General features: G+C 61.9%; 48 protein-coding genes and 1 riboswitch (1 of these 49 cut by a window edge). Of the genes, 26 read left to right on the forward strand and 22 right to left on the reverse strand.

Annotated elements, in window-relative coordinates; translation table 11 throughout:
- The 3 genes from ICI42_RS16930 to rpmG form a co-directional block, all read left to right on the forward strand.
- Positions 1 to 566: the 3' portion of an NUDIX hydrolase gene (locus ICI42_RS16930; RefSeq protein ID WP_188165770.1), read on the forward strand. Its footprint begins 175 nt before the window's first position; 566 of the gene's 741 nt are visible here — the last part of the coding sequence; the start codon falls outside the window, past its left edge; it ends in the stop codon at positions 564 to 566.
- 8 nt (positions 567 to 574) lie between these two features.
- A complete protein-coding gene (locus ICI42_RS16935; protein ID WP_188165771.1) occupies positions 575 to 1,762 on the forward strand; it encodes an MFS transporter in 1,188 nt (395 codons plus the stop codon).
- A 102-nt stretch (positions 1,763 to 1,864) separates the two neighbouring features.
- Positions 1,865 to 2,032: a 50S ribosomal protein L33 gene (rpmG, locus tag ICI42_RS16940; RefSeq protein ID WP_006201775.1), complete on the forward strand. Its 168-nt coding sequence runs from the start codon at positions 1,865 to 1,867 to the stop codon at positions 2,030 to 2,032.
- Positions 2,033 to 2,402: 370 nt separating this feature from the next.
- Here rpmG and ICI42_RS16945 read toward each other — a convergent pair whose 3' ends face one another.
- Both ICI42_RS16945 and ICI42_RS16950 read right to left on the reverse strand, forming a co-directional pair.
- On the reverse strand, positions 2,403 to 3,776 hold the full coding sequence (locus ICI42_RS16945) for a PleD family two-component system response regulator (RefSeq protein ID WP_188165772.1): 1,374 nt from the start codon (positions 3,774 to 3,776) through the stop codon (positions 2,403 to 2,405).
- A 33-nt stretch (positions 3,777 to 3,809) separates the two neighbouring features.
- The gene (locus tag ICI42_RS16950) at positions 3,810 to 4,181 is read right to left on the reverse strand and encodes a response regulator (RefSeq protein WP_188165773.1); all 372 of its coding nucleotides are present in this window, start codon (positions 4,179 to 4,181) and stop codon (positions 3,810 to 3,812) included.
- A gap of 189 nt (positions 4,182 to 4,370) precedes the next feature.
- Here ICI42_RS16950 and ICI42_RS16955 point away from each other — a divergent pair, with 189 nt between their 5' ends.
- From ICI42_RS16955 to ICI42_RS16970, 4 genes are all read left to right on the forward strand, one after another.
- Positions 4,371 to 4,682, forward strand: coding sequence for a DUF3572 domain-containing protein (locus tag ICI42_RS16955; protein ID WP_188165925.1), 312 nt, complete (start codon positions 4,371 to 4,373; stop codon positions 4,680 to 4,682).
- The gene (locus tag ICI42_RS16960; protein ID WP_188165774.1) at positions 4,679 to 5,332 is read left to right on the forward strand and encodes a hypothetical protein; all 654 of its coding nucleotides are present in this window, start codon (positions 4,679 to 4,681) and stop codon (positions 5,330 to 5,332) included. Before ICI42_RS16955 ends, ICI42_RS16960 begins: the two co-directional genes overlap by 4 nt.
- Before the next feature lie 132 nt (positions 5,333 to 5,464).
- Positions 5,465 to 6,775: a DNA polymerase IV gene (locus ICI42_RS16965; protein ID WP_188165775.1), complete on the forward strand. Its 1,311-nt coding sequence runs from the start codon at positions 5,465 to 5,467 to the stop codon at positions 6,773 to 6,775.
- Positions 6,776 to 6,854: 79 nt separating this feature from the next.
- Positions 6,855 to 7,739 (forward strand): DMT family transporter, encoded by an 885-nt coding sequence (locus tag ICI42_RS16970; protein ID WP_230980413.1) that lies wholly within the window; start codon positions 6,855 to 6,857, stop codon positions 7,737 to 7,739.
- Positions 7,740 to 7,878: 139 nt separating this feature from the next.
- Here the strand turns inward: ICI42_RS16970 and dnaE are convergent, their stop codons facing one another.
- Positions 7,879 to 11,325, reverse strand: coding sequence for a DNA polymerase III subunit alpha (gene dnaE, locus ICI42_RS16975; RefSeq protein ID WP_188165776.1), 3,447 nt, complete (start codon positions 11,323 to 11,325; stop codon positions 7,879 to 7,881).
- 316 nt (positions 11,326 to 11,641) lie between these two features.
- On the opposite strand from dnaE, the gene ICI42_RS16980 reads away from it, so the two are divergent.
- From ICI42_RS16980 to metH, 14 genes are all read left to right on the forward strand, one after another.
- Positions 11,642 to 12,769, forward strand: a complete 1,128-nt coding sequence (locus ICI42_RS16980; protein ID WP_188165777.1) for an S-(hydroxymethyl)glutathione dehydrogenase/class III alcohol dehydrogenase — start codon at positions 11,642 to 11,644, stop codon at positions 12,767 to 12,769.
- Between the two features lie 14 nt (positions 12,770 to 12,783).
- Entirely contained in the window at positions 12,784 to 13,248 is a 465-nt protein-coding gene (locus ICI42_RS16985) for a YaiI/YqxD family protein (protein WP_188165778.1), read from the forward strand.
- A 56-nt stretch (positions 13,249 to 13,304) separates the two neighbouring features.
- Complete coding sequence (locus ICI42_RS16990; protein ID WP_188165779.1) at positions 13,305 to 13,577, forward strand: FitA-like ribbon-helix-helix domain-containing protein; 273 nt, start codon at positions 13,305 to 13,307, stop codon at positions 13,575 to 13,577.
- Positions 13,567 to 13,965 carry a type II toxin-antitoxin system VapC family toxin gene (locus tag ICI42_RS16995; protein ID WP_188165780.1) on the forward strand — a complete coding sequence of 133 codons (399 nt, stop codon included), beginning with the start codon at positions 13,567 to 13,569 and terminating at the stop codon, positions 13,963 to 13,965. The genes ICI42_RS16990 and ICI42_RS16995 overlap by 11 nt, the downstream gene beginning before the upstream one ends.
- Positions 13,966 to 13,968: 3 nt before the next feature.
- On the forward strand, positions 13,969 to 14,607 hold the full coding sequence (locus ICI42_RS17000; protein WP_188165781.1) for a DUF1345 domain-containing protein: 639 nt from the start codon (positions 13,969 to 13,971) through the stop codon (positions 14,605 to 14,607).
- Positions 14,608 to 14,621: 14 nt separating this feature from the next.
- Positions 14,622 to 15,455, forward strand: coding sequence for an S-formylglutathione hydrolase (fghA, locus tag ICI42_RS17005; RefSeq protein ID WP_188165782.1), 834 nt, complete (start codon positions 14,622 to 14,624; stop codon positions 15,453 to 15,455).
- 113 nt (positions 15,456 to 15,568) lie between these two features.
- A riboswitch (glycine riboswitch) is annotated at positions 15,569 to 15,656 on the forward strand.
- A gap of 153 nt (positions 15,657 to 15,809) precedes the next feature.
- On the forward strand, positions 15,810 to 16,910 hold the full coding sequence (gene gcvT / locus ICI42_RS17010; RefSeq protein WP_188165783.1) for a glycine cleavage system aminomethyltransferase GcvT: 1,101 nt from the start codon (positions 15,810 to 15,812) through the stop codon (positions 16,908 to 16,910).
- A gap of 4 nt (positions 16,911 to 16,914) precedes the next feature.
- The gene (gene gcvH, locus ICI42_RS17015) at positions 16,915 to 17,283 is read left to right on the forward strand and encodes a glycine cleavage system protein GcvH (protein WP_188165784.1); all 369 of its coding nucleotides are present in this window, start codon (positions 16,915 to 16,917) and stop codon (positions 17,281 to 17,283) included.
- A 14-nt stretch (positions 17,284 to 17,297) separates the two neighbouring features.
- Positions 17,298 to 20,108, forward strand: a complete 2,811-nt coding sequence (gene gcvP, locus ICI42_RS17020; protein WP_407945176.1) for an aminomethyl-transferring glycine dehydrogenase — start codon at positions 17,298 to 17,300, stop codon at positions 20,106 to 20,108.
- A 58-nt stretch (positions 20,109 to 20,166) separates the two neighbouring features.
- Positions 20,167 to 20,412 (forward strand): type II toxin-antitoxin system Phd/YefM family antitoxin, encoded by a 246-nt coding sequence (locus ICI42_RS17025; RefSeq protein WP_188165785.1) that lies wholly within the window; start codon positions 20,167 to 20,169, stop codon positions 20,410 to 20,412.
- On the forward strand, positions 20,413 to 20,853 hold the full coding sequence (locus ICI42_RS17030; RefSeq protein WP_188165786.1) for a PIN domain-containing protein: 441 nt from the start codon (positions 20,413 to 20,415) through the stop codon (positions 20,851 to 20,853). It begins immediately after the preceding gene.
- 106 nt (positions 20,854 to 20,959) lie between these two features.
- Positions 20,960 to 23,008: a DNA topoisomerase IV subunit B gene (parE, locus tag ICI42_RS17035; RefSeq protein ID WP_188165787.1), complete on the forward strand. Its 2,049-nt coding sequence runs from the start codon at positions 20,960 to 20,962 to the stop codon at positions 23,006 to 23,008.
- A gap of 132 nt (positions 23,009 to 23,140) precedes the next feature.
- Positions 23,141 to 23,701, forward strand: a complete 561-nt coding sequence (locus tag ICI42_RS17040) for a DUF308 domain-containing protein (RefSeq protein ID WP_188165788.1) — start codon at positions 23,141 to 23,143, stop codon at positions 23,699 to 23,701.
- A 157-nt stretch (positions 23,702 to 23,858) separates the two neighbouring features.
- Positions 23,859 to 27,647: a methionine synthase gene (gene metH, locus ICI42_RS17045; protein ID WP_188165928.1), complete on the forward strand. Its 3,789-nt coding sequence runs from the start codon at positions 23,859 to 23,861 to the stop codon at positions 27,645 to 27,647.
- Between the two features lie 48 nt (positions 27,648 to 27,695).
- Here the strand turns inward: metH and aztC are convergent, their stop codons facing one another.
- The 4 genes from aztC to ICI42_RS17065 form a co-directional block, all read right to left on the reverse strand.
- A complete protein-coding gene (gene aztC, locus ICI42_RS17050; RefSeq protein WP_188165789.1) occupies positions 27,696 to 28,670 on the reverse strand; it encodes a zinc ABC transporter substrate-binding protein AztC in 975 nt (324 codons plus the stop codon).
- A gap of 40 nt (positions 28,671 to 28,710) precedes the next feature.
- Entirely contained in the window at positions 28,711 to 29,586 is an 876-nt protein-coding gene (gene aztB, locus ICI42_RS17055; protein ID WP_188165790.1) for a zinc ABC transporter permease AztB, read from the reverse strand.
- Positions 29,586 to 30,383: a zinc ABC transporter ATP-binding protein AztA gene (gene aztA, locus ICI42_RS17060; protein WP_188165791.1), complete on the reverse strand. Its 798-nt coding sequence runs from the start codon at positions 30,381 to 30,383 to the stop codon at positions 29,586 to 29,588. The genes aztB and aztA overlap by 1 nt, the downstream gene beginning before the upstream one ends.
- A 157-nt stretch (positions 30,384 to 30,540) precedes the next feature.
- On the reverse strand, positions 30,541 to 32,835 hold the full coding sequence (locus ICI42_RS17065) for a heavy metal translocating P-type ATPase (RefSeq protein ID WP_188165792.1): 2,295 nt from the start codon (positions 32,833 to 32,835) through the stop codon (positions 30,541 to 30,543).
- A 68-nt stretch (positions 32,836 to 32,903) separates the two neighbouring features.
- Here ICI42_RS17065 and ICI42_RS17070 point away from each other — a divergent pair, with 68 nt between their 5' ends.
- Positions 32,904 to 33,332, forward strand: a complete 429-nt coding sequence (locus ICI42_RS17070) for a MerR family transcriptional regulator (RefSeq protein WP_188165793.1) — start codon at positions 32,904 to 32,906, stop codon at positions 33,330 to 33,332.
- Here the strand turns inward: ICI42_RS17070 and ICI42_RS17075 are convergent.
- Both ICI42_RS17075 and ICI42_RS17080 read right to left on the reverse strand, forming a co-directional pair.
- Positions 33,329 to 33,946: a flavin reductase family protein gene (locus ICI42_RS17075; RefSeq protein ID WP_188165794.1), complete on the reverse strand. Its 618-nt coding sequence runs from the start codon at positions 33,944 to 33,946 to the stop codon at positions 33,329 to 33,331. The two genes, ICI42_RS17070 and ICI42_RS17075, sit on opposite strands and share 4 nt — an antisense overlap.
- Entirely contained in the window at positions 33,946 to 34,530 is a 585-nt protein-coding gene (locus tag ICI42_RS17080) for a nitroreductase family protein (RefSeq protein WP_188165795.1), read from the reverse strand. Before ICI42_RS17080 ends, ICI42_RS17075 begins: the two co-directional genes overlap by 1 nt.
- Before the next feature lie 120 nt (positions 34,531 to 34,650).
- Here ICI42_RS17080 and ICI42_RS17085 point away from each other — a divergent pair, with 120 nt between their 5' ends.
- Entirely contained in the window at positions 34,651 to 35,613 is a 963-nt protein-coding gene (locus ICI42_RS17085) for a hypothetical protein (RefSeq protein ID WP_230980429.1), read from the forward strand.
- 4 nt (positions 35,614 to 35,617) lie between these two features.
- On the opposite strand, the gene thrS is transcribed toward ICI42_RS17085, so the two are convergent.
- The 3 genes from thrS to ICI42_RS17100 all read right to left on the reverse strand — a co-directional run bounded on the left by thrS (position 35,618) and on the right by ICI42_RS17100 (position 38,526).
- Positions 35,618 to 37,600 carry a threonine--tRNA ligase gene (gene thrS, locus ICI42_RS17090; protein ID WP_188165797.1) on the reverse strand — a complete coding sequence of 661 codons (1,983 nt, stop codon included), beginning with the start codon at positions 37,598 to 37,600 and terminating at the stop codon, positions 35,618 to 35,620.
- A gap of 115 nt (positions 37,601 to 37,715) precedes the next feature.
- Positions 37,716 to 38,072: a membrane protein insertion efficiency factor YidD gene (gene yidD, locus ICI42_RS17095; RefSeq protein WP_188165798.1), complete on the reverse strand. Its 357-nt coding sequence runs from the start codon at positions 38,070 to 38,072 to the stop codon at positions 37,716 to 37,718.
- A gap of 7 nt (positions 38,073 to 38,079) precedes the next feature.
- On the reverse strand, positions 38,080 to 38,526 hold the full coding sequence (locus ICI42_RS17100) for an iron-sulfur cluster assembly scaffold protein (protein WP_188165799.1): 447 nt from the start codon (positions 38,524 to 38,526) through the stop codon (positions 38,080 to 38,082).
- A 237-nt stretch (positions 38,527 to 38,763) separates the two neighbouring features.
- Here ICI42_RS17100 and folE point away from each other — a divergent pair, with 237 nt between their 5' ends.
- Both folE and hisI read left to right on the forward strand, forming a co-directional pair.
- Entirely contained in the window at positions 38,764 to 39,396 is a 633-nt protein-coding gene (gene folE, locus ICI42_RS17105) for a GTP cyclohydrolase I FolE (RefSeq protein WP_188165800.1), read from the forward strand.
- A 39-nt stretch (positions 39,397 to 39,435) separates the two neighbouring features.
- A complete protein-coding gene (gene hisI, locus ICI42_RS17110; protein WP_188165801.1) occupies positions 39,436 to 39,891 on the forward strand; it encodes a phosphoribosyl-AMP cyclohydrolase in 456 nt (151 codons plus the stop codon).
- Between the two features lie 47 nt (positions 39,892 to 39,938).
- Here the strand turns inward: hisI and ICI42_RS17115 are convergent, their stop codons facing one another.
- From ICI42_RS17115 to ICI42_RS17130, 4 genes are all read right to left on the reverse strand, one after another.
- A complete protein-coding gene (locus ICI42_RS17115) occupies positions 39,939 to 40,700 on the reverse strand; it encodes a heme ABC transporter permease (protein ID WP_188165802.1) in 762 nt (253 codons plus the stop codon).
- Between the two features lie 106 nt (positions 40,701 to 40,806).
- Positions 40,807 to 42,579 (reverse strand): glucan ABC transporter ATP-binding protein/ permease, encoded by a 1,773-nt coding sequence (locus ICI42_RS17120; RefSeq protein ID WP_188165803.1) that lies wholly within the window; start codon positions 42,577 to 42,579, stop codon positions 40,807 to 40,809.
- Positions 42,580 to 42,820: 241 nt separating this feature from the next.
- Entirely contained in the window at positions 42,821 to 51,331 is an 8,511-nt protein-coding gene (locus ICI42_RS17125) for a GH36-type glycosyl hydrolase domain-containing protein (protein WP_188165804.1), read from the reverse strand.
- Positions 51,332 to 51,674: 343 nt separating this feature from the next.
- Positions 51,675 to 52,019 (reverse strand): RidA family protein, encoded by a 345-nt coding sequence (locus ICI42_RS17130; protein WP_188165805.1) that lies wholly within the window; start codon positions 52,017 to 52,019, stop codon positions 51,675 to 51,677.
- 198 nt (positions 52,020 to 52,217) lie between these two features.
- Between ICI42_RS17130 and ICI42_RS17135 the strand changes: the two genes are divergently transcribed.
- On the forward strand, positions 52,218 to 52,556 hold the full coding sequence (locus tag ICI42_RS17135; RefSeq protein WP_188165806.1) for a TIGR01244 family sulfur transferase: 339 nt from the start codon (positions 52,218 to 52,220) through the stop codon (positions 52,554 to 52,556).
- 70 nt (positions 52,557 to 52,626) lie between these two features.
- Here the strand turns inward: ICI42_RS17135 and ICI42_RS17140 are convergent, their stop codons facing one another.
- From ICI42_RS17140 to ICI42_RS17165, 6 genes are all read right to left on the reverse strand, one after another.
- A complete protein-coding gene (locus tag ICI42_RS17140) occupies positions 52,627 to 53,373 on the reverse strand; it encodes a fumarylacetoacetate hydrolase family protein (protein WP_188165807.1) in 747 nt (248 codons plus the stop codon).
- 127 nt (positions 53,374 to 53,500) lie between these two features.
- A complete protein-coding gene (locus ICI42_RS17145) occupies positions 53,501 to 54,367 on the reverse strand; it encodes an MBL fold metallo-hydrolase (protein WP_188165808.1) in 867 nt (288 codons plus the stop codon).
- A gap of 12 nt (positions 54,368 to 54,379) precedes the next feature.
- Positions 54,380 to 55,063, reverse strand: a complete 684-nt coding sequence (locus ICI42_RS17150) for a response regulator (protein ID WP_188165809.1) — start codon at positions 55,061 to 55,063, stop codon at positions 54,380 to 54,382.
- Between the two features lie 4 nt (positions 55,064 to 55,067).
- Positions 55,068 to 55,556 carry a MaoC family dehydratase gene (locus ICI42_RS17155; protein WP_188165810.1) on the reverse strand — a complete coding sequence of 163 codons (489 nt, stop codon included), beginning with the start codon at positions 55,554 to 55,556 and terminating at the stop codon, positions 55,068 to 55,070.
- A gap of 15 nt (positions 55,557 to 55,571) precedes the next feature.
- Positions 55,572 to 57,077 (reverse strand): ATP-binding protein, encoded by a 1,506-nt coding sequence (locus ICI42_RS17160; RefSeq protein WP_188165811.1) that lies wholly within the window; start codon positions 57,075 to 57,077, stop codon positions 55,572 to 55,574.
- A gap of 151 nt (positions 57,078 to 57,228) precedes the next feature.
- Positions 57,229 to 57,657 (reverse strand): phasin family protein, encoded by a 429-nt coding sequence (locus ICI42_RS17165; protein ID WP_188165812.1) that lies wholly within the window; start codon positions 57,655 to 57,657, stop codon positions 57,229 to 57,231.
- Positions 57,658 to 57,671 lie beyond the last annotated feature (14 nt).

Below are 57,671 nucleotides of genomic sequence, written 5' to 3' on the forward strand. Positions count from 1 at the left end.
CGGGACGGTTCGTCTTCCCGGGCGGTCGCACCGATCCCGCCGACAGTCGTATCGCCGTGGTCAAGGGGTTGGACCCCGCCGACGAACTCAAGCTGCGCACCGGTCGCACCACGGCCGCGCGTGCCCGCGCAATTGCCCTGTCGGCGATCCGAGAGACCTATGAGGAGGCGGGCTTGCTGATCGGCGAACGCGGCGATTTCGTTGCCGGCCGGCCGGATTGGCAGGGCTTTGCCGACCACGGCGTCAGGCCGTCGCTGGCGGGGCTGCGCGTGGTCGCTCGCGCGATCACGCCGCCGGGACGCGTCAGGCGCTACGATACCTGGTTCTTCACTGCGTGGAGAAGCAGCGTGGCGCTTGAACTGCCCGAGGGCGGGCCGACCGACGAACTGGAGGAATGCGCCTGGCTGACCTTCGACCAGGCCGTCGAGCAGGATTTGCCACAGATCACGAAGACCGTCCTGTCCGATCTTCGAAGCCGTCTGGAGACCGACTCGGAGCTGGCCGATCCCGTGCAGGTGCCCTTCTACCGGATGCTGAACAACCGCTTCCTGCGCGAACTGCTTTAGCCACGGTCATGACTGAACAGACATCCGCGGCGCATCCCGAGCGCATCCAGTGGCGCTCGATATCGGCCGCCATCGCCTCGATCAGCGTGGTCGGCATCGCCATCGGCCTCGGCACGCCTTTATTGAGCATCATCCTCGAATCGCGCGGCCATTCCGCCTCGATGATCGGTCTCAACAGCGCGGTCGCCGGCATCGCCTCGATTGCCGCCGCCCCGCTCGCAACACCTCTGGCGGCACGACTTGGTGTTGTTCCGACTATGCTTCTGGCTATCTTCGCCGGTGCGGCTGCCTTCGTCGGCTTCCATTTTTCACCCTATTTCTGGATGTGGTTTCCGCTGCGGGCGATCTTGCATATCGCTCTCACCATCCTGTTCATCCTGTCGGAATTCTGGATCAGCACCTCGGCTCCGCCGCACCGGCGAGGTCTTGTGCTTGGAATCTATGCGACGGTGCTTTCGCTGGGCTTCGCAGTCGGACCCTGGATTTTTTCCATCATCGGCAGCGGCGGTTTCCTGCCGTTCGGCGTCACCTGTGTGCTTGTCACCATCGCCGCCATTCCGGTCTTTCTGGCGCGCAAGGAAAGTCCAAGACTGTCGCTGGGCGGCAGCACGCGCGGCTTCCTGCGCTACACATGGCTGGTTCCGACGGCAACGGCCGCCGTCCTCGTCTTCGGAGCCGTCGAAACCGGCGGTTTCACGCTGTTTCCGGTCTATGGCAATCGCATCGGCTATTCCGAAGGCGACGCAGCCTTGCTTCTGACCATGATCGGACTTGGCAACGTCATCCTGCAGATCCCGATCGGCATGCTCAGCGACCGGGTACGCGACCGCCGCTGGCTCCTGCTCGCCTGCGCGGCGGTGGGCCTGGTCGGCACCGTTGCGATCCCCTTCGTCGCAGGCAACTGGTATGTCCTGGCCGGCCTCCTGTTTGTCTGGGGCGGCGTGGTCGCAGCCCTCTATACGGTCGGCCTGGCTCATCTCGGCTCGCAGCTTTCCGGCCACGACCTCGCCTCCGCGAATGCCGCCTTCATCTTCTGCTACGGCATCGGCATGATTCTGGGACCGCAAACGATCGGCCTCGGCATGGATCTTTTCGGCGCCCACGGCTTCAGCTGGGCACTCGCAATCTTCTTCGCCTGTTATGTTGTGCTTGCCGCATCGCGGCTTCTGGTCGGTCGAGGCAAAGTCTCGGGTTGACTTTTGAGGCACGATCTTTATGTGTCGCGCCAGGTTTTCCGCGTCCGGGTGATTTTCCCGTCTAGAAGCGGTTTCAACACAAGAGCACCAACGGACGAGATCATGGCCAAGGCAGCAAATATCAAGATCAAGCTTCTGTCGACCGCAGACACCGGTTTCTTCTATGTGACGAGCAAGAACAGCCGTACGAAGACCGACAAGCTGTCGTTCCGCAAATACGACCCGGTTGCGAAGAAGCATGTCGAGTTCAAGGAAACCAAGATCAAGTAATCTGGTTTCTTCATCGATGCGACGATGCCGCCTTCGGGCGGCATTTTCATGTCTGGGCTTTGGTGAGAAAAAAGGGGTCGGCCGACAGTCCGAAAGCGGTACGAGGATGCCGCTGTTATCAGCGTCGGCCGACCGACCCCACAGAACCCAGGAGATGCGGCGGACCTGAGCGTCATGGGGCATTTTTATACTGCGGTGTCTTTAAGAATGACATCCGCGATGTCGCGACAGTCGCGCAGCAACTGCCGAAAATCAAGGACTTCTTAAGAGCTGAGCAGTGCTCGGGAAGGTCAGCGTTGGTTGAAAAGCGAATGTCTGTCTCAATAAGAGACTTTCGTCCCGTTTTGTGACAATAACGTTCTAAAATGAACTATGCGGCAGTAGCAACCACGCGGTTGCGCCCGCTGTTCTTTGCTTGATAGAGCGCCAGATCGGCTCTGTTCATGATGTCGAGAACTGTATCGCCTTCGAAATTCACCGACGCGACGCCGACACTGATCGTAACGGGCGCCGATTTTCCGATGCTGACCATCTCGAACGGCATGCGCTCGATCTCCGCGCGGATACGCTCTGCAACTCTTGCGGCCGCCGCGTTGTCGGTGTCCGGCATGACGACGACAAACTCTTCGCCGCCGTATCGGCACGCCAGGTCCATGCCGCGCACATTCTGTCTCAGCCGGCGCGCAAACTCCCGCAGAACCTCGTCGCCGCCCAGATGGCCATAAGTATCGTTGATAACCTTGAAACGATCGAGATCGGTTATCATCACCGAAAGCGGCCGCTTGCGGACGATCGCCCGGTCGACCAGCGTCTGAAGATGGCTGTCGAGATAGCGGCGGTTGTGCAACCCGGTCAGCGGGTCCGTCACGGCCATTTCAATGGTCTGGGCGACGCTGAGGCGAAGCTGGTCGTTGTAGCGTTTGCGGCGAACCTGGGTGCGGATGCGGGCCGTCAGCTCGAGCTCGTCGATGGGCCGGGTCAGATAATCGTTGATGCCGAGCTCGAGACCGCGCATGACGCGCGCCTCGTCGCCGGCATCCGCGAGCAGGATGATCGGCAGGAAACGCGTCCTGTCCAGTGAGCGCAGTTGCGAACACACACGCAGCGGATCGGATCCGGTCTCGCTGGAGGCGACCAGCACGCACTCGTAATTGACTTCAGCGGCTCTGGCGAAACCCTCTGCGGGATCGGCAACGACATCCAGCCGCATCGTCTGGTCGAGCATTTCGACAATGGCGCCGGAAGAGTCTTCCTGCTCGTCGATCAGAAGGACGCGCGGCAGGGTCTCCTCGGAATGAAATGTCCTGTTGAGGAGTTCTTCCATCCTCAAATCGTGGGTGGTCGAGGCACGCAGCCGCAGCTCGTCGGTGAGCATCTTGAGCCGGACCAGGCTTTTCACGCGCGTGATCAGTTGCAGGGCGTTGACCGGCTTGGTGAGGAAATCATCCGCGCCCGCCTGAAGGCCCTGAATGCGATCGCTGACGTCGCCGAGCGCCGTTATGATCACCACGGGGATATGCGAGGTGGCCGGATCCGCCTTGAGCACCCGGCAGACTTCGAATCCGTCCATGCCGGGCATCATGACGTCGAGCAGAACGACGTCGATCTTGCCGGTCTCGCAGGCGCGAATCGCGTCCGTCCCGTTGGTGGCCGATACCACCTCGAAATATTCGGCCAGCAGCCGAACTTCCAACAGTTTCACATTGGTCGGTACATCGTCGACCACCAGGATGCGCGCTGTCATGTCAACAATCCCTTACGCCAGGAGACATGCGTGTCACGCGTCACCGAGATAGGATTTTATCGTCTCTATGAATCGGGGGACAGAAATAGGCTTGGAAATATAAGCCTCGCAGCCCCCCTGGCGAATGCGCTCTTCGTCGCCCTTCATGGCAAAGGCAGTGACCGCGATAACGGGTATTTTGCGCAACTCGTCATCCTCCTTCAGCCATTTGGTCACCTCCAGACCGGAAACTTCCGGCAACTGGATGTCCATCAGGATCAGGTCGGGACGGTGGGTGCGGGCAAGATTCAGCGCATCGAGCCCGTTGCGTGTGCGCACGGTCTCATAACCACTCGCCTCGATCAGGTCGCGGAAGAGCTTCATGTTGAGCTCGTTATCCTCGACGATCATCACTTTTTTTGCCATTCAATCCACCCGCAGTATTGCCTGCAAGGGCGAAACCGCCTTGTCACAGATCCCATAAACCCGGTAGTCACGTTATAGCCGTAGAACATTGACGAAACGGAAACCTGACGCAGAGAATCCTGCCTATTTGCCCATAGCTCTTCCGCCTTGCAGTCCGGCGTCGAGGCGTTTAGGCCATCAAGACAGAATATGGAGTGTTTTTTGCAGGATTCACAACCCCAAGCAGGCGGAAGCGATGCGGTCGCCATCCAGGCGCTCGGCTTTATCGCCGCCGATCCCGAACTTTTGCCGCGATTCCTGGCTTTGACTGGGATCGAAATACGCAACATCCGCGCCGCGGCCGCCGAACCCGGGTTTCTCGCAGGCGTCATGCAGTTCATCGTCGCGCATGAGCCGACCTTGCTGCGGTTCGCCGAGGACAGCGGCCTGTCGCCTGCCGAGGTGGTGAAGGCGGCGCGGCAGCTGCCGCTGGGCGACCACAGTTACGACCAATCGATATGAGCGACGATCCCGAAACAGCCCGCCAGATCGCGGAACTGGCCAGCGACGACCGCCCTCTGCTGGTCCTCGATGTCGACGAAGTCGTGCTGGAATTCGTTCAACCCTTCATGCGCTATCTCGAATCCATCGATCTTGAGCTTGGTCTCGCGACATTCAGCCTGTTCCAGAACGTCGTCAGGCGCAGCGACAGGCAGAAGGTCGAACCCTCGGAGGTCGCAGAGCATCTCGACACCTTCTTCGCTGTCCAGGCGGAGTGGCAGACGGCCGCCGCCGATGCCGCCGAGACCATCGCACGGCTGAGCCGAAACGCCGAAATCGTGATGCTGACCGCCATGCCCCACCGGCATCGTCCGGTGCGTCGGGCTCATCTCGATGCACTTGGCTTCCCCTACCCGCTTCTGACCACGGAAATGCCGAAGGGACCGGCCATCCTGAAGCTGCGCGGCCCGGACAAGCGGCCGGTCGCCTTCGTCGACGACATCCCCAAGAACCTGCTTTCGGTGCGGGACTTCGTTGCCGATGCTCACTTGGTCAACCTCATGTCCTACGGCGCCATGCGCGCCGTGATGCCGCCGCTGCCCGCCGACATTGCCGTCGCGGACGATTGGAAAACGGCGGCACCGTCCATCGAGAAGGCGCTCGGCATCTGAGCTTGGGCATCTCGCGCAAGCCTCTGCGTTCAAGGAACGGGACGCTGTCAGTGGTGGTGTCCTCGCCTCTTGTTCGGGCGCTTCAGCTCGCCTAATGTTGCAACCGTTCCCTTTCTGTTCGGCTGAAGGTACATGCCCGTCAACGCGTCCGGTCAAGGCTTCTGCAGAGACTGCCTTGCTCTCCAGCGGGCGGAGACGCGGCGCTGCACGGCATGCGGCAGCCCTCGCTTGCTTCGGCATCCCGAACTCTACAGCCTGGCCATCGCCCATATCGACTGCGACGCGTTCTATGCTGCGGTGGAAAAGCGCGACAATCCCACCTTGAAGGACAAGCCCGTCATCATCGGCGGCGGCAAGCGCGGCGTCGTCTCCACGGCCTGCTACATCGCCCGGATCAATGGCGTGCGCTCGGCCATGCCGATGTTCAAGGCATTGGAAGCCTGTCCCGAAGCTGTTGTGATCAAACCGGACATGGAAAAGTATGTCCGCGTCGGGCGCGAGGTGCGCGCCATGATGCAGGCGCTGACGCCGCTGGTCGAACCCGTCTCCATCGATGAAGCCTTTCTCGACCTGTCCGGGACCGAGCGCCTGCACGGTCAGCCGCCGGCGCTGGTGCTGGCGCGATTCGCCCGCAGCGTGGAGAAAGAGATCGGCATCAGCGTCTCGGCTGGGCTGTCCTATTGCAAATTCCTCGCAAAAATAGCTTCCGACTTCCGCAAGCCACGCGGCTTCTCGGTCATCGGCCGCGAGGAAGCCGTGGGCTTTCTGGCCGAGCAGCCGGTGACGATGATCTGGGGCGTCGGCAAGGCCTTTGCCGCCACGCTGGAGCGCGACGGGCTGCGGACGATAGGCCAGTTGCAGAAGATCGATCAGTCGGACCTGATGCGACGCTACGGAACGATGGGCAACCGCCTTTTCTATCTGTCGCGCGGCCAGGACGAACGCCGCGTCTCGCCCGATCACGAGGCCAAGAGCGTCTCGGCCGAGACCACCTTCGACACCGATCTGGCTGCAACGGGAGATTTGGTGCCGGTCCTCCGTGCGCTGTCGGAAAAGGTGTCCTTGCGTTTGAAGAAGGCCGGCATCGCAGGCCGCACGGTGGTGCTCAAGCTCAAGACCCAGGATTTCAAGACCCGCACCCGCAACCGGCAACTCGCCGACCCGACGCGGCTCGCGGACCGCATTTTCCAGACCGGCCTGCAGATGCTGTCCAAGGAAACCGACGGCACGCGCTATCGCCTGCTCGGCATCGGCGTCAGCGACCTCTCCGATGACGGCAAGGCCGACCCTCCCGATCTGGTCGACCAGCAGGCCCGAAAGCGCGCTCTGGCCGAAGGCGCCATCGATTCCTTACGTGACAAGTTCGGGCGCAAGGCTGTGGAAACAGGCTACACCTTCGGCAAGGGGCGCAATGCCCATCCGCCGGAGCCACTGGACGACTGACTGCTCCGACCGCATCTGGTCCAGTCGATTCATCCCATTCGCGGTTGCGGTGCGCGCCGACGCTTGCCACAGAGCGTATATGAAACAACAGCAATCCACGATGCTGGCCGCGCTTTGGATGGGCGCGTCGGTTCTCTCGCTCATCCTCATGGCGATCTCCGGCCGCGCCACCACGCGCGTGCTCGACGTCTTGCAGGTGATGGAAATGCGCTCGGTCACCGGCCTGCTCATGTTGACGCCGTTCGTCTATATGGCAGGCGGCCTGCGCGCGATGCGCACGCAGCGTCTGCCGGAGCATATAGGCCGCAACGCCGCGCACTATATCGGACAGGCCGGGTGGCTGTTCGCGCTGACGCTGATTCCGCTCGCCGAACTGATCTCCATCGAGTTCACCACACCGATCTGGACCGCGCTGCTGGCCGCGGCTTTTTTGGGTGAGCGCCTGACCCGGTCGCGCATCGCAGCCATTGCGCTCGGCATCCTCGGCGTTATCGTCATCATGCGTCCGTCGCTGGAAACGCTTCAACTCGGCCATGTCGTAGTGCTCGCCGCAGCCGTCGTGTTCGGCATCTCGTTCACCATGACCAAGTCGCTGACGCGTACCGAGAGCGCGCTGCGCATCATGTTCTGGATGCTCGTCCTGCAATCGATCTTCGGGGCCATCCCAGCCCTCCTTGTCTGGCGGCCGGTGCCGATGGAGATCTGGCCGTGGATCGTGCTGATCGCGTTTTCAGGATCGTTTTCGCATTACTGCATGGCCCGCGCACTGGCCCATGCCGATGCAACTGTGGTGATGCCGATGGATTTCGTTCGTTTGCCGCTATCGGCACTGGTCGGCTGGCTGCTCTATGCCGAACAGATCGACATCTTCACGGCCTGCGGCGCCGCTCTCATTCTCTCCGGCAACCTTTTGAATCTCAACAGAAAGAGAAACAAAGACAGCATCGTTGCGGAAGTACCGTAGGCGCAAATGGCACCGACCCGCGCCCTCGGCGCCGTTCGCCGATCACACTTTTCCGACGATAGCTGAACCCTACCAGAACACCGTCACGCCGTCAAGAATAAATTCCTAAACTCACGGATCGGTCTTGAGTTCTATCGTCTCAAACGAGCTCGACCTCGACCACGCCTGGCACAGCACGCAGCGCGGAAGCGACCTGCGGCGAAATCCGGCAGCGCTGCGGCAGTTCGATTTCCACTTCCCCCTGCGCATCGTCCTTGATGACGATGAAGCTGACCTGGCCCTCGCCCCTGACCTGAAGATGCGAGGTCAACAGGCCAAGCGGTGCGGCATCGCGCAGGAAGATACGCAGCGATTTCTGCACCCGGCTTGCCTCGTCTTCCAGCGACTGCACCGTCTGGATACGGAGGTTGACGCCTTCGGGGCGATCTTCGGCGGCGACGGTGACGACCACCGACTTGCCGGCTTCGAGCATGTCGCGATACTGCGCCAGCGTTTCTGAAAACAGCACGGCCTCGAACTGCCCGGTGACATCGGAGAACTGCACCACGCCCATCTTGTTGCCGGTCTTGGTCTTGCGTTCCTGCTTGGTCGTGATCGTGCCGGCCAGCCGCCCTGCGGTGGCGCCGCGCTTCACCGCGGCCGAAAAATCCGTCCAGTTCTGAACGCGCATTTTTTCCAGCGCCGATTTGTATTCGTCCAACGGATGCGCCGACAGGTAGAAGCCGACGACCTGGAATTCGCGGTGCAGCCGGTCCGCCGGCAGCCATGCCTCGGCATGCGGGAGGTGCAGCGTCGGCGTCTGGCCGGAAAAGGCACTGCCGAAGATGTCGTGCTGGCCGGATGCGGCGTTTTCCTGCGCCAGCGACGCCAGGCCCATCATGCGCTCGAGCCCGGCCATCATCTGCGCCCGCTCATGGCCGAAACAGTCCAGCGCACCGGCCATGATGAGGCTCTCGAAGACGCGCTTGCCAACCAGCTTGGGGTCGATGCGCTCGCAGAAATCGGCCAAGCTGGTGAACGGCTTTTCCGCCCTTTTGGCCACGATGTGATGCACCGCGGCCTCGCCCACGCCTTTGAGCGCAGCCAGCGAATAAAAAATCTTGTTTTCGCTGACTTCGAAATCGCGATAGCTCGTCATCACCGAAGGCGGCACGACATCGATGCCGAGACGCATCGCATCCTGGCGGAAATCAGCCAGCTTTTCGGTGTTGGACATATCGAGCGTCATCGAGGCGGCGAGGAACTCGACCGGATAATGCGCCTTCAGATAGGCCGTCTGGTAGGAAACAATGGCATAGGCTGCGGCGTGCGACTTGTTGAAGCCGTAGTCGGCGAACTTGGCCAGAAGATCGAAGATGAAATTGGCCTGGGGCTTTGATACGCCTCCTGCCATCGCGCCATCGACGAAGCGCTCGCGCTGCTTGTCCATCTCTGCGCGGATCTTCTTGCCCATGGCGCGGCGCAGCAGGTCGGCTTCGCCGAGCGAGTAGCCCGAAAGCTCCTGCGCGATCTGCATCACCTGCTCCTGGTAGACGATGACCCCTTGGGTCTCCTTCACCAGATGGTCGATCTTGGGATGGATCGAATCGATCTCCTCCTCGCCATGCTTGCGCGCATTGTAGGTCGGGATGTTCTCCATCGGGCCGGGGCGGTACAGCGCGACAAGCGCGATAATATCCTCGATCCGGTCGGGCCGCATACCGATCAGCGCTTTGCGCATGCCGGCACTTTCAACCTGGAAGATGCCCACCGTCTCGCCGCGCGAGAGCATGGCGTAGGTCAGCGGGTCGTCGAGCGGAACCTGTGCCAGATCGATGTCGATGCCGCGCCTGCGGATCAGCTTCACCGCTGTTTCCAGCACGGTCAGGGTCTTCAGGCCGAGAAAGTCGAACTTCACCAACCCGGCCTGCTCGACATATTTCATGTTGAACTGGGTAACCGGCATGTCCGACCGCGGATCGCGGTACATCGGCACCAGTTCCGACAGCGGCCTGTCGCCGATGACGATGCCGGCGGCATGGGTGGAGGCATGGCGGTAGAGCCCTTCGAGCTTCTGAGCGATATCCAGCAGAGTCTGGACGATCGGCTCCCGCTCCGCCTCCTCGGCAAAGCGCGGCTCGTTGGCTATGGCGTCGGCAAGTTTGACGGGGTTGGCGGGGTTGGCCGGCACCATCTTGCACAGCCGGTCGACCTGTCCGTACGGCATTTGCAGCACACGCCCGACGTCGCGCAGGACAGCCCTCGCCTGCAGCGTACCGAAGGTGATGATCTGGCCCACCTGGTCGCGGCCATAGCGCGCCTGAACGTAGCGGATCACTTCCTCGCGGCGATCCTGGCAGAAGTCGATATCGAAGTCGGGCATCGAGACGCGCTCTGGATTGAGGAAGCGCTCGAACAGCAGCGAGAAACGCAGGGGATCGACGTCTGTGATGGTCAGCGCATAGGCAACCAGCGAGCCTGCGCCGGAGCCGCGGCCCGGTCCGACCGGGATGTCCTGGTTCTTTGCCCATTTGATGAAGTCGGCGACGATCAGGAAGTAGCCGGGGAACTTCATGCGCTCGATGATGCCAAGCTCGAATTCCAGCCGCTCGGCATATTGCTCGGGCGTGTAGCCTGGCGTCAGGCCGCGTGTCTCCAGCCGCATGGCCAGACCCTCGCGCGCTTGCCGCGCCAGCTCGTCGGCTTCCGCCTTCACCGCAGCGGCTGAATCCGCGATATCGCCCCCGGTGAAGCGCGGCAGGATCGGATCGCGGTTCTTGACGTAGTAGGAACAGCGCCTGGCGATCTCGACCGTGTTGTCGATGGCTTCTGGCAGATCGGCAAAAAGCGCCTGCATCTCCTTCTGGCTCTTGAGAAAATTGTCCGTGGTCAGCCGTCGCCGATTGTCCTCGGCAATGACCGAGCCTTCGGCAATGGCGATCAGCGCGTCATGCGCGTCATAGTCGTCGCGCGCGGGGAAAAACGCCTCATTGGTCGCCACCAGCGGCAGGTCGTGGCGGTATGCCAGATCGATCGTCGCAGCTTCGAGATTGCGGTCGTAGCCAGCGAGCCGCTCGACCTCGACATAGAGGCGGTCGCCGAACATGGTCCTGAGCGCCAAAAGGCGCTGTTCGGCCGCGGGAGCACGGTCGCCCTTGATGGCCGAGCCGATGGGCCCGCGCGGCCCGCCCGTCAGGCAGATGATGCCCTCCGCGAGCGCTTCCACCCAGTCGAGCTTGACGTGGACGGGCTCGCCATTGGGCGAGTCGAGATAGGCGCGGCTGACGAGCCGGACGAGATTGGTGTAGCCAATCTCGTTGGCGGCAATCAGCACCAGCGGCGAAAGCTCGGGGCCCGCCCGGCGAGCAGCGCTCTTCTGGCCGGTCTCGGCATCGAGGAAATCGACATCCAGTTGGCAGCCGATAATGGGTTGGATGCCGTCTTTGCTGGCTTTCTGCGAGAATTCCAGCGCGCCGAACAGGTTGTTGCGGTCGGTCACCGCTATAGCCGGCGCATTATCCTTGATCGCGTGCCCGACCACCTTGCCGAGCGGCAATGCGCCCTCAAGCAAGGAGTAGGCCGAATGAACGCGAAGATGGATGAACATATTAAGTTAAATCCTTGCTTTCGAAGCATGATTTCGAAAATTGAAATCCGACCGGGGACAGTTGTCCCAGCCCTCCAACGACCGCGCTTGAACCCCGAAGCGGCCTACCTCACCGACTCGCCCGAATGAATGCTGAAATAGCATTCTGGCAAGCTGATGGTCGGCCATCCCCGGCCGTCTGTCCACCGCTTGCGTGGCATCTTCACAGAACTGTGGCCTTCTCCTTTGCCGAAGCCGCTTCGCAGACTTGATCACCGCGGGGAAACCTGAAACGTTGCGCGCGATTTCGATTGTTTCGCTTTTGGAGAGCCTGCCCATGAAAACCCGCGCCGCCGTAGCCATTGCCGCTGGAAAACCGCTGGAGATCATGGAGGTCGATCTGGAAGGCCCGCGCGAAGGCGAGGTGCTGGTCGAGATCAAGGCGACCGGCATCTGCCACACCGACGAGTTCACGCTGTCGGGCGCGGATCCGGAAGGCATTTTCCCCGCTATTCTCGGCCATGAGGGCGCCGGAATCGTCGTCGATGTCGGCAAGGGCGTGACATCTCTGAAGAAGGGCGACCACGTCATCCCGCTCTATACGCCGGAATGCCGGACCTGTCCGTCCTGCCTGTCGCGCAAGACGAATCTCTGCACCGCCATTCGCAGCACCCAAGGCCAGGGCGTCATGCCGGACGGCACCAGCCGTTTCTCCATCGGCAAGGACAAGATTTTCCACTATATGGGCTGCTCGACCTTCGCAAACCACACCGTCCTGCCCGAAATAGCGCTGGCCAAGGTCAACCCCGACGCGCCTTTCGACAAGATCTGCTACATCGGCTGCGGCGTCACCACCGGCATCGGAGCGGTGATCAACACGGCCAAGGTCGAGATCGGCGCGACCGCCATCGTTTTCGGGCTCGGCGGCATCGGCCTCAACGTCATTCAGGGCCTGCGGCTTGCCGGTGCCGACATGATCATCGGCGTCGACCTCAATAACGACAAGAAGGCGTGGGGCGAGCGCTTCGGCATGACCCATTTCGTCAACCCCAAGGAAGTCGACGGCGACATCGTGCCGTACCTCGTCAACATGACCAAGCGCGGAGCCGACCAGATCGGCGGCGCGGACTACACCTTCGACTGCACAGGCAACACGAAGGTGATGCGCCAAGCCCTTGAATCATCTCACCGGGGCTGGGGCAAGTCCGTCGTCATCGGCGTCGCCGGCGCCGGCCAGGAGATTTCGACCCGGCCGTTCCAGCTCGTCACCGGCCGGACCTGGATGGGCACAGCCTTCGGTGGCGCACGTGGTCGCACCGACGTGCCGAAGATTGTCGACTGGTACATGGACGGCAAGATCCAGATCGATCCGATGATCACCCACACGCTGAAGCTCGAGGACATCAACAAGGGTTTTGACCTCATGCATGCCGGCGAGTCGATTCGCAGCGTGGTGGTGTACTGAGCCAAGTCCGGACAATGGCCTTGCCCTCCGTCTATGTCGATGCCGACGCCTGTCCGGTAAAGGACGAAGTGATCAAGGTGGCGGAGCGGCACGGCCTACCGGTAATCTTCGTCGCGAATGGCGGCCTGCGGCCGTCGCGCGATCCGATGATCCGACATGTGGTCGTGTCGAAGGGCGCTGATGCCGCCGACGACTGGATCGTCGAGAACGCGCAGGCGAACGATATTGTCATCACCGCCGATATCCCGCTTGCCAGCCGCACCGTGGCGCTGGGAGCGCATGTGCTTGGCCCGACAGGCAGGCCGTTTACACCCGAAAGCATCGGCATGGCCGTCGCCATGCGCGACCTGAAACAGCATCTGCGCGAGACCGGTGAGAGCAAGGGTTTCAACGCATCCTTCTCCCGCGAGGACCGCTCGCGTTTTCTCGGCGCACTCGACCAGGCGGTGCGGCGGGCCGTGCGCGCTGCCTCCACCTGACCCTTTGCTGCTTTGCCTGGCCATGATATCATCGTGATATCAATGGAGACAAAACCATGGCGAGCATGGTTATCCGCAACCTTCCCGACGATGTGCTGGAACGCTTCAAGGCGCGTGCCAAGGCCAAGGGCGTGTCGACCGAACAGCTTGCGCGCGAGGTCATCAGCGAAAAAGCGGGGATGACGCGTGAGGAAGCCTGGGCCGAGATTGATGCCATTCGGGCAAAATCGAAGCCCATCGACCGCGAGACGTGGGAAAAAATCTGGGCGGAGCACAAGGCAGATCAGGAGCCTCGGAACACGTTTTCGGGCGAACCTCATGGTGATTGATGCGAGCGTCGCCGTGCCTTGGCTGATCGAAACCCCGTTCTCCGCGTCGGCGCGGCGCGTCAGGCCGGCATTGCTGCTGGCACCGTCGCTGCTCTTGGTCGAGACCACAAACGTCCTGCTCAGATATGTCAAGATAGCGGGTGCATTGCCGGAGCCGATAGCTTCAAGACTGGCAACGCTGGAGCGGGTGATCGGAACCTTTGTGGACGACCGTGAACTGCTCCGCTCAGCCACCGATATCGCCATGGACAACAACCACAAAATCTACGATTGCCTCTACCTGGCCTTGTCTCTCGAACGCGGCGAACCCTTGGCCACTGCTGACCGCCGCCTTGCGGCACTGGCCGAAAAGCTCGGTGTTTCGGTCGAACTGGTGGTGGCGGAGTAACGCATGATCGTCCAAGGACGCCACGGCCCTTTTTATGCGGCAGCCCTTTGCGGCGTGGCGGCCCTCGCTCCGGCACTCTGGCTCAAGCCGGAACTGGCAGTGCAGATCGGGGCGAACGTCTTCTTCCTGGTTTATCTAAGCCTTGAACTGTTCAAGCTGCCGAAGCTGACGCCCGCATTTCTCAAGAAGCACGCCGCGAGCGCGGACGAGCCTGCCTGGCTGATCATTCTGATAACATTCGGTGCCGTGGTCGTGGCGGTGGGGTCGCTGTTCATGATCCTCAACGAACAGGACGGTCCGAAGACGCTGGATGTGACACTCGCGCTGCTTTCGGTTGCGCTGGGCTGGTTCACCATCCACACCATGGCGGCGCTGCACTACGCGCACATGTATTGGCGACCCGAAGACAACGCCAAGGAAAAGCCGATGGCCGGGCTGGATTTTCCCGGCGATGACGAGCCCTCCGGCTACGATTTCCTCTACTTCTCCTTCGTCATCGGCATGACAGCCCAGACCTCCGATGTGGAGATAACGCAGACACGCGTCCGCAAGCTGAATACAGTGCATGCGGTCGCTTCGTTCTTTTTCAACACGGTTCTGGTGGCTGCCGCCGTCAACCTTGCCGTATCGCTCGCAAATTGAAAGCCGGAAATCTCATGAAAACAGTGTCGACCGCAAAGTCCCATGGCGGGGTTCAGGGTGTCTATACCCATGCCTCGGAAGCGTGTGCCTGCGACATGACCTTCGCCGTCTTCGTGCCACCGCAGGCGAAGGACGCGCCCTGCCCTGTGCTTTGGTACCTGTCTGGCCTGACCTGCACGCATCAGAACGTCATGGACAAAGGTGAATACCGTAAAATGGCGGCCGAACTCGGTCTCATCATCGTCTGCCCGGACACCAGCCCGCGTGGAGAATTCGTGCCGGACGAAAAAGACAACTGGCAGTTCGGCTGCGGCGCCGGCTTCTATCTCGATGCCACGCAGGCCCCGTTTTCAAAGAACTACCGCATGTACAGCTACATCGTCGACGAACTGCCCAAAGTGATTGCGGCCAATTTCCCCGCCAATATGAGCCGCCAGGGTATCTTCGGTCATTCCATGGGTGCCCATGGCGCCTTGACCATAGCCTTGAAGAACCCGGAACGCTTCAAAAGCTGCTCAGCCTTTGCACCAATCACTCAGCCGATGACGGCGGGATGGTCGAAGCCTGCCTTCGAAAAATATCTCGGTGACGATGAAGCGGCTTGGCGCGCCTATGACGCCACTGCGCTGATCGAGGATGGCTATCGGTTCGACGAATTCCTGGTGGACCAGGGCACAGCGGATGGATTTTTGGAGGACGGCTTGCGGCCTGGGCTGCTGCGGGAAGCCTGTCGCGCGGTTGGCCTGCCGCTCACGCTCAACATGCGCGAAGGCTACGATCATTCCTACTACTTCATCTCAACCTTCATGGACGGCCACCTGAAGTGGCACGCCGAACACCTGCGCTGAGTTTGCTGTGTTTGCGTAAGTTTCTGTGGCTTCGTCAGCCGGCGATGTCGCAGGGACGTGACAAAGTGTCGAAGCTGGGATAGGAGGGGATCGTCTGGACCTTTCGCGAGGTCCATCCGTTTGCGGGAGAGAGCAGGCTTGCCTGCCGCCGAAGGGGAAATCGCCCGAAATCTCTCAGGCAAAAAGAACCGTCAACGGGAAGGACGCTCTGGAAAGTCGAGGCGAAAGCCTTGCGCCGAAGGTGTAAGCGCAGCGGATCGATCGATTCGCCCCGCGCGAGTCTCTCAGGCCTGAGACAGAGGGGCACGGAATAGCCGCGGATGCGGCGGGTTACGTGCGAACTCTGGAGAGACAATGACGGGCGACCCCATCAGGCATTTGCCATTAGAAGATCTTCATCAGTCGGCCGGTGCGCGTTTTGGCGCCTTCGCGGGCTGGTCGATGCCGCTGACTTACCCGGCCGGGGTGATGAAGGAACACCTTCACACCCGAGACCATGCCGGGTTGTTCGACATCTCGCATATGAAGCTGATTCTGGTTTCCGGTCCGCAGGCCGCGGATCTTCTCGACAAGGCCTGCCCGCTTTCGGCCAGGGCGTTGGCGCCGAGCCAGTCGAAATACACTTTCTTCCTCAACGAGCAGGCCGGCATCCTCGACGATCTGATCGTCACCCGCCTGGGCGACGAGCGGTTCATGGTCGTGGCGAACGCCGGCAACGCCGCTGAAGACATCGCTCATCTGCAGGCTCTGGCCGAAGGGTTCGAGACCACAGTCGAACCGCTCGACCGCGTGTTCCTCGCCATCCAGGGGCCGGAGGCCGCGACAATCCTCGCAGAGGCGGGGCTGGCGCCGGAAGACCTCTTGTTCATGCAGGGTTTCGAGCCCAGGCCAGGCTGGTTCATGAGCCGTTCGGGCTACACCGGAGAGGACGGCTTCGAGATCGGACTGCCGGAAGCCGATGCCCGCGAATTGCTGACGAAGCTTCTGGCTGACGAAAGGCTGATGTGGATCGGCCTCGCGGCCCGCGACAGCCTGCGGCTTGAAGCAGGCCTTTGCCTGCATGGTCAGGACATCACTCCCGAGACAAGCCCGGCAAGTGCTGGACTGATGTGGGCTATTCCCAAGGACATTCGAGGCAGCGGAAATTTTATCGGTGCGTCCGCCCTCGCTAAGATCGTCGCAGATAGCCCGAGCGAAAAGCGCGTCGGCCTGAAGCCTGACGGCCGCCAGCCGGTGCGCGCCGGTGTGCAACTCACCGATGCCGACGGAAACACTGTCGGCCGCGTCACGTCCGGCGGCTTCGGGCCATCCGCGGGTCACCCCGTCGCCATGGGCTATGTCGCGAACGAGCTTTCAAAGCCGGGAATCACGGTGTTCGCCGATGTGCGCGGCACGCGGATTCCGGTCCAAATCCATTCCCTTCCCTTCACGCAGCATCGCTACCGCAAAGGATAAACTCATGGCCAAACTCTATTTCACCGAAGACCATGAATGGCTCAGCGTCGACGGCGACGTCGTTACCGTCGGCATCACCGACTATGCGCAGGAACAGCTCGGCGACCTCGTCTTTGTCGAGCTTCCCGAGATTGGCCGTAGCTTTGCCAAGGGCGATACCGCCGTCGTGGTCGAATCCGTCAAGGCAGCCTCCGACGTCTATGCACCGGTGGACGGCGAAATCATCGAAGCGAACACCGCGCTGTCGTCTGATCCCGCTTTGGTCAACTCCTCGCCCGCCGGCGAAGGCTGGCTGTGGAAAATGAAACTCTCGGATGCCGGCCAACTCGAAGGCTTGCTCGACGAGGCGGGTTACGCCGCCCATATCGGTTGAAGCGGAGCGCCATCGTGACTGTATCCCCTGCCCCCTTTTCCCGCCGTCATATCGGCCCCGGCGAGGTCGACACGCGCGCCATGCTGGCCGCGCTCGGCGTACCGTCCGTCGAGACCCTGATTTCCCAGGTCGTGCCGCAATCGATCCGGCTGGGCCGGCCGCTCGATCTGCCGAAACCCGCCAGCGAAGCCGAAGCGCTGCAGGAGCTCGCCGGCAAGATGAGCGCCAACACCGTGCTGAAAAGCTTCATCGGCGCGGGTTATTCCGGCGTCCATGTGCCGCCGGTCATCCAGCGCAACCTGTTTGAGAACCCGGCCTGGTACACTGCCTACACGCCTTACCAGTCGGAGATCAGCCAGGGACGCCTGGAACTGCTGTTCCATTTCCAGACGCTCGTCACAGAGCTGACCGGCCTGCCCGTGGGGTCAGCGTCGTTGCTGGACGAGGCGACCGCCGTGGCCGAGGCTGTCGGCATCGCTCTTCGCCATCATCGCGACAAGCGCAACACAATCGCGCTGGCCGGTGAGCCGCATCCGCAGACGCTGGACGTGGTTCGCACCCGTGCCGAACCGTTGGGCATCGTTGTCGATGGCGGCGAGATCGACGAGCAGACCGCGGCCCTGTTGGTCTCATGGCCCGACACGAAGGGCGTCTATGGCGATCATAAGGCGGCGATTGAAAAGGCGCGCGCCGCAGGCGCTATCGTCATTTTCGCCGCCGATCCGCTCGGCCTGACGCTGACCGACACGCCCGCAAGCCTTGGCGCCGATATCGCCGCCGGGTCGATGCAGCGCTACGGCGTGCCGATGGGCTTTGGCGGGCCGCATGCGGCCTATTGCGCGGTTTCCGACAGGCTTACCCGGCTGATGCCGGGCCGTCTGGTCGGGCAGTCTACCGACAGCAAGGGGCGTCCCGGCTATCGGCTGGCGCTGCAGACGCGTGAGCAGCACATCCGCCGCGACAAGGCGACGTCCAACATCTGCACCGCGCAGGCGCTGCTCGCCAATATGGCGGTGTCCTACGCCATCTGGCACGGACCCGCCGGCCTGCAGGCCATCGCCGCGCGTATCCACGATTTTGCCAGCCGGTTCGCCGCAGGACTCGGCAAGGCGGGCATTGAAGTCGTCGGCGCCCATCGCTTCGACACGGTGACCATCGACACGAAAGGCAAGGCGGCTAGTCTCGCCGTCGCCGCTGAAAAGGGCGGACGGCTGCTTCGCGTCGTAGACGAGAACTTTCTGGCCGTCGCCTTCGACGAAACCTCGACCGAGGCCGATCTGGCGGCACTGGGCGCGCTGTTCGAGGCGCCAATTCCGTCAGAGGCTGCATCGGCCATGCCGGGTTCGCCGCGCGGCAAGGGCTTTCTGAGCCAGCCGGTGTTCCATCAGAACCGGTCGGAGACCGAAATGATGCGCTTTTTGCGCCGCCTGGCCGACAAGGATCTGGCGCTCGACCGTGCCATGATCCCGCTCGGCTCCTGCACCATGAAGCTGAACGCGGCTGCCGAGATGATGCCGGTGAGCTGGCCCAGCGTCGCCAACCTGCATCCCTTCGCGCCCGCCGAGCATTCGGTCGGCTACAAGGCGATGACCGACGATCTCGAAGCCTGGCTTGCCGAGATCACCGGCTTCGACGCCGTCAGCCTGCAGCCCAATGCGGGCAGCCAGGGCGAATATGCCGGGCTTTTGGCCATCCGCCGCTATCACCGGGAGCGCGGCGAAGGCCATCGCTCCATCTGCCTGATCCCTTCATCGGCGCATGGCACCAACCCGGCCAGCGCGAGCATGGCGGGCATGGATGTCGTGGTGGTGCGCTGCACCGAGGCCGGCGACATCGATGTCGAGGATTTGAAGGCCAAGGCCGCGCAGCACGCGGCCAAGCTCTCGGCGCTGATGATCACCTATCCGTCGACGCATGGCGTGTTCGAGGAAGGCGTCAAGGACATGATCGCCGTGGTCCACGAGCATGGCGGACAGGTCTATCTCGACGGCGCCAACCTCAACGCCCTGGTCGGCCTGGCCCGCCCGGGCGACCTCGGCGCCGATGTCTGCCACATGAACCTGCACAAGACATTCTGCATCCCGCATGGCGGCGGCGGTCCCGGCGTCGGCCCGATCGGCGTGAAAGCCCACCTTGCCCCTTACCTGCCCGGCCATGTCGCGCAGCGCAGCGGGCATGCCGTTTCGGCGGCGCCATTCGGAAGCGCCTCGATACTGCCGCTCACCTGGATGTATATCCGCATGATGGGTGCGGCTGGCCTGAAGCAGGCGACGGAAATCGCGATCCTTAACGCCAACTATATCGCCAACAAGCTCGATGCCTATTTCCCCGTCCTCTACAAGGGCCGCAACGAGCGTGTCGCGCATGAGTGCATCCTCGATACCCGCGTGGTGAAGGACCGTGCCGGCGTGACCGTCGAAGACGTCGCCAAACGGCTGATCGACTATGGTTTCCACGCGCCCACCATGTCCTGGCCGGTGGCCGGAACGCTGATGGTCGAACCGACCGAATCCGAGCCGAAGGCGGAGATCGACCGCTTCTGCGCGGCGATGATCGCCATTGCCGGCGAGGCCGAACGCATCGAGACGGGTGATTGGCCGGCCAACGACAACCCGCTATCGAACGCGCCGCACACCGCGGCGGAAGTCCTGGCGACGGAATGGACCCACCCCTATTCCCGCCTCGAAGCCGCCTACCCCTCGATGGACCCGGATACGGCATCGAAATACTGGCCGCCGGTCTCGCGCGTGGACAATGTCGCGGGCGACCGGAACCTCGTCTGCTCCTGCCCGCCAGTGACGGAGTATCTCGGCGCGGCGGAGTAGACGGCGTTGACATGAGGGAAACTCATTGTACATCATGTACACTTCATTCGGAGTGTACATGATGAAACTCTGGTCGATTTCCGAGGCGCGGGCTCACATCTCGGAGGTATTCGAGTCCGCTTTAAAGGATGGACCACAGAAGATTGAGCGGCGTGACCGTAAATCTGTGGTCGTGGTCTCCGAGGCGACGTGGAGCAGATTGCAAGCGGATTATCCGTCTTTCGCGGACCTGGTGCTCAACAGCGGTCTGGAAGAGGACGATCTGCCGAAGAGATTGCCCGCAAGGGTGCTCGGCTCCTTATAAATGTATCTTCTCGACACCGATGTTTTGTCGCTGACAAGCCCGTTGTCTCGTCTTGAGGGAGAAGGCGTTGAGAATTGGCGCAACTGGGTTGCGGCGAATTCCGCGAGCTTGCATTTCAGCACGATAACCCTTCTCGAAATTCGTTTCGGGATTGAAAAACTGTTGAGCCGCGGAGCGGCCCAGCGCGCAGAAAAGCTCCAGCGTTGGATCGCCATCATTCAAGGTGTGCATCAGTCGAGGTTGATGCCGGTCAGTGGAGAAATAGCCGATCGGGCGGGAGTCCTGCTGTTCAAGGCCCATAGCGACGGTCATTCGCCGAGTTCGGAAGACGCGATAGTCGCCGCGACAGCAGAACTATTGAAGTTTCGGCTTTTGTCCCGGAACGTCAAACACATGCGGGCGCTCGGGGTGGATTGCCTCGATCCGCTCAAGCTGAAGTGAGAGGACCGCTCCTTTCGGCGATCCGAACGGAACGTGAACCAATTTCCTGTGGTACAAGGGCGTTCGAAACTGTATCGACTCTGATTCGCCAGCTATACGGACGGACATGGACGACGATTTCTTTTCAAAACTCGATCTGCCTGAACCCGCGGCAAAGCCCGCGCGCCCTGCAGACCCGCTCGTGCAGGCGGTGAAGCGTGCGGCGGCGGCCCCGAAAGACGCAAGCGACAGCTACAGCGCTGCCGACATCGAGGTCCTGGAAGGGCTCGAGCCGGTGCGTCGGCGGCCGGGCATGTATATTGGCGGCACCGACGAAAAGGCGCTGCATCATCTCTTCGCCGAAGTCATCGACAACTCGATGGACGAGGCCGTGGCCGGCCATGCGACCTTCATTGAGGTGGAACTCGGCGCGGACGGCTTTCTGACGGTCACCGACAACGGTCGTGGCATTCCCGTCGATCCGCATCCGAAGTTCAAGGACAAGTCGGCGCTCGAGGTCATCATGACCACGCTGCACGCTGGCGGCAAGTTCGACTCCAAGGTCTATGAGACCTCCGGCGGTCTGCACGGCGTCGGCGTGTCGGTGGTCAACGCGCTGTCCGACGTGCTCGAAGTAGAGGTGGCACGCGGCCGCCAGCTCTATCGCCAGCGTTTTTCGCGCGGCGTACCTCAGGGTGGGCTGGAAAAGCTCGGCGAAGTGCACAACCGGCGCGGCACCAAGGTGCGTTTCCATCCGGATGCGGAGATTTTCGGTAAAACGGCGCATTTCGAGCCGGCTCGCATCTACAAGATGGCGCGGTCCAAGGCCTATCTGTTCGGCGGCGTGGAAATCCGCTTCAGCTGCTCGCCATCGCTGATCGGCGAAAAGGACACGACGCCGGAAAAGGCCGTCTTCCATTTCCCAGGCGGCTTGAAGGACTATCTCGCGGCCTCGCTCGGCGACGAGATGCAGGTTACGCGCGAAATCTTCGCCGGCAAGAGCGAGAAGCAGGGCGGCCACGGCTCGCTTGAATGGGCGGTCACCTGGTATGGCGGCGACGGGTTCGTCAACTCCTACTGCAACACCATTCCGACCGGCGACGGCGGCACGCATGAGACCGGCTTTCGCAATGTGCTGACGCGCGGGCTTAAGGCCTATGCGGAGCTTGTCGGCAACAAGCGCGCGTCCATCATCACCAGCGAAGACGTGATGATTTCCGGTGCCGGCATGTTGTCGGTGTTTATCCGCGAGCCGGAATTCGTTGGCCAGACCAAGGACAGGCTCGCTACGATCGAGGCGATGCGCATCGTGGAAACCGCGATCCGCGACCCGTTCGACCATTGGCTCGCCGACAATCCGCAGGAAGCATCCAAGCTTCTGGAGTGGGTCATCGCGCGCGGCGACGAACGCCTGCGCCGCCGGCAGGAAAAGGAAGTGTCGCGCAAGAGCGCGGTGCGCAAGCTGCGCCTTCCCGGCAAGCTGGCGGACTGCACGCAGAACGCAGCGGCGGGCGCAGAACTTTTCATCGTCGAGGGCGATTCGGCAGGCGGATCGGCCAAGCAGGCGCGCGACCGAGCCAAGCAGGCGGTCCTGCCGCTGCGCGGCAAAATCCTCAACGTCGCCAGCGCCGGTCACGACAAGCTGACCGCCAACCAGCAGATCGCCGACCTGATCCAGGCGCTGGGCTGCGGCACGCGCTCGAAATATCGCGACGAGGATCTGCGCTACGACCGCGTGATCATCATGACCGACGCCGATGTCGACGGCGCGCATATCGCGTCGCTGCTGATCACCTTCTTTTATCAGGAGATGCCGCAGCTCATCCGTGGCGGGCATCTCTACATGGCCGTGCCGCCGCTCTATCGGCTCAGCCAGGGCGGCAAGACGCTTTATGCGCGCAACGATGCGCATAAGGACGAATTGCTGCGCACCGAATTCACCGGGCGCGGCAAGATCGAGATCGGCCGCTTCAAGGGCTTGGGCGAGATGATGGCGGCGCAGCTCAAGGAAACCACCATGGACCCGAAGAAGCGCACGCTTCTGCAAGTCGCGGTGGACGAGGCCAATGTCGAGGGCACCAAGGCGTCCGTCGACGCGCTGATGGGCACCAAGCCGGAAGCGCGCTTCCGCTTCTTGCAGGAACGTGCCGAATTCGCCGAAGAGCTCGATATCTGACAAAGCGCCGCTTTGCTGTTTTACGGCAAATAGAGATTTTACCGTGACGACAAACGTCAGTTGCGGGAAAGCAAGAATTCGGCATACTTCCAACCGTCCGCAGAAATAGCTGGGATGGGTGGGGAATTCGTCATGTCGGTTGCCAGCGAAGGGTACAAAAAGGCCAGGATGGGCGCGGTTGTTGCCGTCCTGATCCTCATCGCCGGGCTGTTTGCCATGTTCAGCCCCGCCGAAGCTCTTCGTTTTCTGGTCATTGCCGGTGGCGGACTGCTCGTCATCGACGGCATCATGGGTCTCACCACACAACGCCTGAGCGGGCCAATGGACGGCAGGCTGATCATCAGCCTCGCGCGCAACGGCCTGTCGATTCTCGCCGGTCTCCTGATCCTGGCCGGCGTGCTCTGGAATCTCTTCGAATCAAGCCTTCTCAGCCGCTTCGTCGGCGTGCTTCTCGTTCTGATCGGCTTCGCCGAACTGATTTCCGGCATCGTCGGGCGCGGCAGCAAGCCCATCGGCTTTTTCGCACTGTTGCTCAGCGCCATGGCCTATCTCGTGGCCGGTTTCGCGTTGATTTTTGTGCAGATCAGCAGCGCAGTGTTTTTAGTCAAACTGCTTGCGGCCGCAGCGATCGTCTATGCGGCGGCGCATCTCTACCGGTCGTGGCGCGCCTACGGTGCCTATTCGCCGCAGTAGACGCATCTCTCCATCTCGAATTTTGTGAGGCCTGTCTGCTCCCGACCGCAGGCAGGCTTTTTGTTATTCAGCGACCGAGCAGCCTTAATATATTGACATAAAGATGTCTTTATGTGATGTCCGAGACTTGTCGTGGAAAGGTCTGCAAGTGTCGCAAATGAATACGTCGCTCGACAATCTGTTCGGACCGGAAGCCGCCAGGCCGGACGGCTCGGAGGTTCTTGCCGCCCTGCAGGCCGCCGCGCGCGAGCGTATTTTGATCCTCGACGGCGCCATGGGCACGCAGATCCAGGGCCTGGGTTTCCACGAGGACCATTTTCGCGGCGACAAGTTCGTCGGCTGCGCTTGTCATCAGCAAGGCAACAACGATCTTCTCATCCTGTCGCAGCCAGCGGCAATCGAAGAGATTCATTACAAATATGCCATTGCCGGCGCCGATATCATCGAGACCAACACCTTCTCTTCCACCTCCATCGCCCAGGCCGACTACGGCATGGAGGACATGGTCTACGAGCTCAACCGAGACGGCGCGAGGCTGGTGCGGCGCGCCATCATCCGGGCGCAGCAGGAGGACGGCAAGCGCCGCTTCGTAGCCGGCGCGCTCGGGCCGACGAACCGCACGGCCTCCATCTCGCCTGATGTGAACAATCCCGGCTATCGCGCTGTCAGCTTTGACGATTTGCGCATCGCCTATGGCGAACAGCTGCGCGGGTTGATCGACGGCGGCGCCGACATCATCCTGATCGAGACGATCTTCGACACGCTCAACGCCAAGGCGGCGATCTTTGCCTGCAACGAGATTTTCATCGAGAAGGGCGTGCACCTGCCGGTGATGATTTCGGGCACGATCACGGACCTTTCCGGCCGCACCCTGTCGGGCCAGACGCCGACGGCGTTCTGGCATTCCGTGCGCCATGCAAGCCCCTTCACCATCGGCCTCAATTGCGCGCTGGGTGCGAACGCCATGCGCGCGCATCTGTCCGAACTGTCGGATGTCGCCGACACCTTCGTCTGCGCCTATCCGAATGCCGGCCTGCCCAACGAGTTCGGCCAGTATGACGAAAGCCCGGAATTCATGGCGGAGCAGATCGAGGAGTTCGCCCGCGAAGGTCTCGTCAACATCGTCGGCGGCTGCTGCGGTTCGACGCCGGAGCATATCCGCGCCATCGCCGAAGCCGTCGCCAAATATCCGCCGCGCCAGATCCCGGAGCATCAGCCGCTGATGAAGCTTTCGGGGTTGGAGCCGTTCGTGCTGACGGAGGAAATTCCCTTCGTGAATGTCGGCGAGCGCACCAACGTCACCGGCTCGGCCAAGTTCCGCAAGCTGATCACGGCGGGCGATTTTGCCGCCGCGCTCGACATTGCGCGCGACCAGGTCGCCAATGGCGCGCAGATCATCGACATCAACATGGACGAAGGCCTGATCGACTCGCAACGGGCGATGGTCGAGTACCTCAATCTGATCGCCGCGGAACCCGATATCGCGCGTGTTCCGGTCATGATCGACAGTTCGAAGTGGGACATCATCGAGGCCGGCCTGAAATGCGTTCAGGGCAAACCGCTGGTCAACTCGATCTCGATGAAAGAGGGCGAGGAAGCCTTCCTGCATCACGCCCGGCTGTGCCGCGCCTATGGCGCTGCTGTCGTCGTCATGGCCTTCGACGAGCAGGGTCAGGCCGATACGTTCGAGCGCAAGGTTGAAATCTGCGCCCGCGCCTACAAGCTGCTCACCGAACAGGCTGGCTTTCCGCCTGAGGATATCGTCTTCGACCCCAATGTCTTCGCGGTCGCCACAGGCATCGAAGAGCACAATGGCTATGGCGTGGCCTTCATCGAGGCGACGCGCGAGATTACCCGCACCCTGCCCCATGTGCATATTTCCGGCGGCGTCTCCAACCTGTCCTTCTCGTTCCGCGGCAATGAGCCGGTGCGCGAGGCCATGCATGCCGTGTTCCTCTACCACGCCATCCAGGCCGGCATGGACATGGGCATCGTCAATGCGGGCCAGCTCGCCGTTTATGAGTCGATAGAGCCGGAGCTGAAGGAGGCTTGCGAGGACGTGGTTCTGAACCGCCGCCCCGATGCGACCGAGCGGCTGCTGGAACTGGCGGAACGCTTCAAGGGCCAGGCCGGCAAGGAAGCCAAGGAACGCGATCTGAAATGGCGCGAATGGGACGTTTCCAAGCGTCTGGAGCATGCGCTGGTCAACGGCATCACCGAGTTCATCGACGCCGATACCGAGGAAGCGAGGATCGGCTCGGAGCGTCCGCTGCATGTCATCGAGGGTCCGCTGATGGCCGGGATGAACGTGGTCGGCGACCTGTTCGGTTCGGGCAAGATGTTCCTGCCGCAGGTGGTGAAATCCGCCCGGGTCATGAAGCAGGCGGTGGCGCATCTCCTGCCCTACATGGAGGCTGAGAAGCTCGCCAATGCGGCGGCAGGCATCGACAATGGCGAGCGCAAGACCGCCGGCAAGATCCTGATGGCGACGGTGAAGGGCGATGTGCATGATATCGGCAAGAACATCGTCGGAGTCGTGCTGGCCTGCAACAACTACGACATCATCGACCTTGGCGTCATGGTCCCGGCCACCAAGATTTTGCAGACCGCACGCGAGCAGAATGTCGACATCATCGGCCTGTCCGGCCTGATCACGCCCTCGCTCGACGAAATGGCGCATGTGGCAGCCGAAATGGAGCGCGAGGGCTTCGACATCCCGCTGCTGATCGGCGGGGCGACGACCAGCCGGGTGCATACGGCGGTAAAAATCCATCCGCGCTATCACAGCGGCCAGGCGGTCTACGTGACCGACGCGAGCCGCGCCGTCGGCGTGGTGTCGAGCCTGCTGTCGAAGGACGCGAGGGCCGGTTATGTCGATACCGTCCGGGCCGAATACCGCAAGGTAGCCGACGCCCATGCGCGGTCGGAGGCGGACAAGCAGCGCTTGCCGCTGGCCAAGGCGCGCGCCAATGCGCACAAGATCGACTGGTCGGCCTACCAGCCGCCGAAGCCGAGCTTTTTGGACACCAGGGTGTTCGAGGGCTGGGATCTCGCCGAACTCGCCCGCTATATCGACTGGACGCCGTTCTTCCAGACCTGGGAGATGAAGGGCCGCTATCCCAAAATTCTCGAGGACGAGACGCAAGGGGCTGCCGCGCGCCAGCTTTTCGAAGACGCTCAGGCGATGCTGAAGAAGATCATCGACGAGAAATGGTTCGCGCCCAAGGCGGTGATCGGTTTCTGGCCGGCCAATGCGGTGGGCGATGACATCAGGCTGTTCACGGATGAAAACCGCACCGACGAGTTGGCGACCTTCTTCACGCTGCGCCAGCAACTGACCAAGCGCGACGGCAAGCCGAACATCGCCCTGTCGGATTTCGTCGCGCCGGACGACAGCGGCAAGCCGGACTATCTTGGCGCTTTCGTGGTGACTGCCGGCATCGAGGAAGTGGCTATCGCCGAGCGCTTCGAGCGCGCCAACGACGATTATTCGTCGATCATGGTCAAGGCGCTTGCCGACCGCTTCGCCGAAGCCTTTGCCGAGCGCATGCATGAATGCGTCCGCAGGGACTACTGGGGCTATGCAACAGACGAGACGTTCGCACCGGAAGAGTTGATCGGCGAGCCATATCAGGGCATCCGCCCTGCTCCCGGCTATCCGGCGCAGCCCGACCACACCGAAAAGACGACTTTGTTCCGTCTGCTCGATGCCGAAAAGAATGCCGGCGTGACGCTGACCGAAAGCTTCGCCATGTGGCCGGGCTCTTCGGTGTCGGGGCTCTATTTCTCCCAGCCGGAAAGCTACTATTTCGGTGTGGCCAAGGTGGAGCGCGATCAGGTCGAGGACTATGCACGCCGCAAGGGCATGAGCGTCGAAGAGACGGAGCGCTGGCTTGCGCCGATCCTGAATTATGTCCCCGCGCCCTTGGCGGAAGCGGCGGAATAAGGCTTCCGAGCGGGCAGGATTTTGCCAACCCGCTCGGGTGCCGCTGGCTTAGCCGCCCAGAACCGCCGCCTTTATCGTGGCGATGTTGTGCCGCATCATGTCGATATAGGTTGAGGCAGGACCGTCGGCCGTGGACAGCGAATCCGAATAGAGCGTGCCGCCAACGCGAATGCCGGTTTCGGCCGAAATCTGTTCGATCAGGCGCGGATTGCTGATGTTTTCCAGAAAGATCGCGGATGCCTTGTCCTCACGCACCTGCTTGATCAGCGCTGCGACATCGGCGGCCGAGGCTTCCGAATCGGTCGACACACCCTCCGGCGCAAGGAACTCGATGCCGTATTCATGCTCGAAATAACCGAAGGCATCGTGTGAAGTGATCGTCACGCGCTTGTCCTCGGGGATGGAGGCGACCGCGTCCTTGACCTCCTGGTCGAGCGCCTTCAGCTTCTCGGTATAGGAGGCCGCGTTGGCGCGATAGGTGTCGCACCCCGCCGCATCCGCTGCGCAGAAGGCGTCGGCGATGTTCTTCACATAGACTTCCGCATTGGAGACGGATTGCCAGGCATGCGGGTCAAATTCGACGTGGTGATGGTGGCCTTCCTCCTCGTCGGCATGGTCTTCATGCGCGTGGTCGCCCTCGCTTTCCTCCTCATGCGGATGGGCTTCCTCGCTCAGCTTCAGCACTTCGGCGCCCTTCGTGGCTTCGACGACCGGCGCCTTGGTGCCGCTGGCGTCAACAAGCCGCTGAAGAAAGCCCTCGAACTGCAGGCCGTTGACCAGGATCACATCGGCGGACGCCATGCCCACCGCATCGGCAGGACGCGGTTCGTAGACATGCGCGTCTCCGTCCGGCCCCACCAGCGTGGTGATTGCAACCCGGTCGCCGCCGACATTGGCAGCAAAGTCGGACAGGATGGAAAAGGTCGAAACGACCTTGAGCTGTTCGGCAAGGGCGTGGCCGACCGTCATTGGAGTTAATGTTATAACGGTCGTCAGAAGGGCGAGGCGTAATTGGGTCAGCATGCCGATCTCCTTTGGTTGCGATGGTGGATATGAAGCGGCGTCAGGCCGTTCGATGGCGATAGCGGCGCATTCGGTCCTGGACGACGCCGCGCGTGCCGAAAATCATGGACAGCAGATAGGCGACACCCGCTGACAGGATGATGGCCGGACCTGACGGTAGGGACAGGTGATAGGACAAGAGCAGGCCTACGACGCTGGCGGCCATGCCGATCGCTGTGGCGACAAGGCACATGGTGCCGACCCGGCTGCACCAGAAGCGGGCGGCGGCGGCGGGAAGCATCATCAGCCCTACCGACAGGAGCGTGCCAAGCGCCTGGAACCCGCCGACGAGGTTGAGAACCACCAGCCCGAGAAACACGAAGTGGACAGGCGTTCCCAGCCTGGACACCGAGCGCAGAAACAACGGGTCCATGCATTCCGCGACCAGCGCGCGCCAGAAGATCGCAAGCAGGACCAAGGTGATCCCGCAGATCAGCGCGATAAGCGTCAGCGCATCGTTGTTGAGCGCAAGCACGGTGCCGAACAGCACATGCATCAGGTCGACATTCGAGCCGCGGATCGAGACGATCAGCACGCCGAGCGCCAAGGAAATCAGATAGAAGGCCGCCATCGAAGCGTCCTCCTTCTGGATCGTCAGGCGAGACACCGCCCCCGCCCCCAAAGCGACCACCACGCCTGCGATCAGCCCGCCAATCGTCATCGGAACGATCTGAAGGCCGTAAAACAGGAAGCCGACTGCCGCGCCCGGCAATATGGCATGCGCCATCGCATCGCCGGTCAGGCTCATGCGGCGGAGCATCAGGAACACGCCCATCGGGCATGAACTCAGGCACAACAGCAAGGCTCCGAAAAGCGCGCGCTGCATGAAGCCGAAATCGATGAACGGCGCGAACAGGAAATCATGAACCGTGCCCATCACGCGGCACCTTTGTGGTGACGAGCGTGGTCGTGATGGTCATGATCGCCGTGATGGTGATCGCTTTGCGGCGCGCACCATGGCGCGTTCTCGTCCCAGGCCTCGTGGAACTGGCGCGCGCGCAGCAGATTGCCGGGCGCCAGAACCTTGCTTGTATCGCCCCATGCCACCGGCTGTCGCGCCAGAAGCAGCGCTTCTGGGAAATGCTCGCGCACCAGCTCAAGATCGTGAACGACGACAAGTATGGTGCGCTTTTCGCCATGCCAGCGCTTGATGAGCGCAACAAGGTCCGTGACAGTACGGGAATCGATGGCGTTGAAGGGCTCGTCGAGCAGGATCAGGTCGGCATCCTGCACCAGAACGCGCGCGAACAGCGCACGCTGCATCTGGCCTCCCGACAGCGTGTCGATGGTGCGGTTGCCAAAGCCTTCGAGGCCAACGCCAGACAGCGCCTTGTCCACCGACGCGCGGTCCTCGGCGGTATGGCGCCCCAGAAGCCCACGGCGCGGCCAGAGGCCCAGAGACACGAGATCGGTGACCCTGGCCGGAAAGCTTTTGTCGAGTTCGGACTGTTGCGGCAGATAGGCGATGCGACTTGCCGGGTCGCGCTCGATTGCACCTGCCAAAGGCTTGAGAATGCCGACAATGCCCTTCATCAGCGTTGACTTGCCGGAACCGTTGGCGCCGATCACCGCCGTCAGCGAGCCGGCGCGGACGGCACCCGTCAAATGATGGACGGCCGGATGGCTGTGATAGCCAAGCGTCAGGTCGTTGAAGGTCAGGCAGTTCTGGCTCATCGCGCCACGGCACTCGGTTCGCAACATCCCGCTCGCGGGATTTGGCTCTTGCTATGTGATGTTATTACATTTGGCAAGATAAAAGTTTAGTCGCGCGCACATAGACACGCCGCCCAAGGTTATCCGATGGGCGGCGTTCGCATATTATGCAGGGCTGTCAGGAGAATTTGAGCTTCCAGCCGAGCAGCCGCATGGCGTTCGCCGTGACCAAAACCGTCGCGCCCGTATCCGCCAGGATTGCGGGCCACAGGCCGGTGACACCGATGATGGTGGTGACGAAAAACACCACCTTCAGTCCGAGTGCGATGCCGATATTCTGGTGAATGTTCGTCAGCGTCCTGCGCGACAGATCGACCATTCCCGCGACGTCCATGACGCGACCGTTGAGAATTGCGGCATCGGCGGTTTCGAGTGCCACGTCGGTGCCGCCGCCCATGGCAATACCAACATCGGCCGCGGCGAGCGCGGGCGCATCGTTGATGCCGTCGCCGACCTTGCCGACCGTGTCGCCCTTGGCCTTGAGTTCGCCGACGATGCGCTGCTTGTCCTGCGGCATCAGTTCCGCATGCACCTCGATATCGAGCGCCTTGCCTACTGCGGTGGCGGTGCGCTTGTTGTCGCCGGTGAGCATCAGCGGTCGGATGCCCAGAGCCTTGAGCGCGGCAAGACCTGCAAGCGCGTCCGGACGCGGTTCGTCGCGCAAGGCTATGGCACCGGCGACCTCATTGCCGACGACCAGGATCGAAACCGTCTTGCCCTCGTCATTCAGGGCGGCGATCCGCGTCTTCTGCTCTTCGGAGAGTACAGCTTTTTCGCCAGCTGCACGCGGCGAAGCCAGCAGGATCGATTGACCCTCCACGGTTCCGATCACGCCCCTGCCGCCAAGCGCGGCGGAGTCGGTCGCGGCAACGACCGCCACGCCCTCGGCCACGGCCTTGTTGAGGATAGCAACAGCCAGTGGGTGGCTGGACCCTGTTTCCAGCGCCGCCGCCAGCTTCAGAATATCCGGTTCGCTGCGGGAAAAGGATATGACATCCGTAACCAAAGGCTTACCCGCTGTCAGCGTTCCTGTCTTGTCGAAGGCAATAGCCGTCAGCCGCCCTGCGCCTTCGAGCACCGCCCCGCCCTTCATCAGAAGTCCCCGGCGCGCGCCCGCCGACAGCGATGCCGCGATGGCCGCGGGCGTGGAGATGACCAGCGCGCAGGGGCAGCCGATCAGCAGGATGGCGAGACTTTTGTAAATCCACTCGTCCCATGCGCCCTGCGCGAACAAAGGGGGCAGCACTGCGACCAGCATGGCCAGGACCATCACAGCCGGTGTGTAGAAGGTTGAGAACCGGTCGATGAAGCGTTCGGTCGGAGCCTTGGATTCCTGCGCCTCCTCGACCAAGCGGACGATCCGCGCAATCGTATTGTCGGCCGCAGCAGCGGATACCTTGATGCGCAGCACGCCGTCGCCATTGACCGAACCGGCAAACACCATATCGCCCGGCTCCTTGGCCTTCGGCGTGCTTTCGCCGGTCACCGGCGCTTCATCGACTGCACTGCTGCCGGAGATGACCGCGCCGTCGGCGGCGATGCGGTCGCCGGGGCGCACCATGATCACTGCGCCGACGGACACGGTCTCCGCCGGCACCTCCACATAGGTTCCCTCAGCCTTTTCAAGCCGTGCCGTCTTGGGCACAAGGGCTGAAAGCCCGCGAATGCTGGCTCGGGCACGGCCCGCGGCCACGCCTTCAAGCAACTCGCCGACGAGGAACAGGAAGACCACTGCCGCCGCCTCCTCCGTGGCGCCGATCATCACAGCGCCGATGGCCGCGACGGTCATCAGCATCTCGATGGAGAACGGCGTTCCGGATGTCGCAGCCGCCAGCGCCCTGCGTGCAATCGGCACCAGACCGACCAGCATGGCAGCACCGTAGAACCATTGTTCGAAGTCCGGCACAGCATGGGCCGCGAGGAATGCCAGAACGACCGCCGTGCCACATGCGAAGGTCAGCAGGGCGCGAGTTTGTTTCCACCAAGGCCCTTCACCCGCCACATGGGTATGGGAATGGGCAGACGCGGCAGGTTTTTCCGAAGCCGCGCCATGGTCATGTCCCGCGTGATCGTGGTTGTGACTGCCGCCGGCCTCATGACCATGATCGTGGTCATGAGCGGCGTGATCATGACCATGCGCGGAGCAGTCGTGAACTTTGGCGGGTGCGGGTTCGAAGGGGACGGCACCGGCTTGCAACGTCGCACTGTAGCCCAACTTGCGAACCTGCTTTTCAATAGTCGCCTGTATCGCTGCTGCATCGCGATGGCTGACGGTCATGGTTCCGCGCGCGACCGACACATTGACGTCGTCCACCCCATCAATGCGACGCACCGCCGTGTCGATCTTCTTGGCGCAGGAAGCGCAATCCATGCCTTGCACGCTGTAGCGGCTTTTCAACTCTGCCTCTGCCATGATCGTCATCCTTGAAACTGTTCGATCATCGGCTTACTTCCTCTAGTGACTAGAGGAGCAAGAGAAAAATGCAGCCCGCAGGTATGACGATCGGTGAAGTCTCCAAACGCAGCGGCGTGAAGGTGCCGACGATACGCTTTTACGAGCAGATCGGGCTTCTCCCTTCCCCGCCGCGCAGCGACGGCAACCGGCGTCAGTTCGACGGCCAGGATTTGAGACGCTTGAGTTTCATCCGACACGCCCGCGATCTCGGCTTCGAGGTCAACGACATTCGCGAGCTTTTGTCTCTCGCCGATCAACCCAGTCAATCCTGCCACGAAGCCGACAGCATCGCACAACGGCATCTCCTGGAGGTCGAGGCCCGCATTGAAAAGCTGAGCGCGCTACGCACCGAGCTTCAGCGCATGGTCGAGGAGTGCGACCATGGCCGTGTCTGCGAGTGCCGCGTCATCCAAATCCTGGGCGACCACGGCGAGTGCAGGCACGAAACGCACTAGCTTTCGCGTTCGCTCCACCTGGGGCGGCGCATGGCGAAAACCTTGTCGACCGTGGAAAAATCCATATAGCCGAGCCTGGCCATATTGCCGGCCTTGACGGTGTCGAAGAATCCTTCCGGCGTCAGAAATCCGTCGGCGATATGAACGCCGACCACCTGCCCCACGATCACAAGAGCCTGAACCGGATGGCCGTCGATGTCCTTCGGATGGAAGATTTCGGTCACCTTGCATTCCAAGGAGGCCGGCGCTTCCGCCACGCGGGGCGCTGACACGACTTCGCAATCCGCCATGGCAAGCCCGGAATAATCGAATTCGTTAACTTCATTTGGCGCGTCGATGGAACTGGCGTTCATCTGTATGCCGAGGTCGCGGCCGACCAGATTGGCGACGAACTCGCCGCTCTCCCGGGCCAGTTCAGCGCTGTGCTTTACCCCTTCCGAAGAAAAGAAAACCAGCGGCGGTTGGCCGGAGATCATGTTGAAGAAGGAGTAGGGAGCGAGATTGACCGTGCCATCCTTGCCCCTCGTCGATATCCATCCGATCGGGCGCGGCGAGACGATTGCCTTCAGCGGATCGTGCGGCAGGCCGTGGCCATCTTCGATGCGATAGAACATCAGCCTTCCCAAGGTCCGGTATAGTCAGAAACGATTGTGCCGAGATCGGGCCGCGGCCGTTCCAGGGGCCGCCCGTCATAGGTGCCGATGTGGATGAAGCCGACGACACGCTCGTCGGGCGCCAGACCGAGAATGCGCCGGCCTTCCTCGACATCGGAATACCAGTTGCTGATCCAGTTCGTGGAGTAGCCCAGCGCATTGGCCGCAATCGTCAGGTTCATGGCTGCCGCCCCGCCGGACAGGAACATTTCCCATTGCGGAATCTTGGGGCTTTCCTTCGGCACGAACACCACACCGATCACCAAAGGCGCTCGGGAAAAGCGAATCAGCTCCTGATTGCGACGGCCGTCCGGCAGAGGTCCTTCCCGGCTTTCGGCGAGCGCGGCGAGTTTCTTGCCGACCTCGACGCGTGCATCGCCCCGATAGAGAATGAAGCGCCACGGCTCGAGCTTGCCGTGGTCGGGCACCCGCGAGGCGGCGGTCAAAATGGTGTTCAGTTCCTCGCCGCTCGGCGCAGGCTCTTTCAGTTCATGGATCGGCGCGGAAGAGCGCGTCAGCAGCAGGTCAATCAAGGAAGAAGGCAATGGTTCGATATCTCCGGCGCGAGGCCTTTGGAATGACAATGTCGGTGGGAAAGCGCGAGCGTGACGGCGCGACCTGCCTGGAGCCTTGAAATTGCCACCGCCTTGGGCTTCAAAGCAAGCATGGTTTGCCCCCGCCCCGCTCTTTTCGCCCTCTTTTTCGCCTTCGTGATCGGCTCGCCTTTCGGCGTCGACGCGCAGGAGGTGGATGACGGCATGGGCGATGTGAAACTGCCCGGCATCTCCGGCTATGCGTCGCCTTCGCAAGGCGCATCACCGCTCGCGACATCGCAAGGGCAGATCACCTTGACCGCTCAGCTTACCGAGCAGGGCGCGGACATCACGCGCGGACTGGTCTGGCGCGTCTTCAAGCCGGAGGCAGGTCCGGACGGCAAACTGCCGCTGGTGGCTTCCGCACAAGGCGGCACCAGCCAATTCGACCTCGATCCTGGAAGCTACCTCGTCCATGCTGCCTATGGCCGCGCGGGCGCCACAAAGCGCATCACCGTCGGCAAGGAGCCGAAGCGCGAAAGCCTGGTTCTCGACGCCGGCGGGTTGAAGCTGGACGCGATCCTAACGAGCGGCGGACGCATCCCGCCCGACCAGTTGCGGTTTTCGATCTATGAAGGCGAAGCGGCAAGCGATGGCGACCGCGCACTCATCATCCCCGACGTTGCCCCGAATACCGTCGTGCGGCTGAATGCCGGCGTCTACCATGTCGTCTCGACCTATGGCTCGGTCAACGCGGTCATCCGCTCCGACATCAGGGTCGAGGCGGGAAAGCTGACCGAAGCCAGCGTCGAGCATCATGCCGCTGAAGTGACGCTTAAACTGGTGCGCGAAGCCGGTGGCGAGGCCATGGCGGACACATCCTGGTCGATCCTGACCGAATCGGGCGACCCTGTGCGCGAGGCGGTCGGGGCATTTGCCTCGATGGTTTTGTCGGAAGGCGAATACACCATCATCGCCAAGAACCGCGACCGAATCTACCAGCGGGACTATACGGTCGCATCTGGTCCCAACCAGGATGTCGAGGTCGTGGCGTCCGAAAAGAACGCCCTCGACCCCAACGAAGGCTTGGACTGAGTTTTCAGCCCGCTGCCTGGTCCTCAAGCCGCTTCAAATCCGGCGCCGTGGCCTCGTCCTTCAGCGACGCCACCGCCTCGGCCAACGACATCGGATGCTGGTCGCGCGAACCCAGGCGGCGGACGTTGACGGTCTGCTCCTCGGCTTCGCGCTTGCCGCAAACGAGAATGACCGGCACCTTGGCAAGGCTGTGCTCGCGCACCTTGTAATTGATCTTCTCGTTGCGCAGATCGGCCTGTGCCGACAGCCCGGCCGCTTTCAGCTTGGCCACCACCGATTTGGCATAATCATCCGCATCCGACGTGATCGTCGCCACGACAACCTGCTGCGGCGCAAGCCACAGCGGGAAATGGCCGGCGAAGTTCTCCATCAGGATGCCGAGGAAGCGTTCCATCGACCCGCAAATCGCCCGATGGATCATCACCGGCTGCTTCTTCTCCGAATCCGAGCCGATATAGAAGGCGCCGAAACGCTCGGGAAGATTGAAGTCGACCTGCGTCGTGCCGCACTGCCATTCGCGGCCAATGGCATCCCGCAAGGTATACTCGAACTTAGGCCCATAGAACGCGCCCTCGCCCGGCAAGATACCGGTCTTGATGCGGTTGCCCGACTGCGCCTCGATTGTTTGCAGCACATTCATCATCACGCTCTCGGCGCGATCCCAAAGCTCGTCCGAGCCGACGCGCTTTTCCGGGCGCGTGGACAGCTTGACGACGATCTCGTGAAAGCCGAAATCCTCATAGACCGACAGGATCAGGTCGTTGATCTTCAGGCATTCCGCCTCCATCTGCTCTTCGGTGCAGAAGATGTGCGCGTCGTCCTGCGTGAAGCCGCGTACGCGCATCAGCCCATGCAACGCGCCGGATGGCTCGTAGCGATGGACAGCGCCGAACTCGGCAAGCCGGATCGGAAGTTCGCGATACGACTTCAGGCCGTGCTTGAAGATCTGGACGTGGCCTGGGCAGTTCATCGGCTTGAGCGCGAAGACGCGCTTGTCCTCGGCTTCCTCGCCCGCGGACTGCACGGCGAACATGTTTTCCTTGTACCAGCCCCAATGTCCGGACGTTTCCCACAGCGAATGGTCGAGCACCTGCGGGGCGTTGACCTCCTGGTAGTCGTCGGCAAGACGACGGCGCATATAGGAGACCAGCGACTGGAACATCTTCCAGCCCTTGGCGTGCCAGAACACGACGCCGGGGCCTTCTTCCTGGAAATGGAACAGGTCCATTTCGCGTCCGAGACGGCGATGATCGCGCTTCTCCGCCTCTTCCAGCATGTGCAGATAGGCGTCAAGCTGCGCCTGATCGGCCCAGGCGGTGCCATAGATACGCGTCAGCATGGGGTTGTTGGAATCGCCGCGCCAATAGGCTCCGGCCACCTTCATCAGCTTGAATGCGTTGCCGATCTGGCCGGTGGAGGCCATGTGCGGCCCCCGGCACAGGTCGAACCAGTCACCCTGGTAGTAGATCTTGAGATCCTGGCCTTCTGGAATCGCGTCGATCAGTTCGACCTTGTAGCCCTCGCCCTTGTCGCGGAACACCTGCCGTGCCTTCTCGCGGTCCCACACTTCCTTGGTGAAGGGTTTGTTGCGACCGATGATCTCGCGCATCTTCTTCTCGATGACGGCGAAATCCTCGGGCGTAAACGGCTCGTCGCGGGCGAAATCGTAATAGAAGCCGTTTTCGATGACCGGACCGATCGTCACCTGCGTTCCCGGCCACAGTTCCTGCACGGCTTCCGCGAGAACGTGCGCAGTGTCGTGGCGGATGAGTTCCAGCGCACGCGGGTCGTCGCGCGTGAGGATTTCAACATGTCCTGATGCTTTCAGCGGATCGCTGAGATCGCGCACGGTGCCGTCCACCGCATAGGCCACGGCCTTCTTGGCCAGCGACTTCGAAATGGATTCGGCAAGCGCGGCACCCGTCATGTCAGCGTCGTAGTCGCGGACGGAGCCATCGGGAAATGTGAGGGAAACGGACTGAGCCATAGATGTTCTCCTGTTATCCAGTCCCGCAAACGAGCGCGGGTGGTTAAAGCGGCCGAGTTCTGGCAGCGAGCGGTCTTTTAGGATCAGTTTGTGCCGCCGTAAAGACGAAGCAGCCTCAACCTGCGGTGTTTTTGCCGATCGACCAGTATCGCCATGGTGCGTACCAGACATAACGCGACGCCAAGGTTTCCGGCACGCGGTCGATGCCATGCGTCCCGCCCGGGCCGCAGCGCAGGACGCGAAACACCCCCATCCAGCCGCCCGACCATAGGCCATGCCGCGCTATCGCCTCATAGGCATATTCGGAACAGGTCGGCATGTGACGGCAGGAGTTGCCGATAAACCCCGACAAGGTCAGTTGGTAAAGCCGTACGAAACCTGCGCCCAACAGTCGGCCCGGCGTTTTGGGCCAGGGGCCGGCCCAGTTGCGGCCGTGCCGGAGCGACGGTGCGTGCTGATGCTCGTGGCTCATCAAAAGCTCAGGCAGCCGCTTCCGCCTGCTTGCGCTCGATCTGGTCGATGGCATCGACCACAGCGTCGAAGGTCAGCATGGTGGAAGCGTGGCGCGCCTTGTAGTCCCGCACCGGCTCCAGATATTTCAGGTCTTCAAAACGGCCCTGCGGCGGCGTGCCGTTTTCCTTGAGCATCTGGAGCATGGCCTGGCGTACCGCGCGAAGCTCCTGCGTGCTCGAGCCCACCACATGATCCGCCATGATAGAGGAAGACGCCTGGCCCAGGGCGCAAGCCTTCACCTGATGCGCGAAGTCGGTGACGACGCCATCCTTGACCGTGAGGTCGATGGTCACAGTCGAGCCGCATAGCTTCGAATGTGCGGTCGCAGTGGCATCCGGATGCTCCAGCCTTCCGATGCGGCCGATATTTCCAGCAAAACCGAGAATTTTCGCGTTGTACACATCATCGATCATGGTTTTACAATCCGTTGCCGCGACGCGAACGATATCTGTCGCCTCGGCATCTTTTCTTCGCTGCGGTCAGTCATATATAATGGATGGGTAGGACAGCCTACAAGAAGGACACTCATCGAGAGTGCCGAGACTACCTCGCAGCTTTGGATTGGCACGGTTCGTCCGGAAATCGCAAGCGGCTGTGGTCCGTTCAACTCGTTTCCACCATCAAGAGTGGAGACTACGGGAGACGCCGAAATGGATGCCGTGATCAAGAAGCTGATGCCGAAGTCGGAAAATCTGGAAAGACCTTCTACCGACCGCCCCAGTCAGGATGAAGTCGAGGCTGCCGTGCGAACCCTGCTGCGTTGGACGGGCGATAACCCGGATCGCGAGGGTCTGGTCGATACGCCGCGCCGCGTTGCCAAGGCATATCGCGAGATGTTCGGCGGCTACGACATGAACCCCGCCGAGGAACTCGGCCGGACCTTCGAGGAAGTCGCCGGCTATGACGATCTCGTCATCGTCCGGGATATTCAGTTCCATTCGCATTGCGAGCATCACATGGTGCCGATCATCGGCAAGGCGCATGTCGGCTATCTCCCGGACGGCAAAGTGGTGGGGCTCTCCAAAATCGCCCGTGTGGTCGACATATTCGCCCACCGCCTGCAGACGCAGGAAGCGATGACCGCGCAGATTGCGGGCGTCATCCAGGATGTGCTAAATCCGCGCGGCGTTGCCGTCATGATCGAGGCCGAGCATATGTGCATGGCCATGCGCGGCATCCGCAAACAGGGATCATCGACCCTGACCTCCACCTTCACCGGCGTTTTTCGGGACACCCCCGAAGAGCAGGTCCGGTTCGTCACCATGGTGCGTGCGGGCGTCTGACCCCTTGGGTCCTGGCCGGCGCCTATACAGGAGCCGGCAATGGCCGCCATCGCTTTCGAGAAAAGCCCGACCGACAAGAAGCAATTGGAAGAAGGCACGTCGTTTACGCCGCGCTTTGACGCAAGTGGGCTCATAACCGCCGTCGTCACAGATGCTGCGGACGGCATGCTCCTGATGGTTGCCCACATGAACGCCGAAGCGCTGGCATTGACGCTCGAGACCGGCATCGCCCACTACTGGTCGCGCTCGCGCAATGCACTTTGGAAAAAGGGCGAGACATCCGGCAATCTGCAGACGGTGGTGGAAATCCGCACCGATTGCGACCAGGACGCCGTCTGGCTCCGCGTTCAGGTCGCGGGCCACGATGCCACATGCCATACCGGCCGTCGCTCCTGCTTCTACCGCAAGGTGGGAGTTTCTGGCGGTTCTGCGGTGCTATCGGATGACGGCAGTTCGCCCTTGTTCGATGCTGACGAAACCTACCGCAAAAGCTGAACGAACCAGCGCCTGCGCGACGGGCATCCGGGCGCCGGAAGATGCGGCTATCCGCGCTGGCGTTCCGCCCGGCGCGCCGCGATCTGACGCATCGCCATTACGCGCCGCCGCAGAATTTCCGTGCGCATCGCCATCAGATGCAGCGTGAAGAACAGCAGCGACATGCCGACAGCCATGACCAGAAGCGGCCACAACAGGCTGGAATGGATGGTCGGCCCGTCGAGCCGAAACACCGATGCGGGCTGGTGCAGCGTATTCCACCAATCGACGGAAAACTTGATGATCGGCACGTTGATGAAGCCGACCAGCGTGATAACGGCGGCAGCCCGCGCCGACCGCGCCGGATCGTCGAGCGCCCGGGTGAGCGCTATGATCCCGAGATACATCAGAAACAGCACGAAGACCGAGGTCAGGCGCGCATCCCAGACCCACCAGGTTCCCCACATCGGCTTGCCCCAGATCGAACCGGTGAGCAGCGCCAGAGCGGTGAACGTCGCCCCGATCGGAGCCGCTGACTTGAGCGCCACGTCGGCGAGCGGATGCCGCCAGACCAGCGTGCCGAGTGCCGCAACAGCCATAAGCGAGTAGCACATCATCGAAAGCCATGCGAAGGGCACGTGGATATACATGATCCGCACGGTGGAGCCCTGCTGGTAGTCCACGGGCGCAGCGAAGCCGAGATACAGACCAAGCGCGATGACCACGGCGGACGCGCCCGCAAGCCACGGCACAACGGTATCGGCAAGGCTCAGGAAGCGCGTTGGATTGGCCAGATCGGAAAGGCGCCAGGATGAAGTCGTCTCGGTCATGGCCCTCAATATCCCGATGCGCTACCCGCAATCAACACCTTGCGCAATCAGCCAAAAGAAAGGCCGGCGATAAGCCGGCCTCGGTAGGATTTTCTTCGAAGCGCGATCAGGCCGCTTCGTCATGCTGGACATGGGTGACGCGGCGAACCTTGTCGTCGTCCAGAAGACCGCCAGCGCGCAACAGCGAGGCAAACCGGCCGCTCTGGTTCGACAGTTCGGCAAAGCCGCCCATCTCGACGATCTCGCCCTTGTCCATGAAGATGACCAGATCGGCATCCCGAACCGTGGTGAGACGATGGGCGATGACGAATGTCGTGCGCCCCTGGCGAAGCCCATCGATGGCGTCCTTCACCTGGTTTTCGGTCTCGACGTCGAGCGCGCTCGTCGCCTCGTCCAGCACCAGGATCGGTGCAGACTTCAGGATCGCACGTGCAATCGCGATACGCTGACGTTCGCCACCCGAAAGCTGACCGCCACGGTCGCCGACCACCGTGTCATAGCCTTCGCTCTTGTTGAGGATGAAGTCCTGGGCCGCGGCAGCCTGGGCTGCGGCATGGACCTCCTCATAGGTCGCGGTGGCGCGACCGACACGGATATTCTCCTCGATAGAGCGATTCAACAGACCGGCGTCCTGGAAGACGGTGGCGATCGAGTGACGCAGCGAGCGCTTGGACACCGACCGTATATCGATGCCGTCGATCAGGATCCGGCCGGAGTCGGGGGTGTAGACCCTCTGCAGCAGGTTGATGATCGTCGTCTTGCCCGCACCCGTCGGGCCTACAATAGCGACCGTCTGGCCGGCGGAGACTTCGAAGGAGACGTCGGAAGCACCCTGCCCGGAATTCGGAAAGCGGAAATTGACATTCTCGAAGCGCACATGTCCGGTCACGTTTTCAAGCTCGCGCAGGCCTTCCTGTTCTTCGCCCTCGGACGACTCGTCCTCGAAGCGGTAGAACTCTTCCAGCTTGGCACGCGAGTCGAAGATCTGGTTGGCGAAGTTCGAAACCTGGTCGAGGCGCGAGATCAGCAGCGTCGCAAAACCGATGAAGGCAACGACATCGCCAATCTTCAGCTGACCGAGGCTGACCAGCCAGGCACCGATGAGCAGGATGATCATCATCGACACGGTCGAAGCCAGGCGATGCATGGCCGAAGCCAAGGCCCACCAGTCGAGAACCGGATTCTGAGCGTCGATCAACGACCGCACATAGGTCTTCAGCGCTTCGGCTTCGTGGCCAATGCGGTTGTAGCTCTGCAGAACGGCCACATTGGTGATCGAGTCCGACACATGCGAGAACACGCGATGATGGTGCTTCTCGACCGAAGCCTGGCCTTCCTTGGTCTTACGGATCACCAAACGGCTGATCGCGAAATAAACCACGCCAAGCACCCCGAGCACGGCGGTCATCCGAATGTCCAGAGACAGGGCGGTGGGCACCAGCAAGGCCAAAGCGACGGCAGTGGCCAAGTGAGTGCGCATGAATTCGAGCCACAGCGCAAACAGCGCGTCCATCGCACGGATCAGCGTATGCAGCGAGTTCGAGGTGCCGCGGTTGTGATGCCAAGAGAGCGGCATGGTGATCATCCGCTCGAATGAGCTGGACAACACCTGTCCGCGCATGGAATGCGCGATCCGGTCCGCGCCGCGCGCAACCCAAACGAATGCGATAATGTTGAAGGCGCCGAACCCGGCCCACAAGGCCATCGTCGGAAACACATCGGTCTTGTCTGTTATGGCGTCGATGATACGGCCGAACAAAATTGGTTCAGCGATCGTAACGATCGCCAGCACAATGTTGGCAGCGCAAATCAAAGCGACTTTCGACCCGTCAGCGGTGAGGTACCGCAAGGCTCGGGTATAAACCTGTAACAATGACACCGCGTTACTCCGTCAATCTGCCATTGTGCGCTGCAAAATCGCAACACACCTAGCTATTGGCTTAGAAGAACACAATGCGCAAATGATGATCCCGTTCACATTTTCTGAACAAAACATAGCAACGCCGCGTAATCTGCCGTGATCACGTAACGGATTGAGAAGTAACGAAAAATTCCGGGTCGATACAATCGCGTAACACCCGCTCCGCGCGGGTGTCTCACCTTGTCAAGAAGGCCGTGTTTCAAGCCGGCGGCAGACGCACCGTGACATCGAACTCACCTATGCCCTGCAAGGCAAAGCCGTCGGCTTCCGAGGCTTTGCCGCCGACTTCGACAGTCATAGCGGTGGTGGTGCTATCGCGCGTAACCCGCAACCTGTAGGTGCCGTCCGCCGCTTTGAGCGTGGCGGAATAGCCATCCCAATGGCTCGGAATTCTCGGCGTCAGCGTAATGCGGTCCCCCTTGCGGCCGATACCGAGGATACCTTCGACGCCCGCACGGTAAAGCCATCCAGCGGAGCCGGTGTACCAGGTCCAGCCGCCCCTGCCCTTTTTGAAGTCCTCGCCATAGACGTCGGCGGCAACGACATAGGGTTCCACGCGGTAGCGTTCCGCCTCCGCCTCATCCGGCGCGTGATTGACTGGATTGAGCATGGCAAAGCAGCGATAGGCATCATCGACCCGCCCCATTTCGGCAAGTGCAATGACGAACCACGTCGCCGCGTGGGTATATTGACCGCCATTCTCGCGCACGCCCGGCGGATAGCTCTTGATATAACCGGGATCCTGTTCGGTGCCCGAGAAGGGCGGCGTAAACAGCTTGATCGCCTTGGCCTCGTCGTCAACGAGTTGTTCGAAGACCTGCTCGATGGCGATCTTGGCCCGCTCCGGGTCACCCTGGCCCGACAAGACGCTCCACGACTGCGCGATGGAATCAATCTGGCACTCGTCCGAGTCGCGCGAGCCCAAGGGCGTGCCGTCGTCGAAGCTGCCACGGCGGTACCATTGGCCATCCCAGGCAGTGGTTTCGATGGCGGTCTTCAGCTTCGCGGCATGGTCTTTCCACCGCTTGGCATTGGCCTTGTCGCCGCGCTCACGACCGATGACGCCGAAATCGCCGAGCGTCTTGAGCAGGAACCAGGCAAGCCATACGCTTTCGCCCTTTCCCTTCTCGCCGACGCGGTTCATGCCGTCGTTCCAGTCGCCACCCAGGATGAGGGGGATGCCGGAATCGCTGCTCCGCTGCATGGCCAGCGCAAGAGCGCGCACGCAATGGTCATAGACGGACACGCTCTCCTCGCTGACCTGCGGCGTGAAGAAAGAATCGTGTTCGCCGTCCTGGAGCGCGTCGCCCTCGATAAACGGCACCTGCTCGTCCAGAAGCGAGCGGTCGCCAGTCACGTCGACATAGCGGGCCACACCGTAGGCGAGCCAAACGACGTCGTCAGAGATCATGGTGCGGACACCGGCACCCGTCTTTGGCAGCCACCAATGCTGCACGTCCCCTTCCTTGAACTGCCGGCGTGCGGCGTTCAGGATTTGGTCCCGCGCCAGCGATGGATCGTGCAGGAGCAGCGAAAGCGTATCCTGCAATTGATCGCGGAACCCGAAGGCGCCGCTTGCCTGGTAGAAGGCCGAGCGCGCGCGGATGCGGCATGCGAGCGCCTGATAGGGCAGCCAACGATTGACCATGGCGTCGAATGCCTTGTCGGGCGTCTCGACCTGCAGCGTACCGAGAAACGCGTCCCATTCGCCGGCAATCGATGTCAGGCGCTCGTCGAAGCTCTTCGCGCGATGTCTCTCGACGAGTTCCGCCGCTTCGGTTTCGGAGCCGGCGTCGCCGAGAATCCACAGCAAATCCACAGCACCGCCGGCCGGCACCTCTACCTCGCGCGCCAGCGCGGAGCAGATGTCGTCGCCGGCCTCGACCTTGTCGGACAAGTCCTTACCCGCGAGCACCGCAACCGGAGTTGCGATGGATCCGTCGACGCCGATGAACTCCCGGCGATCGCTGGTCACGCTGTGCGGCGCAGAGTCGCTCGCCATGAAGGCGACCCGGTCGCTGTAGTCCAGGCTATAGGGGTTGCGGGCCAAAAGGACGCCGTGTTCTGCATTGTAGGTCGGAACGATGGCCGGTCCAGAACGCGCGCGGTTGGTGCCCAGCACCCACTCCGCATAAAGGTAGACCTTCAGCCGAACGGGTAAGGCACCAGCATTGGCAAGCCTGAGGCGCGAGACACGCACCGGATCGGACTGATCGACCACATGGGTCAGGTCCATGGTAAGATTGCCGCGCCGGGCATGGAAGGTCGAATAGCCCTGCCCGTGCCGCGCTTCATAGGTCATGGCAGGGTCGCGCACGACCGAGGCCAGCGGTGAGAATGCGCGGGCGCCGGCATGATCGAAGATGAACACGCCCTCGCCCGGACGATTGACGACGGGATCGTTCGACCAAGGCGTCAGCTGGTAGTCGCGGCTGTTGCGGCTCCAGGTGAAGCTTGCGCCTTCGGCGGAAACGTGGAAGCCGAAAGATGCATTCGAGATGACATTGACCCACGGCTGGGGGGTGTACCGGCTGCCTGCCAGACGGACGACATATTCCGCGCCATTCTTATCGAAGCCGCCAAAGCCGTTCCAGTAGTCCAAGCCGCTGCCGTCCGCCTGACGCACCTGCGGCTGGAATGCAGGAACGACGGCGAGGCTCTTGCCTGATGACGTGCCCTGGGCTGCCTGCGCGGTTTCGCGGAGCTGGATCGCGGCCATTTCCGCACGCTCGATCTGGTCGAAGATGCGGCCGTTGCGCGTATGCAGAGCAACTTGTGCCACGCCGAGCAGCGTCTTGTAGGTCGCCTCGTCCATCAGGTCGCGGCGAACGGCGAAAATATGTTGGCGCGGCCCGAGCTCGCCGCCACGCAGACGGCTGTTCTCGCACTGAAACTCGATGGCCTGTTGCAGGTCCTGCACGTAGGAAGACGCCTGCTCATTGACGATGACAAGGTCGAAGACGAGACCGCGCGACCGGATATATTCCTGGAAGCGCAGCGCCTGACTGACGATCTCGATATCGGCGATGTCATCGATGCGCAGCGCCAAGATCGGATGATCGCCCGAAATGCTGACCGGCCACAGGTCGGATTGGCGGCCGAGGCCCGAGGCGATGGTTTCCGCCGGCACCCTGAGAGACGAATCCGGATACAGCAGATAGCGCGCAAGCTTTTGCACATTGGCCGCGTCGGTAAGCGTGATGCCCATGTGGCGGGTCTGAACCTGCGAGCGGGTCCAGGCCAGCATGGCCTGCCGGGAAAAGCTCTCCGGATGGTCGAGACGCGCAACGGCCTCCTCGACTTCCTTCCGTTCGGCTCCGACCACGCTCCAGAAGGTCAACGAGACTTTCTTGTTTGCCGGAACGCGCACACGCCGCCGCAGCGAAGCGATGGGATCGAGCGTGAAGCCCGATTGACCGGCGAGTTTCGCGCCTTTATCGAATGCCGCCGGATTGGCGATGCTGCGTCCACGGCCAATGAAGGCGCGTCGGTCGGTTTCGACCTCGGTGTCGCGCGCCAGGCCCGACAGGTCGGTGACGAAATGCGCGAAGACGGCCGACGGCTCGCTCGACGAGCGCTTACGCCGTTCCGCGATGATCGTGCTGCCGTTGTCGACGATATCCGTCTCGACGAACATCTTGGAGAAGGCTGGATGCGCCTGGTCGGCGGCTTCGGGCGCGAGCACGAGTTCGGTATACGACGTCACCTCGATATGCCGGTCGACGGACGTATCGTTCCAGATGGTGACCCGGCGGGCCTCGCCATTGCCTTCCGAGACGACGATGCACTCCACCTCCGACCGCACCTTGCCGACCACCTTCACGAAGCTGGCCTTGTCGTCGGAGAAATAGGTCTGCGACTGCTCGCCTTCCGCCTTTTTCGGTTGGCTGGTGGCCGACCACCACTCGCCGCTGTCGGTGTCGCGCAGAAAGATGTAGCTGCCCATCCGGTCTTCGGTCGGGTCTGCCTGCCAGCGCGTGACGGCGACATCGTTCCAGCGGCTGTAGCCGGAGCCTGTAGCAGTGACCATGACCGAATAGCGGCCATTGGACATCAGGCTGGTCGACCGGAGCGAGTGGCTCGGATTCAGGATGATGCGCGTGTCGCCGGAATGGTCGTCCATGTCGACCTTGGTGCGCTCGTCGGCTTCCGTCCGCACGGTCGCAGCCGGTATGTTGCGTGGCGCTTTCTCCTGCAGCAACAACTCGGCTGCCTCAATCACCGGATCGCTGTGGAAACGGTCGCGCAGCCGGCCCTCGAAAATCGCATTGGCAACCGCTGCGATCGTCATGCCCTGATGGTGTGCGTAGTAATTGTAGACCACCGCATGGTCGGTGCCCTCGGGCACCCGCTGCGGCGTGTAGTCGACGGCATCGTAATAGCCGTGGCGGCCGAGAGCGCCCACGGCGCGCAACCGCTTGAGGTTCTGCACGGCTTCGTGCGGCATGAACTGCGCGGCCAGCACCGTCGCATAGGGGGCGATGACGGTGTTTTCCGCCAGACCGCGCTTGAGGCCCAGGCCCGGCACGCCGAAATTGGTGTACTGGTAGTTCATCTCGCGGTCGCGGCCATTATAGGCGGCTTCCGAGATGCCCCACGGAATGCCCTTGGAACGCCCGTACTGGATCTGCCGGCGGATGATCAGCTTGCTTGTCTGGTTGAGCAGCCCGCCCTGCGGCTCCTTCATCACCAATGGCGGCATCAGATATTCGAACATCGAGCCTGACCAGGACATCAACGCACCCTGGAAGCCGATCTCGACGATCGGGCGGCCCAGGCGGAACCAATGCTCGGTCGGCAGATCGCCCTTTGCAATGGCGAACAGGCTCGTCAGGCGCGCTTCCGACGCCATGAGATCGTAACAGCTCTCGTCGAGCTGGTGCTCTTCGACCCGGTAGCCGATGGACAGAAGCTTGCGTTCCTGCCGGAGCAGGAAGGAGAAATCCATCTCGAAGGCGAATTTGCGCGAGCGTTCCCGAAGCTCCAGGAGCTTTGCGCGAAGCGCCTCCACCGCCCTGTCGTCGGCGTGCGAATCCTTGAGATGCGCTTCGCAGGTGGCTGCGAGCCGCACTGCCCAATCGGCGAGGATTTCACTGCGTGACGATGCCATTTCGGTATGGATGGCGCCGGCCAGCTTGCGGATTTCGCCGGCAAGCACGGTCAGGTTGATGGTACGGATCGACGCCATTTCCGGCGCTGACTTGATCGTCAGAACCGAGCGGCGCATGCCGTCGAGACGGTCGCTCAGCCGCTGGCGCAGCGGGCGGAGCTGGCGCCGATCGTCAGGCAGGTCCGCAAGGCTTTCCTCAAGGATCGCAACGACATCGAGAACCCCGTCAAAATCGCCCTGCAGGTGTACGGAAGGCGTTTCCGCCCATTCGGCGCAGGCTGCCGCCACCGCTACGAGATGGCCGGCAAGATTGCCGCTGTCGACCGCGGAGACATAAAGCGGGTACATCGGCCGAAGCGTGTGCGTCTCGTACCAGTTGTAGAGATGCCCCTTGTAGCGCTCCATGCGTTCGATGGTGGTCACCGTCTTGTCGATGCGGTCAACGGCTTCGGTCAAGCTGATCCAGCCGAAATCGCGCGCCGACACCACCGATAGGAGATAGACGCCGACATTGGTCGGCGACGTGCGCTGCGCCAGGACAGGCACCGGGTTCTCCTGGAAATTGTCCGGCGGAAGGTGGTTCTGGTCCTCGGTCGTCAGAGTTTCGAAATAATGCCAGGTACGACGCGCCACGATGCGCAGCGCGTTCATGTCGCCCTGCGACAGGATGAGCCTGTCTTCGGTTTCGGCCGAACGGCTGACGAGCCAGGCAAAGGCGGGAGAGCCGGCCCAGAAGATGGCGAAGAAGAAGCCGACGAAGGCGCCGGTGGAATCGGCGGCGACCGGGATCAACAAACCGATGATCGCGATGACAACGGCGCCATACATCATCGAATAATAATCGCTGACGCCGCTGCCGCTCGACTTGTGCGCCTGCGACGCAGTGCGCCATTCCAGCATGTTCTTGCGGCTGACGAACAGCCTGTAGAGGGTGCGGATGATCGCATCGGCCATCATCCAGGCCTGATGCGCGATAAGCACCACCTTCATCGCCACCATTGCGGTGCCGAACACCACGTCCCGAGCCAGCGCCGTGAAATGACCCTTGGGCGTTGCGTCGCGGCTCTTGGGCAGAATGGAATCGACGATGTCGAAGGTCGGCGCCATGAACAGGCTGAGGATCAACAGCGCCTGCCACTGGGCGGCCTGGGTGAAAGGCAGGAAAGTCCAGCCGGCGATAGCCGCAAGCACCCAGAAGATGGGTGTAATGGAACGGCGAAGATTGTCGATCATCTTCCAGCGCGACAGTGCGGGAACGCCCGACTTGGGATCGAAGATGAAGCTCAGGAGCTGCCAGTCGCCGCGCACCCAGCGATGTTGGCGCGAAGCATCGACCGAATAGCGGGTCGGGTAATCCTCAACCACCTCGACGTCGGTAACCAGGGCCGAACGCGACAGCGCGCCTTCCAGAAGGTCGTGGCTGAGGATGGTGTTTTCGGCGATCTTCCCCTTCAGCGCGCGTTCCATGGCGTCGACGTGATAGAGGCCCTTGCCGGTGAAGGTGCCGTCGCCGAAGACGTCCTGATAGAGATCGGACACGGCGAACACATAAGGGTCGAGGCCGCGATTTGCGGAAAAGACACGCTGGAAGAACGAGGCCTCATCGCCCGTCGTCAGCGACGGCGTGACGCGAGGCTGCAGGATCGAATAGCCGGCAACGATGTGCCCTTCATCATCGAACTGCGGACGGTTGAGCGGATGGCAAAGCTTGCCCACCAGGCGGGTGACCACGTCGCGCGTCATGCGCGTATCTGCATCCAGCGTCATCACATAGACGACGTTTTCGGGAAGCGGCGCCTGGGTCGGCAGGAAGGTGGTGTAGGCGTCTCCGCGCAGAAGCATGTTCAGCTCGTGCAGCTTGCCGCGCTTGCGCTCCCAGCCCATCCAGCATCCTTCCGCCGGATTGTAGAGGCGCCGGCGGTGCAGAAGATAGAAGCGTGGTGCGCCTTCGCTGGGATAGCGCTGGTTGAGCCGGTCTATCTCGGCGCGGGCGTGGTCGAGGATTTCGCGGTCGCCGGTGGCGACTTCCTCCTTGCTGTCAGGCCAGTCCGAAAGCAGCGCGAAATGAAGCTCGCCCGACATGTTGGCGAGGTAGTGAACCTCGAGATTGCGGATATTCTCTTCGACATCGTCGCGTGAGCCGATAAGCGACGGCATGACGACAAGCGTTCTGGCCTCCTCGGGCACGCCCTGTTCGAACTCGTAGCCCACGAGCCGTGTCGGCTTGAGAAACTGCAGAACCACCGTGTTAAAGAAAGCAAGTGCGCCTTCGCTCGCCGGCACGGCAAACAGAACCAGCATCAATACAATGGCGCCAGTCGACAGGCCCAGATTGGTGAGAGCTGCCCCGGTCATCAACAGCAGCAGCATGGTCAGCAGGAAGACAGGCAGCGCGATACCCACCCAGCCGGTGGCGCGAAAGGCGCGCTTGGTCTTCGAAGACAGTTTCGGCTTGTATCCGATGGCCTTCTCGAATTCCTGCCGGCGCGAGCCGACGAGGAAAAAGCCGATATCCGCGTCCTCGGCAACTGCTTTTTCGATCACGCGCTCGGCGACCTCGTATTCCGTCAGCTTCGAATAGCGCGCCAGATCCTCGATCTCGGTGCGGTACTGATCGCGCGACGAAAAATCGAGCGAAGACAGATTCGTACGCTCGCGCAAAAGCAGGTCGACGCGGCTGACATCCTCGAACCAGACCGTCCAGTCCTGGTCGTTGAGCTGGCGCAGGCCACGGATGATGTTGCCGGTCGTCACATTGCCGCTGGAGAGCGTCAGATGCTCGCGGCGGATGATGTCTTCCGCATCCGAACCGGACCGCTCCAGCTCGCTTTCGAGCCACATCAGCGCATCGCCGGCATTTTGCGAGCCGTCGCGCAAGCGATAGAGCAGTTGCGTCGAGAAGGTCGTATCGCGCGCGTGTTCCGTATAGGCGGAAAGAATGCGGCGATCCTGGTCGTTGTTCTCGGTGGCGACGACCTTGTCGGCGACTTCATTGGCGATGGAGCGCATCTCACGCGCGCGGTTGACGCGAACGGCGATGCGGCGAAGGTTTTCGATCAGCACGAAGCGCAGCAACGACGGAAGCGCCCACAACTCGCCGATGCTCATCGGCTCGACCGACTGGTAGCTCTCGACGATGCTCTTGAAACTTTGCGCCGAGACCGAGCTGTCGCAATGGGCGACATAAAGCCAGGCGATCACCAGTGTGCGCGGCACCCGTCCGCCGCCGGGAAGATCGTATTGCGGCAGCTCGCGATAGAAACGGCGCGGAAGGTCGCGCTTGACCTGAAAAATCGTCTCTTCGACGAGATAGTTGTTGTCGAGCAGCCATTGCGCGGCAGGCGTGATCGTCTCGCCCTTCACCTGCGCGGCGTTGGTATCGCGGTAGACCTTGAGAATTTTATCGGCATTTTCGCGGATGCGGGCCTGGAAATCGAAGCTGTGCAACCCTTGAAAATCGGTGATTTCCCGCCGCGCCAGGCTCTGACCGAGGGCTCGCAGGCGGTCCTCATGCAGGAACGGACCTCGGATAGGCTGTTCGGCCTCCGCCGGAATGTGATGGTGGGTTTCTGTCCGGCGCGGGTCGGTCTGGCTATTCATTCAACTATTGGTCCGTTCAGCAGAAAAAATTCACACACATAAGGAGGCGCAATCCACCTAAACCGTTTCAGGTATGGTTTGGTTGCATGACAGCCGAGTAGACGGGTGATAATTTGGATCGGTAGGGTTTGCATGCTCAGACAACCTTACACCAAAAAGCCCGAACACAGGATCGGGCTTTTGTTCACGTCTGGACATCCCAAGCGCCTGCATTTTAAGCAAGGCACCGGACGCTTACAACGGGGTGCAAGCCTCTGGAGCGGAAACATTTTTTATCATTATGTTTCCGCCGGTCAGCTCGCCGCGAGCTTTGCACGATCCACCGCGACGTAGCGGCGATCGATCAGATTGCCGCGGTAATGATGATCTCGACTTTGTAATCCGGCGTCGCCAGCTTGGCCTCGCCCGTCGCGCGCGCCGGCGTGTGGCCCTGCGGCACCCACTTGTCCCAGACGGCATTCATCTCGGCGAAGGTCGACATATCGGCCAGCCAGATGATGGCCTGCAAAATCTTGGTCTTGTCGGTGCCGGCCTTTGCCAGGGCGGCATCGATCTGGTCGAGCACCGACTGGGTCTGAACCGTTACGCTTTCGCCAGGCGCGCCGACCTGACCGGCGAGATAAACGGTGTTGTTGTGAATGACGATATCGGTCATGCGGGGACCAACGTCGATGCGGCGAATGCTCATGATGAAATCCTTCTTTCTTACATGCTGCGCACGGGCGCGCCCTGCTAATGAAGGCCTTTGCCGGGATGTGCAAGCGGCATGGCTAGATCTGTGCCGGTTGCCGCACACGCATGGCTTGATTGGCGGGGACGCCGGTGGCATGACTTTCGCCCAGAAGACCGAGAGGCTCACGCTTCACTCGAAACAATGAGGATCGCCATGGAATATCGTCAATTGACCGAGGATTTTTCGGTTTCGCCCCAGATCGAGCCGGAAGATGTCGGTGCGGTGAAGGCGGCGGGCTTCAAGAGCGTCATCTGCAACCGTCCGGACGACGAGCAGGCGGGGCAGCCCTCTGCCGACAGCGTGCGCGAGGCGGTCGAGGCCGCCGGTCTCACCTTCCGCTATATTCCCGTCGTCAGCGGTCAGATCACACCTGACAACGTATCCGAAATGGCCTCCGCGCTGGAAGACCTCGAAGGCCCGGTCTTTGCCTATTGTCGCTCGGGGACTCGCTGCGCGAACCTTTATATGATGATCCAGCAGAGCAAAGGCTAAAACGGCGGCACTGTCGTTCCGGCAACCACGGCGCCATGCGCCGTGGTTGCCGAGTTGCCCTACCCCGGCGTCAGGCCGCCAGCGGCGTATTGACTGCCTTGCGCGACGCCTTCTGCTCGATGGCGCCGAAAATCGAATGGCCGTCGCTGCCCTTCGCCTCAAGCCGCAGAAGATCGCCTTCGGCGAGCGGCTTCGCCCCGCCCGCGGGCCGACCGACAACAGCGCCAGCTGAAAGCGCGCTGACATTCAGTCTTTTCTCCAGCACCTCGCCGAAGTCAGTGGACACAGACGTCTCGGCCACAGCCTTGCCGTTCGATGACTGAAGCACGGAAATTTCAGCGCCTTCGATCTCGTCTGGAGTGACGGCGACAGGCGAAAACGCCGAGACCCCGGCCTCACCGCCGACGACGATGTCGACGGACAGCATCATCAAGGCGATACCGTCCCGAGCCGCATCGGCCTCTCCGACGGGAATATCCAGCGTGATCGCGGCAAGCCCGGCTTGGATCGCGGCCTCAGCGCTTGGCAACACAACATCGTCCCGCGGCCCGATGAAAGCGTCCCCTCCCCCGACACGCTGGTAAGCGCGCGGCAAAGGCGACAAGGCGTCATGTTCGTGGAAGCGCTGCCAGGGAACCGCACCAAGTTCGAGCGATTGCGCCAGCGTCTGAAGATGCGGCACGATGCGGTTCCAGTCATCCAACGCGCGCTGCAGCGTCGGCACCAGGAAGGATGCGTCGGTGTAACGCGTCAGGTCACGCGACACCACCACCAGTTTCCCGTCGCGCGAGCCGTCCTTGAGCGATGCAAGCTTCATTCATTCCTCCCGTAGCGGCAATTGCCGTATGAGAAGAACATGCCCGCATGCGTCCCGCGTCAAGTGCGAAAGCTGTTCTTGGTGGAGATTTGGAGAGCGGGGCCGTTCCCCAGCAATGGACAGCCAACTAATAAATCGTCACAACCAGTCCGTCGTGGCCGATTGTCAGCGGGCCGGACCAGGTCTTGCGCGTCGCTTCTATCCAGTCCTTTGCGCCGATCTCTGGATCGTCGGCCGGGATGAGATGGTTGAGCACGAGGTGTCCGACACCAGCTGCCTCCGCAATGCGTCCTGCGTCCTCTGCCATGCTGTGGCTTGCCAACAGATGGTCCTTCAGCCGTGCGCCGTTGCCTGTGCGGGCGACGAGGCGGTCGACGCCTTCCGCCAGCATTGCCTCGTGCACCAGGATGTCGGCGCCCTTGGCAAACTCAGCCATCGGCGGAAAATAAGCCGTATCCGCCGAAAAGACGACGCTGCGCCCGCCGTATTCAATTCGCAAAGCGAAACAATCGATTACCGGAGGATGGTCGACACGCAGCGCGCTCATCGAGAGCACACAGTCGGAAAACACGGCGCCTTCGGTGAATTCCACGATCTCAACCAAGTCTCGGATATCAGGCCGGCCCTCGTCGACGATGCGGATGTCGATGTCGAAGCGCAGGGAGCCGATGAAACTCTGCCAGTGGTCGCCAATCCCGGCTGGCCCGAACACCGTGACGCGCGAATCGAGACCGGCTGTCCACGCCGTATGGATCAACGGGCCGAGTTCGAGCACATGATCGGAATGGAGATGGGTCACGACGACGAGATCGAGCGCTTTCAGCGACAGCCCGGCTTCAGTCAGGCCGCGTGTCACCCCAAGACCGCAATCCACCACGATTCGCCGTCCGCCGATCTCAAGCAGCGAAGATGTCGGGGATGGCCCACCCGGTCGGATCGCCGGTCCGCCTTTGGAACCGAGAATGACGAGACGATCTGCGGTCTTCCGATGCACGTTTGCGCCCACCTAAAACCCGCCATGCTCGCGAAACAGCTCCGCATTGTCGAGCTTCGACACTTCGATCACCGCCTGGGTCCGGCTGTAGACATTCAGCTTGCGCAGGATTTCGGACACATGCGCTTTCACCGTGGTCTCGCCGACCTGCAGTTCATAAGCGATCTGCTTGTTGAGCATGCCCTGGCGCAGCATGTTGAGCACGCGCAGCTGCTGCGGTGTCAGCATCGCAAGCCGGCGCACCAGTTCCGCGCGGTCGGCACTGCCCGCGTCGGGCGCGGCGGCCTGGTAGTACTTTGGCACCGATATCGCGCCTTCCATGACGGTGCGGATGGCCTCGGCAAGTTCGTCCTTGCGGACCGATTTGGGGATAAATCCCGCAGCTCCATAGGAAAGCGCCTCGCCGATGATCTTGGGATCTTCGTGTCCTGAAATGATCACAACCGGCAGCCAGGGATAGCGCGTGCGGAACTGCAACAGCCCATCAAAGCCCTGCACATCCGGCATCGTCAGATCGAGCAACGCAAGATCGAATGCCGACGATGCGCTCAAGAGCTCCAGCGCCTCGCCGATCGAACGCGCCTCGACCATATCTCCGTCGGGATAGGCGGCCTGTACGGCGCTGTGCAGCGCCTCGCGAAACAGCGGATGGTCGTCGATAATCAAAAAACGTGCGGTGTCGCCGACGGTGCTCATTGCATCACGTACATGTGGCAACTGCGCGGCGTTCGTAAAGCATGACCAAAGTCTCAGCAATCAATGCCGGCTTTTCCTCGCCGTCGATTTCGATGGTATTCTCGGCCTTCAAAAGATATTGGCGCGGTCCCTTGTCTTCCATCGACATCAGCCGGCAGCGGAGCCGGACCCGAGATCCAGCCTTGACCGGATAGAGGAACCGCACCTTGTCCAGCCCGTAATTGACCGCTGCCTGCGTGGTTTCGGGCACGATCCGCAACTCCTGGATCAACGCGCCGATCAGCGACAGCGTCAGGAAACCATGTGCAATGGTGGTGCGGAACGGACTGCGCTTGCGCGCCCGCGCGACATCGACATGAATCCACTGGTGATCGCCCGTGCAATTGGCGAACGCGTCGATCCGCTCCTGATCGATGAGCACCCATTCCGATACGCCGAGTTCCTGCCCGACACTCGCCCGAAGGTCATCGAATGTCAGCGTCCTCTCAGCCATGCGCCAATCCTCGTTTCATTCTGCTGCCTGTTGGGTAGCGGCATGGTCGGGCGCATCGGGATCGCCTGGCGCAGTTTCGCAGCCGAGATCGGGAAACGCAACCGACCGCTTGCCGTGGAAATCGGTCCGCACCACCACCAGCCCCTGCTCCTCGAAATAAGCGAGAAGCCGGCGGGCGCGGCGTGCCGAGTGGCTGCCATAGGCGCGCGCTAGCGCGGCATCCGACGGACAGGGCGCCGATGTCACAGCGGCCTGCGCCACGATCAGGAACACGCCCTGCACATCCTCCGGCAGGCCGGATGACAGCGACAGCGCCTGCAGCCACGGCTCGCTATGCGCAGTCTCGCCCTCGACGCCGGATTTGGCGACGGCGATACGGCGGCGGAACGCCGCCAGCGGCAGCGGCTCTCCCTGCACGCGCCTGATGCGGCAGCGCACGAGGAAATCCTGGTAAAGTACGGAATCGGAACGGAAAGCTGCGTCTGGATCTTCGACGATTTCCTTCACCACCTTGGCGATCGCCGCCTCCCGCTCCGTCTCGTCGATCAGCGGGAACACCGGCTGTGCTTCCGGCACAGGCTCGGCAACGACGCGCGAAAGCTGCGCGATGATGTCGGCCGTCGGTGTCGGCGCCGGTGGCGGCGGACGCCGCACTGGACGTTGGATTTCTTCCGGCCCGGCCGTGAAGATCAGCTCGTGCGCATCTTCCATTGCCTCCGGCAGCGGTGTCAGTTTCGGGCTGACCGACCGCGCTGAGGTCTCCACCGCACCGATGGCCACCGGCAGCGGGCGGCGCGACATGGCCGGTCCAAGGGCCACGAAATTGCCACGCTGCAGGTCGCGGAACATCTCGGCCTGACGACGTTCCATGCCAAGCAGATCGGCGGCGCGCGCCATGTCGATATCGAGAAAAGTACGGCCCATGAGGAAGTTCGAGGCTTCCGCCGCCACGTTCTTGGCAAGCTTCGCCAGGCGCTGCGTGGCGATGACGCCGGCAAGCCCTCGCTTGCGCCCCCGGCACATCAGGTTGGTCATCGCGCCCAGCGACGTGCGTCGCGCCTCGTCGGATACTTCGCCGGCCACCGCAGGCGCGAAAAGCTGGGCTTCGTCGACGACGACGAGAACCGGATACCAGAAATCGCGCTCGGCATCGAACATGCCGTTGAGGAACGCGGCCGCACCGCGCATCTGCTGCTCGACGTCGAGGCCTTCGAGGTTAAGAACGACGGAAACACGATGCTGCCGGATGCGCCCGGCAATGCGGGTCAGTTCCGCCTCGGTACGCTGGGCATCGACCACGACATGGCCGAACTTATCGGCGAGGGTTACGAAGTCGCCCTCGGGATCGATGACGCATTGCTGCACCCAAGGTGCGCTCTGTTCGAGCAACCGGCGCAGCAGATGCGACTTTCCCGAGCCGGAATTGCCTTGCACCAAGAGACGGGTGGCCAACAGTTCCTCAAGATCGAGCGGCACCTTGGCGCCCCCTGGCGCGGCACCCATCTCGATTGCTACCTTCATTCCTTCCCCCGGTTGAACCCAAAGCTACCGCACCGACCTGGACCGCGGCCCGTTATCAGCTACCGCCTTAGCATTCCCGCGCGCGTATTGCGCGGCCGCTCTGCCGATACTCACAGGAGAGACGCAGAGGCCATATCCGGCCCGACCACCCCTACTTCTTGGTAGAGCCATCGCGAAATTCCGCCATGGCGGCATCCATGCGCTGGCGGAGAATGTCGAACGATTCGCTGCCTGATTTCGACAGTATAGTCGAAAGCTCCTCGACATTTTCTATGGCTGCCTCGAAGGTCTTGCGGGCGAAGTCGCTCTGGCGCCGATAGGCCTCGACAGGATCGAGAGGCAAATTGAAGCTTTTCGCGGTCTCGGCAACTTCGTCCAGCGTGCTCTTCAGCATCTCGTGCTGGCGGCTCACAAGCGAGTTCGTTCCGCTTGCAACGGCCTTGGCGGAGCTTTCAAGCGCCTCAAGGTTTTTTCGGTGATGATCAATGATGGCTTGGATATCCATTCTCGGCAGGTTCAGATCCTTGCCGAAGCGCGTGAAGATATCCGCGAAACTCTGGGTCTCCGATTTCTGGCTCATGGTTTCCTCCGCTG

It is taken from the genome of Oryzicola mucosus, assembly GCF_014534685.1.
Classification (GTDB): Bacteria; Pseudomonadota; Alphaproteobacteria; order Rhizobiales; family Rhizobiaceae; genus Oryzicola; species Oryzicola mucosus.

Excerpts from the sequence above, each read along its gene's own strand:
- ICI42_RS17115 (WP_188165802.1), bottom strand. The coding sequence starts at position 40,700 with ATGACCGAGACGACTTCATCCTGGCGCCTTTCCGATCTGGCCAATCCA.
- ICI42_RS16990 (WP_188165779.1), top strand. The coding sequence starts at position 13,305 with ATGGCGAGCATGGTTATCCGCAACCTTCCCGACGATGTGCTGGAACGC.
- ICI42_RS17150 (WP_188165809.1), bottom strand. The coding sequence starts at position 55,063 with ATGAGCACCGTCGGCGACACCGCACGTTTTTTGATTATCGACGACCAT.
- metH (WP_188165928.1), top strand. The coding sequence starts at position 23,859 with ATGAATACGTCGCTCGACAATCTGTTCGGACCGGAAGCCGCCAGGCCG.
- ICI42_RS17165 (WP_188165812.1), bottom strand. The coding sequence starts at position 57,657 with ATGAGCCAGAAATCGGAGACCCAGAGTTTCGCGGATATCTTCACGCGC.
- dnaE (WP_188165776.1), bottom strand. The coding sequence starts at position 11,325 with ATGTTCATCCATCTTCGCGTTCATTCGGCCTACTCCTTGCTTGAGGGC.
- ICI42_RS17140 (WP_188165807.1), bottom strand. The coding sequence starts at position 53,373 with ATGAAGCTTGCATCGCTCAAGGACGGCTCGCGCGACGGGAAACTGGTG.
- ICI42_RS17085 (WP_230980429.1), top strand. The coding sequence starts at position 34,651 with ATGGTTTGCCCCCGCCCCGCTCTTTTCGCCCTCTTTTTCGCCTTCGTG.
- ICI42_RS17070 (WP_188165793.1), top strand. The coding sequence starts at position 32,904 with ATGCAGCCCGCAGGTATGACGATCGGTGAAGTCTCCAAACGCAGCGGC.
- ICI42_RS16950 (WP_188165773.1), bottom strand. The coding sequence starts at position 4,181 with ATGGCAAAAAAAGTGATGATCGTCGAGGATAACGAGCTCAACATGAAG.
- fghA (WP_188165782.1), top strand. The coding sequence starts at position 14,622 with ATGAAAACAGTGTCGACCGCAAAGTCCCATGGCGGGGTTCAGGGTGTC.
- gcvH (WP_188165784.1), top strand. The coding sequence starts at position 16,915 with ATGGCCAAACTCTATTTCACCGAAGACCATGAATGGCTCAGCGTCGAC.
- ICI42_RS17025 (WP_188165785.1), top strand. The coding sequence starts at position 20,167 with ATGATGAAACTCTGGTCGATTTCCGAGGCGCGGGCTCACATCTCGGAG.
- ICI42_RS17000 (WP_188165781.1), top strand. The coding sequence starts at position 13,969 with ATGATCGTCCAAGGACGCCACGGCCCTTTTTATGCGGCAGCCCTTTGC.
- ICI42_RS17100 (WP_188165799.1), bottom strand. The coding sequence starts at position 38,526 with ATGATCGATGATGTGTACAACGCGAAAATTCTCGGTTTTGCTGGAAAT.
- ICI42_RS16935 (WP_188165771.1), top strand. The coding sequence starts at position 575 with ATGACTGAACAGACATCCGCGGCGCATCCCGAGCGCATCCAGTGGCGC.
- ICI42_RS17135 (WP_188165806.1), top strand. The coding sequence starts at position 52,218 with ATGGAATATCGTCAATTGACCGAGGATTTTTCGGTTTCGCCCCAGATC.
- aztC (WP_188165789.1), bottom strand. The coding sequence starts at position 28,670 with ATGCTGACCCAATTACGCCTCGCCCTTCTGACGACCGTTATAACATTA.
- ICI42_RS16970 (WP_230980413.1), top strand. The coding sequence starts at position 6,855 with ATGAAACAACAGCAATCCACGATGCTGGCCGCGCTTTGGATGGGCGCG.
- ICI42_RS16945 (WP_188165772.1), bottom strand. The coding sequence starts at position 3,776 with ATGACAGCGCGCATCCTGGTGGTCGACGATGTACCGACCAATGTGAAA.
- ICI42_RS16995 (WP_188165780.1), top strand. The coding sequence starts at position 13,567 with ATGGTGATTGATGCGAGCGTCGCCGTGCCTTGGCTGATCGAAACCCCG.
- ICI42_RS17155 (WP_188165810.1), bottom strand. The coding sequence starts at position 55,556 with ATGGCTGAGAGGACGCTGACATTCGATGACCTTCGGGCGAGTGTCGGG.
- ICI42_RS16960 (WP_188165774.1), top strand. The coding sequence starts at position 4,679 with ATGAGCGACGATCCCGAAACAGCCCGCCAGATCGCGGAACTGGCCAGC.
- ICI42_RS16955 (WP_188165925.1), top strand. The coding sequence starts at position 4,371 with ATGGAGTGTTTTTTGCAGGATTCACAACCCCAAGCAGGCGGAAGCGAT.
- hisI (WP_188165801.1), top strand. The coding sequence starts at position 39,436 with ATGGCCGCCATCGCTTTCGAGAAAAGCCCGACCGACAAGAAGCAATTG.
- ICI42_RS17160 (WP_188165811.1), bottom strand. The coding sequence starts at position 57,077 with ATGAAGGTAGCAATCGAGATGGGTGCCGCGCCAGGGGGCGCCAAGGTG.
- parE (WP_188165787.1), top strand. The coding sequence starts at position 20,960 with ATGGACGACGATTTCTTTTCAAAACTCGATCTGCCTGAACCCGCGGCA.
- ICI42_RS17130 (WP_188165805.1), bottom strand. The coding sequence starts at position 52,019 with ATGAGCATTCGCCGCATCGACGTTGGTCCCCGCATGACCGATATCGTC.
- ICI42_RS16985 (WP_188165778.1), top strand. The coding sequence starts at position 12,784 with ATGGCCTTGCCCTCCGTCTATGTCGATGCCGACGCCTGTCCGGTAAAG.
- ICI42_RS17075 (WP_188165794.1), bottom strand. The coding sequence starts at position 33,946 with ATGTTCTATCGCATCGAAGATGGCCACGGCCTGCCGCACGATCCGCTG.
- ICI42_RS16980 (WP_188165777.1), top strand. The coding sequence starts at position 11,642 with ATGAAAACCCGCGCCGCCGTAGCCATTGCCGCTGGAAAACCGCTGGAG.
- thrS (WP_188165797.1), bottom strand. The coding sequence starts at position 37,600 with ATGGCTCAGTCCGTTTCCCTCACATTTCCCGATGGCTCCGTCCGCGAC.
- ICI42_RS17065 (WP_188165792.1), bottom strand. The coding sequence starts at position 32,835 with ATGGCAGAGGCAGAGTTGAAAAGCCGCTACAGCGTGCAAGGCATGGAT.
- ICI42_RS17040 (WP_188165788.1), top strand. The coding sequence starts at position 23,141 with ATGTCGGTTGCCAGCGAAGGGTACAAAAAGGCCAGGATGGGCGCGGTT.
- rpmG (WP_006201775.1), top strand. The coding sequence starts at position 1,865 with ATGGCCAAGGCAGCAAATATCAAGATCAAGCTTCTGTCGACCGCAGAC.
- ICI42_RS17030 (WP_188165786.1), top strand. The coding sequence starts at position 20,413 with ATGTATCTTCTCGACACCGATGTTTTGTCGCTGACAAGCCCGTTGTCT.
- ICI42_RS17125 (WP_188165804.1), bottom strand. The coding sequence starts at position 51,331 with ATGAATAGCCAGACCGACCCGCGCCGGACAGAAACCCACCATCACATT.
- folE (WP_188165800.1), top strand. The coding sequence starts at position 38,764 with ATGGATGCCGTGATCAAGAAGCTGATGCCGAAGTCGGAAAATCTGGAA.
- gcvT (WP_188165783.1), top strand. The coding sequence starts at position 15,810 with ATGACGGGCGACCCCATCAGGCATTTGCCATTAGAAGATCTTCATCAG.
- ICI42_RS16965 (WP_188165775.1), top strand. The coding sequence starts at position 5,465 with ATGCCCGTCAACGCGTCCGGTCAAGGCTTCTGCAGAGACTGCCTTGCT.
- aztB (WP_188165790.1), bottom strand. The coding sequence starts at position 29,586 with ATGGGCACGGTTCATGATTTCCTGTTCGCGCCGTTCATCGATTTCGGC.
- aztA (WP_188165791.1), bottom strand. The coding sequence starts at position 30,383 with ATGAGCCAGAACTGCCTGACCTTCAACGACCTGACGCTTGGCTATCAC.
- yidD (WP_188165798.1), bottom strand. The coding sequence starts at position 38,072 with ATGAGCCACGAGCATCAGCACGCACCGTCGCTCCGGCACGGCCGCAAC.